Origin of the sequence: Streptomyces sp. NPDC093065 (assembly GCF_044754585.1) — a bacterium.
In the GTDB taxonomy this organism is placed as follows: Bacteria; Actinomycetota; Actinomycetes; order Streptomycetales; family Streptomycetaceae; genus Streptomyces.
The window spans coordinates 155,875-212,039 of sequence record NZ_JBIVPJ010000014.1 but is presented as its reverse complement, the minus strand read 5'-3'; the positions used below and the strand labels follow the sequence as shown (position 1 = coordinate 212,039).

Here is a 56,165-nt window from a genome sequence, read left to right as displayed (position 1 = left end):
ATGTCCGGCGGGGACGACAACGTTGCCGAGCGCCTCGCCGCCGCTCCCCGGCTGCACTTCGCCGGCGCCGTGGCGGGGGCCGCCGTCCGTGTCGCGGTGGAGCACTGGGCGGCGTCGTCCACCCAGGGGGCGCGCAGCCCCGTGGAGCAGGCGCTGTCGAACCTGGAAACGCTGCGGGGGTTCGACTGGGGGGACGGCCCCGCGTCACCGTGAGGGGCGCCGCCGGCCGGCTGGCCCGGTTCACCGGGAGGGGATGCCGCGGTCGCCGTGAGGGTGTGCCGTCGGCCGGTCGGTCCGCGGCACGGTGAGGGGCGCCGCCGGCAGGTCGGCCCGCGCCGCCCGAGATGGGCCGCCGGGGTTGCCGTAACGGCGCCGCCGGTCACTCGGCCCCCGCTGCCCGGCCCAGGCGTGCGCCCAGCTCCCGTACGCACTCCACCAGTGCCGTCGGCTCCCGGACCCGGAACTCCAGCCCGGTCGTCGCCAGCCGGGCCGCGATCCACTCCACGGAACCGGACACGGTCGCCCGCACCACGCACGACGCGCAGCCGTCCACCGGCTCGGGCGCTCCCATCCAGTACGGCAGCAGGGGCGCGACGGCCTCGGCCGGTGCGTGGAAGACGACGGCGATCTCATAGGAGTCGTTCCGCCGCTGCATCGAGCGCCGCAGGTATTCGGCCGCGTCCCCGGTCGGCAGTTCCCGGGGAGCGAACCGCGCCCCCGTCGCGAACGGCTCGCTCACCCGGTCGACCCGGAAGGTCCGCCAGTCGCCCCGGTCGAGGTCGTAGGCGACCAGGTACCAGCGCCGCCCCGTCGACACCAGCCGGTACGGCTCCGTCACGCGCCGCGTCTCGGTGCCGTCCGCCGCGCGGTACGCGAACCGCAGCCGTTCGTGCCCGGCCACCGTCGAGGCCATCACGGTCAGCGTCTCCGGCGCGATGCTCGGCCCGTCCCCGCTGGTCAGCGGCGTGGTCGCGGACTGGAGCGTGGTGACCCGGTGCCGCAGCCGGGAGGGCAGCACCTGTTCCAGCTTGGCCAGCGCCCGCACCGACGCCTCGTCCAGGCCCTCGACCGCGTGCCCGGCGCCGGCCCGCAGCCCGACCGCGATGGCCACCGCCTCCTCGTCGTCGAGCACGAGCGGCGGCATGGCCTTGCCCGCCACCAGCCGGTAGCCGCCGTCGGAGCCCATCGTGGCCTGTACCGGGTAGCCCAGCTCGCGCAGGCGGTCGATGTCCCGCCGGATCGTGCGCCGGGAGACCCCGAGCCGTTCGGCCAGCTCGCCGCCGGGCCATTCGCGGGGCGTCTGGAGGAGCGAGAGGAGCGTCAGCAGCCGGGCCGGGGTGTCCGTCGTCATGCGTCGAGGATGCCGCAGATCTAGGACATGATCCGGCCTACTGGCCTTCTACGTTCCTCCCATGACCTCCACGCACACCCCGGACCCGGCAGCACCCGTCCCAGCCGTCGCCCCCGCCGTGACCGGCGCGACCGGCGCGGGCGACCGGCGTCGCTGGTTCGCGCTCGCGATCGTGATGACCGCGGCGTTCATGGACCTGGTAGACGTCACCATCGTCAACATCGCCATCCCCTCGATCCAGAAGGACGAGGGCGCCTCCTTCAGCCAGATCCAGTGGATCACCGCCGGGTACGCCCTCGCCTTCGCGGCCGGTCTGATCACCGGCGGGCGGCTCGGCGACATCCACGGCCGCAAGCGGATCTTCCTCGTCGGCATCGGCGGCTTCACCCTCGCCTCGGCGCTGTGCGGCCTGGCCGCGAACCCGGAGATGCTGGTTGCCTCCCGCATCCTCCAGGGCGGCATGGCGGCGCTGATGGTGCCGCAGGTGCTGTCGATCGTGCACGCCACCTTCCCGGCGCACGAACGCGGCAAGGTCTTCGGGCTGTTCGGCGCGATCGTCGGACTCGGCGCCGTCTCCGGACCGCTGCTGGGCGCCCTGCTCACCGAGTGGAACCTCTTCGGGCTCGAATGGCGGCCGATCTTCCTCATCAACCTGCCGGTCGGCATCGCGGGCCTCGTCCTCGGCAGCCGCTTCATCACCGAGTCGAAGGCGCCGCGCGCCCTCAGGCTGGACCTGGTCGGGGTCGCGCTGGTCACCCTCGGACTGCTGATGCTGATCTACCCGCTCACCCGGGGCGAGGAGCTGGGCTGGCCGCTGTGGGGGCACCTGTCGATGGCCGGCTCGGTCGTGGTCCTCGCGGTGCTGGTGGCCTACGAGCGGCGCAAGAGCGCGCGGGACGGGTCGCCGCTGGTGGAGCTGTCGCTGTTCAAGGTGAAGAGCTTCGCGGCCGGCATCGCCGTGCAGACCGTCTTCGGGGTCGGACTCGGCGTCTTCTTCCTGGTGTGGACGCTGTACATGCAGGTGGGCCTCGGCTGGACACCGCTGCGGGCCGGGCTGACCGGCGTACCGTTCTCGATCGCCGTGTCCACGGCCGCCGGGGTGTCGGTGCAGAAGCTGGTCCCGCGCTTCGGGCGCAAGGTGCTGCAGGCGGGCGCGCTGGTGATGGCGGCCGGAGTGCTCCTCTACGTCTGGGAGTCCGGGCGCTACGGGCTCGCCATCACGTCCTGGCAGATGGCACTGCCGCTGGCCGTGATGGGCCTGGGCATGGGCCTGATCGTGGCGCCGCTGACCGACGCGGTGCTCTCCCAGGTGCCGCGCGAGCACGCCGGGGCGGCGTCGGGGCTCATCAACACCGTGCAGCAGATGGGCAACGCGCTCGGTCTCGGGCTGGTGTCGGTGGTCTTCTTCGGCGCGATGAGCGACCACCTCACGCCCGCCCGCATCGGCCCCGCCTACGTGGACGCCTTCCAGAACGCGCTGGGCTGGGTGGCCGGCGTGCTGGGCGTCATCTTCCTGCTGATGTTCGCGCTGCCCGCGCGACCGGCCCAGCACGTGGAAGGGGCCGGGGCGCAGGAGACGGCGGAGGAGAAGGAGTCCGCGCTGGTCTGAGGACCAGGACCAGTACCAGTGCCCAGAAGCAGTACCCAGAAGCAATATGAGGACGGGACGAGACAGGGCGGGGCGGGGCGGGCCGGGCGCGGGGGCGCCGGGTCCGCCCCTCGTCGTGCCGTAACCATGCCCGTTCATGCCTGCTTGTGTCTGGGTGTTTCTGTTTCTTGTTTACATTCCGGACAACCGGGCGTAGCCTCCGAGAGAAATCACAGGTTCGGGCACGGTCGGAGGTGAACGGTCATGTACGCACCGGAGCGGCAGCAGGAAATCCTCCGGCTCGCCCGGGACAGCGGCCGGGTGGACGTGGTGTCGCTGGCCGAGGAGTTCCAGGTGACGGCCGAGACCATCCGCCGCGACCTCAAGACGCTCGACCGGGCCGGTCTGCTCCGCCGGGTGCACGGTGGCGCGATCCCGGCCGGGCGGCTCGACTTCGAACCGGACCTCGCCGAGCGCGAGTCCACGGCCGCCGACGAGAAGGACCGCATCGCCAAGGCGGCCCTCGCGGAACTCCCGGTGGAGGGCACGCTGATCCTCGACGCCGGGTCCACGGTGGCCCGCATGGCCGCGGCGATCCCGCCGGAGGCCTCGCTGACCGTGGTCACCCACAGCCTGCCCATCGCGGCCCGCCTCGCCGACCACCCCGGCATCCAGCTCCACATCGTCGGAGGGCGCGTGCGGCACCGTACGCGCGCCGCCGTGGACGCCTGGGCGCTGCGCGCCTACGGCGAGATCCGCGCCGACGTGGCGGTGGTGGCGGCCAACGGCTTCTCCGTCGAGCACGGCCTGACCACGCCCGACCTCGCCGAGGCCGCCGTCAAGCGCGCCGCCCTGACCGCCGCACGGCGCGTGGTGCTGCTCGCCGACTCCTCCAAGTACGCGCAGGAGCACTTCGCCCGCTTCGGTGCCCTGGGCGACGTGGACCTGCTCATCACCGACAACGGACTGACCCCCGAGGACGCGGGCGACATCGAGCGCGCCGGCACGGAAGTAGTACGCGCATGATCCTGACCGTCACCCCCAACCCGTCGCTGGACCGCACCTACGAGGTGCCGTCCCTCGACCGCGGCGAGGTCGTCCGCGCCACCGGCGAGCGGGTCGACCCCGGCGGCAAGGGCGTGAACGTCTCGCGCGCGGTGACCGCCGCCGGGCAGCGCACCGTCGCGGTGCTGCCGCTGGGCGGGGCACCGGGCGCTCTCGTCGCCGACCTGCTCGACGCGCAGGGCATCGAGGTCGCGCCGGTGCCGATCACCGGGCCCACCCGCTCCAACATCGCGCTCGCCGAGTCCGACGGCGTCCTGACGAAGATCAACGCGCCGGGCCCCGAACTCTCCCCGGCGGAGAGCAAACTCCTCCTGGAGACCGTACGGCGCCAGTCGTCCGGCGCGGACTGGATCGCCTGCTGCGGCAGCCTGCCCCGCGGCCTCGCCCCGTCCTGGTACGCCGACCTGGTCGCCCGCGCGCACGCCGCCGGTGTCCGCATCGCCCTGGACACCTCCGGGCCCGCCCTGCTCCGGGCGCTGCGCGAGCGCCCCGACGTGGTCAAGCCGAACGCCGAGGAACTGGCCGAGGCCGTCGGGCGTCCGCTGGTCACGGTCGGCGACGCCGTGAAGGCCGCCGAGGAACTGCGGGAGCTGGGCGCCGGGGCCGTGCTCGCCAGCCTGGGCGCCGACGGTCAGCTGCTCGTGGACGACGCGGGCACCTGGTACGGCACCGCCCGCGTGGCCGCCGTACGCAGCAACGTCGGCGCCGGGGACTCCTCCCTCGCCGGGTTCCTCGTCGCCGGCGGTGCCGGTCCCGGCGCCCTCGCCTCCGCCGTCGCGCACGGCGCCGCCGCCGTCCAGCTGCCCGGCAGCGTGATGCCGACGCCGCACGACCTGGACCCGGCCGCCGTGACCGTCACGGCCGAGGTGCCCGTGGACCGCGTCCTGGGGGAGCCGGCGTCATGACTCCCCGCCCCGCGCACGGCTCCCTCCCCGGGGCCGTCCCCAGCCCCCACCGCAGTGCCCCCGTCCCCCTCCCCGCCCCTCACCCCACGTTCCGGGCGATACGCGAGCTAAGGAGCCCGCGATGAGCGACATGATCACCGCGGACCTGGTCGACCTCGACCTGTCCGCCGACACCAAGGAAGCGGCGGCGCGTGCCCTCGCGCAGCGGATGGTCGCCCTCGGCCGGGTGACCGACCTGGAAGGCTTCCTCGCCGACGTGGCCGCCCGGGAGGCGCAGATGCCCACCGGCCTCGACGGCGGCATCGGCATCCCGCACTGCCGCAGCGAGCACGTCACCGAGCCCACGCTCGCCTTCGGGCGCAGCGCGGCCGGCGTCGACTTCGGGGCGACGGACGGGCCGGCCGACCTGATCTTCCTGATCGCCGCCCCGGCGGGCGCCGACGACGCCCATCTGACGATCCTCTCCTCGCTGGCCCGGCAGCTGATGAACGCCGAGTTCACCGCCGCGCTGCGCTCGGTGGACGACGCGGCGGGCGCCGCCGCGCTGATCCGCGGGGAGGAGGCGACACCGGGCGAGGACACCACGGACACCACCGGCACTACGGACACCACCGGCACTACGGACACCACCGGCGCCACGGGCACCACCGGGGAGACCGGTGAGGCCGGGGCCACCGCGGACACCGGCGCGGTCTCGGCGGCGGCCTCCGCCGAGGCCGCCCCGGGCAGCTCCGGCGAGGGCGGCGGCGGGTCCGAGCGCCCCTTCCGTATCGTCGCCGTCACCTCCTGCCCCACCGGCATCGCGCACACCTACATGGCCGCCGAGTCGCTGGAGAACGCGGGCCGCGAGGCGGGCGTCGACCTCGTCGTCGAGACCCAGGGCTCGGCCGGGTTCACCCGGCTCGACCCGGCGGTGATCGAGGCGGCGGACGGCGTGATCTTCGCCCACGACGTGCCCGTGCGCGACAAGGAACGCTTCGCCGGGAAGGCCACCGTCGACACCGGCGTCAAGGCCGCCATCAACCGGCCGGGCGAGCTGATCGGCGAGGTCCGCGACAGGGCCGCCCGCGGCGAGGTCACCTCCGCCGCTCCGGGCGCGACGCCCGTCGAGCGCGGCGGCGAGTCCGGCGAGGGCTACGGCACCAAGCTGCGCAAGTGGCTCATGTCCGGCGTCAGTTACATGGTCCCGTTCGTCGCCGCGGGCGGTCTGCTGATCGCCCTGGGCTTCGCGATCGGCGGCTACGAGATCAACAAGGCGCCCTCCGTGATGGACCACTTCGTGTGGACCCAGGCGGACAGCTGGGCGGCGCTGCTGTTCCAGATCGGCGGCGTGGCCTTCGCCTTCCTCGTCCCGGTGCTGGCCGGCTACATCGCCTACGGCATGGCGGACCGGCCGGGCCTGGTCCCCGGCTTCGTCGGCGGTTCGATCGCGCTCACCATCAACGCGGGCTTCCTCGGCGGTCTGGCGGCCGGTCTGATCTCCGGTGCGGTGGTGCTGGCGATCCAGCGGGTACCCATACCGAAGTCGCTGCGCGGCATCATGCCGGTGGTGGTGATCCCGCTGATCTCGGCGGCGGTCGTCGGGTTCCTGATGTTCGTGGTGATCGGCAAGCCCATCGCCTCCGCTCAGTCCGGGATGACCGACTGGCTGAACGGTCTGTCCGGCGCCAACGCCGTCCTGCTCGGCGCGCTGCTCGGCCTGATGATGTGCTTCGACCTCGGCGGCCCGGTCAACAAGGTCGCCTACACCTTCGCCACCGCGGGCATCGCGGTCGCCAGCCCCAGCGACTCGGCCATGAAGATCATGGCGGCGGTCATGGCGGCCGGCATGGTCCCGCCGCTGGCGATGGCCCTGGCCACGACCGTGCGCGGCCGGCTCTTCAACGCCGCCGAGCGCGAGAACGGCAAGGCCGCCTGGGTCCTCGGCGCCTCCTTCATCTCCGAGGGCGCGATCCCGTTCGCCGCGGCCGACCCGCTGCGCGTCATCCCGTCCTCGATGGTGGGCGGCGCGGTCACCGGCGCCCTGTCGATGGCCTTCGGCGCGACGCTGCGCGCCCCGCACGGCGGCATCTTCGTGGTCCCGCTGATCGGCAACCCGCTGCTCTACCTGGTCGCCGTCGCGGCCGGTGTCTGTGTCACCACGGCCCTGGTGATCGTCCTCAAGGGGCTGCGCAAGCCGGTGTCGGGAGCGGCGGCCCAAGGACCGGGCGGCGCGGGCCCGTCGGCCCCGACGGAGGGCGCGAAGCAGCCGGTGGCCGCGTAAGGAGCGCCCCGGCGGGCCGAAGGGGAGCGGGGCGCGCTACGGCGACACCTGTTGTGCCGCGCGCCGCTCCATCGCCCGGCGGGCGGTGTCCTCGCTCTCGTAGACCTCGCACATGTGCCGGCCGTCCGGCGTGGCCGTGTGCTCGACCTCCCAGAGGGAGACCTCCACGCCGTCGCGCAGCAGGAACGCGTGCTCGTAGAGCGAGAAGCCGATCCGGGCGCGTCCCGCCCGGCCGGGGCCGCCGAAGGCCTGGGCGATCTGGTGCCCGCACGCCGTCGCCAGCAGGGCGGCGAGGTCGGCGCCCGGGCGGTCCGCGTTCTCCGCGCGGCGCAGCAGCCGGCGGGCATGGTCCGCCGAGGCGTCCGGGACGTACGCGTGACGCGGCGTGGGGACGGGCGACAGCTGCACCTGCACCGGCAGTTCGAAGTCCGGCGTGTCGGGCGGCAGAGCCAGCCGGGAGCCCGCGGTGCGCAGCTCCTCCTCGTCCACGTAGACCTCGTGCTGCGGTTCGCTGCCCGGGGCGGTGTTGTGGACCAGCTCCCAGAGGGTGAGCGCCGAACCGTCGGCGAGCAGCCAGGTGTGGCGGTACGTCTCCCGGTGCAGTCCCGCGCTGTGGTGCGCGGAGTGCAGTGAACCGTCGTGCGCCAGCGCGCAGTCCAGCCGCCGCAGGGTCTCGTCGGGCAGCTCGAATGAGTTCAGCGCGCGTCCGAGCAGCCGCATGAGGTGCTCCTCCGGAGACTCGGGCGACTCGGGTGGTTCGTACGCTGCCGTCTCGTACGGAACGCTCAAGGTTTCTCCCGGCGTTGCTGCATGTCACCTTGTGGGTGCATACCGTAGCCCCTCGGTCGGACATCATGTCCGGGAACCGAGAAAACGTACGCACGAAAAACGCGGGGGCCGCGCGAAAAGTTTCCGCGCGGCCCGACGAACCGTCAAAACTTCCTGCTCACAGGCTGATCAGCCGGTGCTTTGGGTGGTCCACTCGCTCCACGGCATGTTCCAGCCGTTGAGGCCGTTGTCCGGCGCGACCGTGTCGTCCGGGGAGTTCTCGACGATGACGACGTCCCCGACGAGCGAGTTGTCGAAGAACCACTTGCGGCCGCCGGTGGGGTTCCTGCGGGCCGCCCGGAACGCCGACGCGTGACAAAACCCGGACAATCGCAACGCGGACGGGTCAACTGGCCCTGGACGGCCGCCCGTACAGCTCCCCGTACGACGGCCAGGCCCCGCCGGGGCCGTCCACCGGCCCGGCGGCCCGGACCGCGCGGACGATCGCGCGCGTCACCACGTCCGCGCCCGCCGCCAGCACCTCGTTCAGCGCGAGCGGCTGCCCGGCGTCGAGCGGACGCACCCCGGTCGCCAGGGCGAACACCGTGTCACCGTCGCTGAGCAGGTGCACCGGCCGCACGGCACGCGCGATGCCGTCGTGCGCGGTGCCGGCCAGCTTCTGCGCCTGCGCCTTGGACAGGCCGGCGTCGGTGGCGACCACGGCGAGCGTGGTGTTCAGCGGCGGCGGCGCGTTCCTCGCCGCGACCTCGGCCAGGCGCCGCCCCGCGGCCTCGTGGACGTCCGGCGCCGGGTACTCCACCCGACCGCCCCGGAACAACTCCCCGTAGAGCACCCCCGTTTCCGGATCCGTCACCGATCCCGCCGCGTTGGCCACCACCAGCGCCGCCACCGTGATCCCCGAGTCCAGCACGGTGCTCGCGGTGCCCACCCCGCCCTTCAACGTGCCGACGACAGCCCCGGTACCGGCCCCGACACACCCCTCGGCCACCTCGGCGCCCGGCGTACTCGCGTGGGCCGCCTCCGCCGCCGCGTACCCGGTCGCCGCGTCCGGCCTGGCCCGGAAGTCGCCCCCACGGCCCAGGTCGAAGACGCAGGCCGCGGGCACCACCGGCACCACGTGCGCCGGGTCGGGACCGACCCGCACCCCGCGTCTCCGCTCCTCCAGCCAGGCCATCACCCCCGAGGCCGCGTCGAGCCCGTAGGCGCTGCCGCCGGTCAGCACCACCGCCTGCACCTTCTGCACCAGGTTGCGCGGATCGAGGGCGTCGGTCTCCTTGGTGCCGGGGCCGCCGCCGCGCACATCCACACCGGCGACCGCCCCGCCCTCCGGCGCGAGCACCACCGTCGTCCCCGTGAGCCACCCGTCCCCGGCCCGCGTCGCATGCCCCACCAGCAGACCGGCGACGTCCGTCAATGCGTCAACTGTCATACGGCCAGTCTCGTCCAGCCACCCGCGCCGGCCCGGGAGCCGGCGTGCACCTGAGCGTGCCTCAGGCGGCCGGCGCCGTCGTCCGCCGCCGCTCCCGTTCGGTCCGCCGCGCGGTCAGCGTCACCCCCGCGGCCACGGCCAGCGCCAGCACGATCCCCGCCACGAGCACCGCCTCGCCGCCCAGGAAGGTGCAGGCGAGCACCAGCAGCGCGGCCGTCGGCAGCACGAGCTGCTCAGCGACGCCCACCTTGAAGTGCCGGGCGTGCAGCGCCCACACCGTGAGCAGGAAGACCGCCGTCGGCAGGGTCACCGCGAAGGAGGCCGCGAGCGCCGAGATGTGCGCCTTGCCCACGGCATGCTCCACCGCCACCTCCAGCCCCGCCCCGATCGCCGCCGCCGAGGAGAACACCAGGTAGTGGCCGTAGCCCCAGAGGAAGGACTGCCTGTTGGACCGCAGGTGGCTGTGGACGGGGACCACGAAGTAGATCCACCAGGCCGCGAAGACGATCAGCAGCCCGCCCGCGGCGATCGGCAGCACCTCGCCCAGCGCGTCGTTCTCCTCGATGCCCGACTTCACCGCCACCGTGGCCGCGGCGACGGTCTCGCCGAGGACGATGATCGTGAGCAGCCCGTACCGCTCGGAGATGTGGTGCGGGTGCCAGTTCGACGGATGCCTGCGCTCGGCGAACGCCGGCACGCACAGCTCCAGCACCACCATCACCAGGAACAGCCAGCCCCGGCCGCCCTCCGGCAGGAACAGCAGCCCCAGCCAGCCGACCTGGCAGAGCAGCACGCCGGCCGCGTATCTCCGCGCCATGGTGCTCTCCGGCGGTGCCGCGGACCGGCCCGCCCTGAGCCACTGCGCCGCCATGGCCACCCGCATGATCAGGTAGCCGATGACGACGGCCGCCCAGTCGTGGTCCTCGAAGGCCCGGGAGACCCCCGCCGCCAGGACCAGCACACCGGCGATCTGGACGAGCGTGACGACCCGGTACAGGACGTCGTCGTTGTCGTACGCCGAGGCGAACCACGTGAAGTTCATCCACGCCCACCAGATGGCGAAGAAGACCATCGCGTAGTTGAGGACGCCCTGCCCGGCATGCCCCCCGGCGACGGAGTGCACCAGTTGCACGCCGGCCTGGGCGATGGCGACGACGAAGCACAGGTCGAAGAGGAGCTCGAGCGGCGTGGCGGCGCGGTGCGCCTCGTGCCGGTGGCGTGCCATCAGGCGGCGCACCGGAGGGTGGTCGTCCGGTGGTGGTCCGGAGGGCGCGGTCGCGGAGGAGGGACTGGACATCATGGCTCCCAGCACAGCAGAGACGGCACGGAAGTGCTTGCGGACCAGCCCGTCCGCCGGGGTGAGCGGGGCGCGGGGGACGCCGTCCACGGGGCGAGCCGTACCCTGGAAGCATGAGTACCACCCCCGACCCCGAGCCTCGGGCGCCCAGGCCCGCGCTGGTCTTCGACGACCCGCTGGACCAGCAGACCTCGGACGACACCGACCGCGGCTGGGGCGAGCGCCCCGAGGGCGACAGCGCGGCCGACCTGAAGCGCTTCCTCGACGAGAAGCCGCCCCACCACCTCTGAGCGGCGGGCGCGAGCCCTAGGAGCGGTCGTGCCCCGAGCCGCGCTGGGCGATCAGCGCGTCGCGGATCTCCTTGAGCACCTCCAGCTCGGAGACCTCGATGACCTCCTCGGCGCTCTCCTTGGCCTTGCGGCGTGCCTCCTGCCGGGCCAGGTACTTCGACATGGGCAGCACCATCAGGAAGTAGACGACGGCCGCCGTGATCAGGAACGTGAGGGTGGCCCCCAGCACCGAGCCCCAGAGAATCCGCACACCCGTCGCGCTGTCGCCGGTCCCTTCGCACGGGCCCTTCAGACACGAGCTGTAACTGTCCAGGCTCTGCGTGCCGAACGCCCCGACCAGCGGGTTGATGACCCCCTCCACCACCGAGTTGACGATCTTGGTGAAGGCGGCGCCGATGACGACGGCCACCGCCAGGTCGATGACGTTGCCGCGCATCAGGAAGGCCTTGAAGCCCTGCCAGACGCTCGGCTCGCTCTTCTCGCTCACGGTGGGAGCACTCCTCGCTTGAACAGGTGTAGGAACCAAACGCTCCGAAACCTACGGCAGCGTTGGGCCGTCCTGTCCAATCCGGTCCCTCGAACGAGGGACTTGACCGGCTCAGCACAAGGTCACCGCCAACCGTGCCGTGGTAGCCGCGCCGACCAGCCGATGGGCGGTGGCACGCGGCACCGAGACCACGACCAGCGCTCCACCCGCCGCCGAGCCCTCCACGGGCTCGGGCACCTTCGCCACCCGCACACCGCGCGCGAGCACGGAGGCGTCACCCGCACCGCCGTCCCCGGCCGCGACGACGTCGACGCGGTCGCCCGGCCTGAGCAGCCGCACCGTGGCCGCGTCGGCGATCCGCACCGGCGCCGCCACGAGCCGGGTGCCGTGCCGCTCGGCCACCGGATGCCCACGCGCCCGCCGCGTCTCCTGCTCGCCGGTGACCGGACGCGGGCCCGCGGCCACCAGCGCCGCGGCGGTGACGGCGAGCCCGACGGCGAGGGCTCGTCGCCGGTGACGCACGAGCCGGTGCAGCCGCCGGCGCCCGCCGCGCACCCGCACCGGGGCGAAGTGCGGCACCTCGCAGGTGGGCGGCGCTTCAGTCCCGGCCGGGAGCGGGGGAGGGAACGAGCCGGCGGAGGAGAGGCCGGCGTTGGGGAGGAGGGGGGTGGAAGGAGGGAGAGAGGGAGAGGGCAGGGCGGGACGGAACACGGTGACCACCACCTGTGACGAGGAACCGGCTTGCGCTCCCACGATGGGGCTTTTCACCGGATCCCGCCGAAGCCCGTGGACCACCGACGGGTTGTGGACAACTCCCTCACCGGAACGGGTTGTTCCAGTACCTCGGCCTGTTCCGGTAGCTCGGCCTGTTCCAGTACGTCGGCTGGTGCCAGTACGTCGGCCTGTTCCGGTGCCCCGGCGCCTCGCCCCGCACCCCCCTACGGCAGCGCGATCCCCGGATCCATCCCGCCCAGCGCCGCCCCGCACGGGCAGTCCCGCTCCCCGGTCGCCGGCAGCGCGGCCACCGCGTCGAACAGGACGCCCCGCAGCCGGTCCACGTTCGCCGCGAACACCCGCAGCACCTCCTCGTGCGAGACGCCTTCGCCGCTCTCCGCACCGGCGTCGAGGTCGGTCACGAGGGTCAGCGAGGTGTAGCAGAGCTCCAGTTCACGGGCGAGTGCCGCCTCCGGGTGGCCGGTCATGCCCACCACCGACCAGCCCTGCGCCCGGTGCCACAGGGACTCCGCCCGGGTCCCGAAGCGTGGCCCCTCGACCACGACCAGGGTGCCGCCGTCCACCGGCTCCCACTCCCGTCCCCTGGCCGCCTTCAGCGCGGCGGCCCGCCCGGTGGGGCAGTACGGGTCGGCCAGCGACACGTGCACCACGTTGGGCACCGTGCCGTCGGGTGTGGGCAGCCCGTCGAAGTAGGTGGACGGGCGGGACTTCGTGCGGTCGACGAACTGGTCCGGCACCAGCAGTGTGCCCGGCCCGTACTCGGGGCGCAGACCGCCGACCGCACACGGGCCGAAGACCTGGCGGGCGCCCACCGAGCGCAGCGCCCACAGGTTGGCGCGGTAGTTGATCCGGTGCGGCGGCAGATGGTGGCCGCGGCCGTGCCGGGGGAGGAAGGCGACCCGCCGGCCGGCGACCTCGCCGACGAAGAGGGAGTCGCTGGGCGGCCCGTACGGGGTGTCCACGCGGACCTCGGTCACGTCGTCGAGGAACGAGTAGAACCCGGAGCCCCCGATCACGCCGATCTCGGCCCGCACATCCGCGGCCTGCCCGTTCCCGGCCTTCACCTTGTTCGCCATGCCCGCACCCTAACCGCCTCGGCCAACGCCGCGGACCCCGTCGTCGGACGACGACAGGGTCCCGTAAGAACTGGTGCCGGGCGGCGGGTGGGGCAGGGGGCTACGCGGCGGTGGTGCCCGCGGAGGAGCTGCCCGAGCCCGACGAGCCGGAGCCTGAGGAGGACGACGACGAGGACGAGCCCGAGCCCGAGTCCGAGGACGACGAAGCCGAGGACGACGCCTTCGAGGACGACGGCGCGGGCGAGCTGCTCGACGAGCTGCCGCGGCTGTCGTTGCGGTAGAAGCCGGAGCCCTTGAAGACGATGCCGACGGCCGAGAACACCTTCTTCAGGCGGCCCTGGCAGTTCGGGCACTCGGTAAGGGCGTCGTCGGTGAACTTCTGCACCGCCTCGAGGCCCTCGCCGCACTCGGTGCACTGGTACTGGTACGTCGGCACTGTCTTCCTCCTGGCACTCTCACTCGATGAGTGCTAACGACGGTCCATAGTGACCTATTCCGCGGGATCAGTCCACTGTGGCGGGCGCGCGGTGACCGACACCACGTGCGACCGTACGGCCCTGGGACCGGGTCGCCAGCCGCGAGCGCAGCGTCACCAGGACCGCCAGCGCGAGGACCGTGCCGCCCATCGGCACCAGGAATCCGGCGCCGTCCCGGAACCGGTCCTCCAGCTGTCCCGCGACGGTCACGGCGGCCGCCTGGCCCAGTGCGACGGCGCCGGTCAGCCAGGTGAAGGCCTCGGTGCGGGCCCCGGCCGGGACCAGGCCCTCGACCAGGGTGTAGCCGGTGACGATGGCGGGCGCGATGCACATGCCGACGAGCAGGCCGAGGCCGGCCAGCACGAGCACCGAGTGCGCGGCCCACAGGCCGGACGCGGTCAGCGCGAGGGCGGTGTAGCCGACCAGGAGGCGCTGCTGCGGGGCCACCTTCCAGGCGATGGCGCCGCAGGCCAGGCCGGAGATCATGTTGCCCGCCGCGAAGACGCCGTACAGGACGCCGTTCAGGCCGGGCTCGCCGATCGACTCCGTGAAGGCGGCCAGCGACACCTGCATGCCGCCGAAGACGGAACCGATGCCCAGGAAGACGACGATCAGCACCCGCACGCCGGGGACCCGCAGCGCGGAAACGTGCTCCGCGCGCGCGTGCTCGCCGTCGGTGCCGCCGACGGTCGGCTGGGTGCTCTTCTGCGCGGCGAACAGCAGACCGCCCACCAGGGTGAGCGCGGCCTCCGTGACCAGGCCGGCCGCGGGGTCGACGGCCGTGCACAGGGCGGTCGCCACCAGGGGACCGAGGACGAAGGTCAGCTCGTCGGTGACGGACTCGAAGGCGGCCGCCGTGCTCAGCAGGGGGGAGTCCTTGAGCTTCACGGCCCAGCGGGCCCGCACCATCGGCCCGACCTGCGGCACCGAGGCGCCGGTGGGCACGGCCGCCAGGAACAGCGCCCACAGGGGCGCGTCGGCGAGCGCGAGGACGGTCAGGGTGAGGCCGGAGGCCGCGTGCACGAGCACCCCGGGCAGCAGGACGGCGCGCTGCCCGTAGCGGTCGGCGAGCCGGCCGCTGTAGGGGGCGAACAGGGCCATGGAGACGCCGGTGACGGCCGCGGCGGCGCCCGCGACGCCGTAGGAGCCAGTGGTGTGCTGCACCAGCAGCACGATGGAGAGGGTCAGCATCGCGAACGGCTGGCGTGCCGCGAAGCCGGGGAGCAGGAACGTCCAGACGCCGCGGGTGCGCAGCAGCTGCCCGTATCCCGGACGGGTGACCGTGGATGCCACGGCCCGTGCCTTTCTGCCGCCTGGTAGCGCGGTCCCGCCGCCTCGTGGTGGTCGTCGTGCGGGAGCGCCGAGAGCTGTCCACTTGCGCGGACTGCGGTAGATGCCGGAGCCCGCGTTGACGAGGGGGCGATCCGACCGCCATACGGTCGCGCCAGCTCTGCATCAGACAGAGGTGGTTCGATCAGGTGCGGCCTTCATCGTACAGGGGGTGGGAGGGGTGCGGCCTGTGAAAGGCGGCACCCCTCCCGTGCTCACCTGCGATTGCGGCGGGCGCTCCCCGTCCCCCCGGTGCCCAGCCAGCCGGCCAGCTTGCCGCCGTGGCCGACCGCGCGCAGCCGCGCCTCGGCCGCGTCCCGGACCGGGTCGGTGGCGACCACCAGGAGTTCGTCCCCGCGGCGCAGCCCCGTGGTGGGCAGCGGCACGAAGGACGTCCCGTCGCGGACGACCAGCGTGACGGCGGACCCGGTGGGCAGCCGCAGTTCGTTGACCTCGACGCCGTGCATCTTCGAGCCCTCGGGGATCGTCACCGACAGCAGGTGCCCGCGCAGCCGCTCCAGTGGCGCCGACTCGATGCCGAGGTCGGCGGCCTCGTCGCCCTTGCCCAGGCGCAGCAAGCGGGCCAGCCACGGCAGCGTCGGCCCCTGGACCAGGGTGTAGACGACGACCAGCACGAAGACGATGTTGAAGATCCGTTGACTGCCGGTGACGCCCTCGACCATGGGGATCGTCGCCAGGATGATGGGCACCGCGCCGCGCAGCCCCGCCCACGACATCAGGGCCTGCTCCTGCCACGGCACCCGGAAGGGCGTCAGGCACAGCACGACGCTCAGCGGACGCGCGACCATGGTGAGTACCAGGCCGATGACGAGGGCGGGCAGGATGTCGTCGCCCAGTTCGTGCGGGGTGACCAGCAGGCCCAGCAGGACGAACATGCCGATCTGGGCGAGCCAGCCGAGCCCGTCGGCGAACCCGCGGGTGGCGGGCCAGTGCGGCAGCCGCGCGTTGCCCATGACCATGGAGGCGAGGTAGACGGCCAGGAAGCCGCTGCCGTGGGCCATGGCACCGGCCGCGTAGGCCGCGACGGCGATCGACAGGACGGCGATGGGGTAGAGGCCGGAGGCGGGCAGCGCGACGTGCTTCAGTCCCCAGGAACCCAGCCAGCCCACCGCGAGCCCGATGGCCGCGCCGATGGCCAGCTCCAGGGCGATCTCGCCGAGCAGCACGTACCAGTGCTCGATCGGGCCGGCCGTGGAGAAGGCCACCACGAGGATGACCACGGGGGCGTCGTTGAAGCCGGACTCGGCCTCCAACGTGCCCGTTATCCGCTTCGGCAGCGGGATCCGGCGCAGGACCGAGAAGACGGCCGCGGCGTCCGTGGAGGAGACCACGGCACCGACGATGAGTGCCTGCCGCCACTCCAGCCCCGTCAGGTAGTGCGCGCCCGCCGCGGTCACGCCGACGCTCACCGCGACTCCGGCCAGGGCCAGCGCGGAGGCGGCCGGTAGCGCCGGTTTCGCCTCCTTCCACTTCGTGCCGAGGCCGCCCTCGGCCAGGATCACGACGAGGGCCCCGTAACCGATCACCTGGACCAGTTCGGCGTTGTCGAACTTGATGTGGCCGATGCCGTCCTGGCCCATGGCGATGCCGATGGCCAGGTAGACGAGCAGGCTGGGGAGCCCGCTGCGCGAGGAGATCCGGACCGCCGCCACGGCGATGAGCAGGACGAGCGAGCAGACGAGCAGGAGCTGGTTGAGGTGGTGGACAGTCAGCGGCCGTTCCCTTCCCTGGCGCACAGCACGGATCACAGCGTGGGCGAACGCGCCCGCGTCGTGCGCGAGCCGCACCTCCATGGCACACGAATCCGCCGTGCTGCGTGGGCAACTACTTCGTTACCTTACCTAACTCTTGACGCTTTCTTGACGCTCGGGTTGGCAAGATCGAACGCCCGTGCGTCCCGGTACCCGACTCCGCGTCAAGGCGTCGCCGGGTCTGCGCCTACAGTTGCTCCAGCGCTCGGCGCTCAGCGCTCGGCCTCCGTACGAAGCACAGCCCGCCCCTGCCGCTCGTGTTAGGACAGCAAGGACAGCGATGCCCCCCACCACAACCGCCTCCCCGGGTCAGCGGTCCGGCACGTCCGGCAGGAAGAAGGGGCGCAAGGGCCGGCTGCTCGTGCTCGTTCTGGTCCTGGCCCTCATCGGCGGCCTCGCCTACGGGGCGTACTGGTCGATCAGCACCGTCCGCGCGTCCTTCCCGCAGACCAAGGGCTCGATCACGCTGGACGGCCTGTCGGGTCCGGTCGACGTCAAGCGCGACGGGTACGGCATCCCGCAGGTCTACGCCTCCTCCGAGGAGGACCTGTTCATGGCCCAGGGCTACGTCCAGGCGCAGGACCGGTTCTACGAGATGGACGTCCGCCGGCACATGACCGCCGGGCGCCTGTCGGAGATGTTCGGCAAGGGCCAGATCGACAACGACGAGTTCCTGCGCACCCTGGGCTGGCACCGGGTGGCGAAGAAGGAGTACGACGAGAAGCTGTCGGACTCCACGAAGAAGTACCTCCAGGCGTACTCGAAGGGCGTCAACGCCTACTTGAAGGGCAAGGACGGCGCGGACATCTCCCTGGAGTACGCCGCCCTCGGGTTCACCAACGACTACCGGCCCGAGGAGTGGACCCCGGTCGACTCGGTGGCCTGGCTGAAGGCGATGGCCTGGGACCTGCGCGGCAACATGCAGGACGAGGTCGACCGCGCCCTGATGACCAGCCGCCTCGGCCCCAAGCAGATCGCCGACCTCTACCCGGCGTACCCGTACGACCGCAACAAGGCGATCGTCCAGGAGGGCCAGTACGACGAGCTCAACCAGACGTTCGACGGCGGCGACGGCGGTTCGTCGGGCAGCGGCGAGGGCGACGGCACGGGGACCGGGACCGGCACGGGTACGGGCACCGGCACGGGCACAGGTACGGGAACCGGCACCGGCACCGGCTCCGGAAACGCCCTCCAGGGGCAACTGGCGGGCCTCCAGGAGGTCCTGGACGACGTCCCCACCGCAGTCGGCGTGAACGGCAACGGCATCGGCTCCAACTCATGGGTCGTCTCCGGCAAGCACACCATCACCGGCAAGCCGCTGCTGGCCAACGACCCGCACCTGTCGCCGTCCCTGCCGTCCGTCTGGTACCAGATGGGCCTGCACTGCCGCACCGTCTCCGCCAAGTGCCAGTACGACGTGGCCGGATACACCTTCGCGGGCATGCCCGGCGTGGTCATCGGCCACAACCAGGAGATCGCCTGGGGCCTGACCAACTCCGGCGCCGACGTCACCGACCTCTACCTGGAGAAGATCACCGGCGAGGGCTACCAGTACGACGGCAAGGTGGTCCCCTTCGAGACGCGCGAGGAGACCATCAAGGTCGCCGGCGGCGACTCCAAGAAGATCGTCGTCCGCGAGACCAACAACGGCCCCCTGCTCTCCGACCGCGACGACGAGCTGGTGAAGACCGGCAAGAAGGCCACCGTCGGCAGCGCCGCCCCCGACCGCGGCGACGGCTACGGCGTCGCCCTGCGCTGGACCGCGCTGGAGGCGGGCACCACCATGGACTCCGTCTTCGCGATCGACCGGGCGCAGAACTGGGACGACTTCCGCGAGGCCGCCACCCTGTTCGACGTGCCCTCGCAGAACCTGGTCTACGCCGACAGCGAGCACATCGGCTACACGCTGCCCGGCCGGATCCCGGTGCGCGCCGAGGGTCACGACGGCTCGGTCCCGGCGCCGGGCTGGAGCTCCAAGTACCGCTGGACCGGCGAGTACATCGACCAGGACGAGCTGCCCTACGAGTACGACCCGGAGCGCGGCTACATCGTGACCGCCAACCAGGCCGCCGTCGACGAGGACGACTACCCGTACACGCTCACCACGGACTGGGGCTACGGCGCCCGCAGCCAGCGCATCACCTCCCTGATCGAGCAGAAGATCAAGGACGGCGGAAAGATCTCCACCGACGACATGCGCCAGATGCAGCTGGACAACAGCAGCGAGATGGCCAAGCTGCTCGTGCCCCAGCTGCTGAAGATCGACATCGACGACAAGGACGTCCGCGAGGCGCAGAAGCTGCTGGAGGGCTGGGACTACACCCAGGACGCCGACTCGGCGGCCGCCGCCTACTTCAACGCCGTCTGGCGCAACGTCCTCAAGCTCGCCTTCGGCAACAAGCTGCCCAAGGAGCTGCGGGTCGAGGGCCAGTGCCTGTGGGTCGACCCGGTCAACACCACGGGCCCCGCGGACGAGACCAACAAGGTCCGCGAGTGCGGCCAGCGCGACGCCGGCCAGGCGCAGCCGGACGGCGGCGACCGCTGGTTCGAGGTGGTCCGCACGCTGATGGAGAAGCCGAAGAGCGACTGGTGGACGACGCCGGCCTCCGGCACCCGCAAGGGCGCCGACCACAACCGCGACGACCTGTTCAAGCGCGCCATGATCGACGCCCGCTGGGAGCTGACGGCCAAGCTCGGCAAGGACATCGACACCTGGAACTGGGGCCGGCTGCACCGCCTGTTCCTGAAGAACCAGACCCTGGGCACCGAGGGCCCCGGCTTCCTGAAGTACGCCCTCAACCGCGGCCCCTGGAAGCTCAGCGGCGGCGAGGCGGCGGTCAACGCCTCCGGCTGGAACGCGGCCGGCGGCTACGGGGTGATCTGGGTGCCGTCCATGCGGATGGTGGTCAACCTCGGCGACCTCGACAAGTCCCGCTGGATCAACCTCACCGGCGCCTCCGGACACGCCTACAGCGCCCACTACACCGACCAGACCGACAAGTGGGCCAACGGCGAACTGCTGCCGTGGTCCTTCTCGAAGAAGGCGGTCGACGAGAGCACGAGCGACACGCTGGTGCTCAAGCCGTAGCCCCGCGCCCGTCGCACGAGAACGGCCTCCACGCGTGCGTGGAGGCCGTTTCCCGTGCGCCCCTGCGTCAGCGGAACCTGCGCACCCCCGACGGCGTCACCACCGCGTCCACCGGCCGGTCGTGGGCCTCCGCGGGGACGCGCGCGACGACCTCCCGGTCGTACAGCAGCACCAGCAGCGCGGGCCGCGCCCCCGCGGCCTCCAGACGTGCGAGCACCCGGTCGTACGACCCGCCGCCGCGCCCGAGCCGCAGGCCGCGGCCGTCCACCGCCACCCCCGGCAGCAGCACGACGTCGGCCCGCGTCACCGCGTCCGGCCCCAGACGCTCACCGGCGGGCTCGGACAGCTCCATCCGCCCGCCGTGCCGCACGCGCGCGAGGGAGCCCTCCCCGGCGTACTCGCCCCAGTCCAGGTCGTTGTCCGGCAGCAGTGCGGGCAGCAGGACGCGCACACCCCGCGCGCGCAGCGCGTCCAGGAGCGCGAGGGTGCCCGGCTCGGCGCCCATGGAGACGTACGCCGCCACCGTGCGCGCCCCCGCAACCTCCGGCAGCCCGAGCGCCCGCACGGCCAGCTCCTCGGCGGCTTCCCGCACGTCATCCGGCGTCAACCTGCTTCTCGCCGTGAGGAAATCCCGCCGCAACGTCCGCTTGTCAGGTTCGTCCGCAGGGCCGGTCTGAGACATGGGTGACTCCTGTCCCGCATTCATGCGCTCATATGAGCGCGAAGGGCTTCGAGTCACAGATTCTCCCTATAGGCACCGGATAGGGTGGCGCGCATGACTCAGTCCCACCCCAGGATCAGCAAGGCTGTCATCCCAGCAGCCGGTCTCGGTACCCGGTTCCTGCCGGCCACCAAGGCCACTCCCAAGGAGATGCTGCCGGTCGTCGACAAGCCGGCGATCCAGTACGTGGTCGAAGAGGCCGTGGCCGCGGGCCTCGGCGACGTCCTCATGGTCACGGGCCGCAACAAGCGCCCCCTGGAGGACCACTTCGACCGCAATTACGAACTGGAGTCCGCCCTCCAGAAGAAGGGCGACGCGGGTCGCCTGGCCAAGGTCCAGGAATCCAGCGACCTCGCGATGATGCACTACGTCCGCCAGGGCGACCCCAAGGGCCTCGGCCACGCCGTGCTGTGCGCCGCCCCGCACGTCGGCCACGAGCCCTTCGCGGTCCTGCTCGGCGACGACCTGATCGACCCGCGCGACCCGCTGCTCCAGCGCATGATCGACGTCCAGGAGCAGTACGGCGGCAGCGTGATCGCCCTCATGGAGGTCGCGCCGGAGCAGATCCACCTCTACGGCTGCGCCTCCGTCGCCCCGACCGGCGACGGCGACGTCGTCAAGGTGACCGGGCTGGTCGAGAAGCCCGACGCGGCCGACGCCCCCTCCAACTACGCCATCATCGGCCGCTACGTCCTCGACCCGCGCATCTTCGACATACTGCGCAAGACCGAGCCCGGCCGCGGCGGCGAGATCCAGATCACCGACGCCCTCCAGCAGCTGGCGGCGGACGAGAAGGCCGGCGGCCCGGTGCACGGCGTCGTCTTCAAGGGCCGCCGCTATGACACCGGCGACCGCGGCGACTACCTGCGTGCCATTGTCAGACTCGCATGCGAACGTGAAGACCTGGGCCCGGACTTCCGGACCTGGCTCCGCAGTTACGTAGCCGAGGAGATGCAGGGACGTTGAGCAGCAGCGCGCACCGTGACACCGGTCACGACCACGCCACCGCGGACCCCGGTCCGGACCGGCCGTGGTCGGTCCAGGAGCACCTGGACGACGTCCTCGCCACCGTCCGCCCCCTGGACCCCATCGAGCTGAACCTGCTCGACGCCCAGGGCTGCGTCCTGGTCGACGACATCACGGTGCCGCTGTCCCTGCCGCCGTTCGACAACAGCTCCATGGACGGGTACGCGGTGCGGGTCACCGACGTCGCGGGCGCCAGCGAGGAGTTCCCCGCCGTCCTGGAGGTCGTCGGCGACGTCGCCGCCGGCCAGGCCGAGGCGCCGTCCGTGGGCCCCGGCCAGGCCGCCCGCATCATGACCGGCGCCCCGCTTCCGCCCGGCGCCGAGGCCGTCGTCCCCGTCGAGTGGACCGACGGCGGGCTCGGCGAGGGCCCCGCGACCGGGATGCGGGCCCGCAGCCTGGCTCCCGAGGGCGCCGAGGGCCACGTCCACGTCTACCGGCCGGCCGAGGAGCGCGCGCACGTGCGCGCCAGGGGCAGCGACGTCCGCTCGGGAGACCGCGCCCTGACGGCCGGCACCGTGCTCGGGCCGCCCCAGATCGGCCTGCTCGCCGCGATCGGCCGGGGCACCGTACGGGTGCGCCCGCGCCCGCGCGTGGTGGTGCTCTCCACCGGCAGCGAACTGGTCCAGCCCGACGAACAGCTGGCGTCCGGTCAGATCTACGACTCCAACAGCTTCGCCCTCACCGCGGCCGCCCGCGACGCCGGCGCCATCGCCTACCGCGTGGGCGCCGTCGCCGACGACGCGGAGACCCTGCGGTCCACCATCGAGGACCAACTGGTGCGCGCCGACCTGATGGTCACCACCGGCGGCGTGAGCGTCGGCGCGTACGACGTGGTCAAGGAGGCGCTGGCGCACGTCGGCGACGAGGACGAGCCGGGCGGCGGCGTGGACTTCCGCAAGCTCGCCATGCAGCCCGGCAAGCCCCAGGGCTTCGGTTCCGTCGGCCCCGACCACACCCCGCTGCTCGCGCTGCCCGGCAACCCGGTGTCGTCGTACGTCTCCTTCGAGCTGTTCGTGCGCCCCGCGATCCGCACCCTCATGGGCCTGCCCGACGTGCACCGTCCGACGGTCACCGCGTCCCTGGCCGCGGACAAGGCGCTGACCTCGCCGAAGGGCCGCCGGCAGTTCCTGCGGGGCAGCCACGCCGACGGATCGGTCGCGCCGGTCGGCGGCTCCGGCTCCCACCTCGTGGCCGCCCTGGCACAGGCGAACGCGCTGATCGTCGTCCCCGAGGACACCGAGTCCGTCGAGCCCGGCGCCGAGGTCGAGGTGGTCCTGCTCGGCTGACCGGTCCCCGATGGCGGTACCGTGTCGCGCACAACAGGCCCACGCGCCGCACCGCGCCGGGCCAGGACCGGGAGCGCCGCACGAGCATGAGTACGCAGGACCGACCGCCGAGCAGCGGACAGGACCCGCAGGACCGGCTGACGCACATCGACGAGGCGGGCGCCGCCCGGATGGTCGACGTGTCCGGCAAGGACGTGACCGCCCGCACCGCCCGCGCCAGTGGACGCGTCCTCGTCGCGCCCCGCGTGGTCGAGCTGCTGCGCGGCGAGGGCGTACCCAAGGGCGACGCCCTGGCCACCGCCCGGATCGCGGGCATCATGGGCGCCAAACGCACCCCCGATCTGATCCCCTTGTGCCACCCGTTGGCGGTCTCCGGTGTGAAACTGGACCTGTCGGTCGCGGACGACGCCGTGGAGATCACCGCCACGGTGAGGACGACGGATCGCACGGGCGTCGAGATGGAGGCGCTCACCGCGGTCTCCGTCGCCGCGCTCACCGTGGTCGACATGGTCAAGGCGGTCGACAAGGGAGCGGTCATCACTGACGTGCGGGTGGAGCAGAAGACGGGCGGCAAGTCCGGCGACTGGAACCGGTCATGACGCGGGACACGGCTGCCGGAGGCGCTCTTCCCGGCCCGTACGCCGCCCTGGTGGTCACGGCGTCCAACCGGGCCGCCGCCGGTGTCTACGAGGACAGGGGCGGCCCGCTGGTCGCCGAGGGGCTGCGTCGTTTCGGCTTCGCCGTCGACGGCCCGCGGGTCGTCCCCGACGGCGACCCGGTCGAAGCCGCCCTGCGCGCGGGGGCCGACGCGGGCTACGACGTGATCGTCACCACCGGCGGCACCGGCCTCTCGCCCACCGACCGCACTCCCGAGGCGACCCGGGCCGTGATCGACCACGAGGTCCCGGGCATCGCGGAGGCCATCCGGGCGTACGGCCGGGACAAGGTGCCGACCGCCGCGCTCTCCAGGGGGCTGGCCGCAGTGGCGGGCAGGACGCTGATCGTCAACCTGCCGGGCTCCCCCGGCGGGGTGAAGGACGGCCTCGCGGTGCTGGAGCCGCTGCTGAAGCACGCCGTGGACCAGCTCCGCGGCGGCGACCACCCGAGACCCGCCAGTGGTGGGGGTGCGAGCTGAACGGCCCGTCCTGGCCCGCCGAGCTGACGGACGGCGACATCGTCCTGAGGCCGATAAGGCTGCGCGACCAACGGACCTGGCGCGAGGTCAACCGGCGCAACCGGGACTGGCTGCGCCCGTGGGAGGCCACCATCCCGCCGCCCGGGCCCGGCGGCCCGATCGCGCACCGGCCGACCTACCGCCAGATGGTGCGGCACCTGCGCTCCGAGGCCCACGCGGGCCGGATGCTGCCCTTCGTCATCGAGTACCGGGGGCGGCTGGTCGGCCAGTTGACGGTCGCCGGCATCACCTGGGGCTCGATGTGCTCCGGACACGTCGGGTACTGGGTGGACGAGGCGGTGGCCGGCCGCGGGGTGATGCCGACGGCCGTGGCGATGGCCGTGGACCACTGTTTCCGCACCGTCGGACTGCACCGCGTCGAGGTCTGCATTCGCCCCGAGAACGCCCCCAGCCGCCGGGTCGTGGAGAAACTCGGATTCCGTGAGGAGGGGCTGAGGCCGCGTTATCTGCACATTGACGGAGCCTGGCGGGACCATCTCGTCTTCGCGCTCACCGCGGACGAGGTTCCCGAGGGTCTGCTGCGGCGCTGGCACCGGTCACGGCAGCGCGGTACACCGAACGCGGGAAACACCGGAAACACCGGTAACGCCGGTAATTGAATAAACGTTCGAATTTGATCGGACCGCGACCGTCCCGAATCGGATAATTTCCCGGTCCTGACAGTCGGCTGATCGGATCGGTCACAAGAAAAGTTCGAAATATCAGCCAGATCGTGCGACACACCGGCTCAATTGGCGGATGGCCTCACGCAAACCCCTCTACCGTGTGAGGCGTGAGCAGCAGCGGCCTCATCTACGCAGTCATCGTCGGGGCCTGGGCCGCCTACTTGGTGCCGATGTGGCTCCGTAGGCAGGACGAGCTGAACGAGGCCCGTCCGACGGAACGCTTCAGCACCGCCATCCGGCTGCTGTCCGGACGGGCGGGCATGGAGCGCCGGTACGCCAAGGACCTGCGGTCGCGCCCCGCCGACGAGGCGGAGCCCGACGCCGACGCCCCGGACGCCGTCACCGACTCGGTGGACGTCCGGGCCTTCGCCGTGTCCAGGACCCGACGGCACACCCGGCCGGCTCCGCCGCGGCAGACGGCGGAGCGGCCCGAAACGGCACGCCCGCAGTCGGGCGGCACGGAACACGGCCCGAGATCCGGGCAGTCCCCGGAACCCGGCCGCCCGGCCGGGCCCGGTGCGGCACCGGTGCGGGGGCGGGTGCCGCAGGCCCGGCGCGCGCCGCTCTCACCGGCGGCGGCCGCGGCGCGGGCCCGGCGCACCAAGGTCCTCGCCCGCCGTCGGCGTACGACCGTGATGCTCTTTCTCGCCTTCACGCTCGGCTCGGTCGTCGCGGCGGTCGGCGGACTCGCGTTCCTGTGGGCGCCCGGTGTGCCCGCGGTGCTGCTCAGCGCGTACATCGCCCATCTGCGCGCGCAGGAGCGCCGCCGCTTCGCCTTCCAGATGGACCGCCGTCAGGCCGAGGTCGCCGCACAGCGACTGCGCGACCGCGACCCCCGCCCGCGCCGGCGCGGCCCCGCCGACCCCGGCGCTCCGGTCGGCGACCTCGACGCCGAGGAGCCGGACGACGGACCGGACGTGGAGCCCGGTGCCGGGATGTCCGCGCTCGCCGCGGACCGGCGGGCGCTGGTCGAGCAGACCGACCACGCCGAGTGGGTCGACCAGCAGCGGGAACGCCGGGGGCGCCCGCAGGGCGACAGCTGGGACCCGGTCCCGGTGCCCCTGCCCACCTACGTGACCGCGCCGGTCGCCCCCCGCGCCACGCCCGACGTGGACCTCGCGGCCCCGGACGCGTGGAGCTCGGCGCGCTCCAGCCCCGTCGCACCCGACGCGGCGGACGCCGCCCCCGCCCCGGACCGCTCGGCGGACCGCGCCGCCGAGGAGCGTCCGGCCGCCCACGCCGAGGAGCGTCCGGAGACCCCGGGCCGCAGTGACGCCCGCCGCGCCGCGTCCGCCCGCCGGGCCAGGGAGCGGGGCCGCACACCGCTCTTCGACCAGTACGAGGACGGCGACCGTCCCCGCGCGGCCAACGAGTAGCCGAGAGGGATTTTTGAGCAGGCCGGACGGGGTGCTAGAGTTTCACTCGTTGCAAGGGCCTGTGGCGCAGTCTGGTAGCGCACCTCGTTCGCATCGAGGGGGTCTGGGGTTCAAATCCCCACAGGTCCACGCACATTGAGGAAGGTCCCGTCCGATCATCGCGATCGGACGGGGCCTTCGTCGTTTCCCGGCCCGGCCTCGGCCTCGGCGCCGGGGTCGTCCCCGCGGCCCGAGGCCCGTCCCCCGCCTACGGGACCTGGAGGGCCTTCGCGTAGCAGAGGCTGTCCTCGTAGAAGCGGTAGTAGCCGAACTTGTCGCAGGGCACGTAGCCGCTGGAGGCGTACAGGGCCACGGCCTCCGGCTGCTTGGTGCCGGTCTCCAGCACCATCCGGGTCCGGCCCGCCGCACGGGCGTCCTCCTCCAGGGCGGCCAGGATGCGCCGGGCCAGCCCGCGCCCGCGCGCCTGCTCGATCACGAACATCCGCTTGAGCTCGGCGTCCCCGTCGAGATTCCCCTCCTCGTTGGCGTCCTGGCAGCGCCAGCCGCCGGAGGCGACCGGAACGTCGTTCTCGTCGTACGCGACCAGGTACAGGCCGTTCGGCGGCGCGAAGTCCGACGGGTCCAGTTGCGTGGCGTCGCCGCCGTCGCCGTAACGGACGTCGTACTCGGCCTGGACCTCGTCGTTGAGTTTCACGGCGTCGGGGTGGTCGAAGGGGACCCGGCGTATGTTCATGCTTCCTACCGTAAATCGATGCGTTATCCGGAGCGGGACATCGTCCAGTGTGCCGGTATCGTGCCCTGGTGCTCACCGTGACCTCCGTAAACGTGAACGGTCTGCGCGCCGCCGCGAAGAAGGGCTTCGTGCCGTGGCTCGCCGACACCTCCGCCGACGTGCTGTGCCTCCAGGAGGTGCGGGCCGAACCCCAGCAGCTGCCCGAAGACGTCCGCACACCCGACGGCTGGCACGTGACGCACGCCCCCGCCGCCGCCAAGGGCCGGGCCGGCGTCTCCCTCTACACCCGCCGCGAGCCCGACGCGGTCCGCGTCGGCTTCGGCTCGGCGGAGTTCGACGGGAGCGGCCGCTACGTCGAGGCCGACCTGCCGGGTGTGACGGTCGCCTCCCTCTACCTCCCCTCCGGCGAGGTCGGCACCGTGCGCCAGGACGAGAAGGTCCGCTTCATGGGCGAGTTCCTCGCGTACCTCAAGGAGTTGCGCGAGCGCGCCGCCGCCGAGGGACGCGAGGTCGTGGTCTGCGGTGACTGGAACATCGCCCACCGCGAGGCCGACCTGAAGAACTGGCGCGCCAACAAGAAGAACTCCGGGTTCCTGCCGGAGGAGCGGGAGTGGCTGAGCCGCGTGCTCGACCCGGCCGAGGGCGGCTACGTGGACGTCGTGCGCTCCCTGCACCCGGACGTCGAGGGTCCGTACTCGTGGTGGTCCTACCGGGGGCGGGCCTTCGACAACGACAGTGGATGGCGCATCGACTACCACCTCTCGACACCCGGGCTGGCCGCCAAGGCGCTCAAGGGCTACGTCGAGCGGGCTGCCACGCATGCCGAGCGGTGGTCCGACCACGCGCCGGTCACGGTGGTCTACGACCGCTGAGGGCGAGCCCGCCCCCCGGCCCGGTCCGTCTGCTTCCGTATCCGCCGGTCCAGCGCCAGTGACAGTTCCGCCTCCACCACGCTGCGGGCCAGCGGGCGCAGGCGGTGGAGTTCCGGTTCGGGGGCGTGGCGCAGGATCAGGTCGGCGAAGAGCTCGGCGAGGGCGTCGGCGTGTTCGCGGACGCGGGCGCCGGCCTGGAGGACCTCGCCGAGCGGGATGCCCTCGCGGACCAGGGCGGAGGAGACCTCCAGCAGGCGGTGGCTGATGTGGACCAGCTCGTCGCCGTCGGTGCCGAGGTAGCCCAGCTCCATCGCGGCGGCCAGGTTCTCCGGGGTGACCTCGCCCTCGAAGCGGGCGGCGAGTTCCTCGGGGGTGAGGCGGACCGGGGTCTCCTCGGTGGGTTCGCCGAGGCCGAGCAGGTCGCCGACGTCGCGGCCGTGGTCGAAGGCGTCGGCGAGTTCCGCGATGCCGTTCAGGGTGTGGCCGCGTTCCAGCAGGGCCGCGATCGTGCGCAGGCGGGCCAGGTGGTGGTCGTCGTACCAGGCGATGCGGCCCTCGCGGCGGGGCGGCGGGATCAGTTTGCGTTCGCGGTAGAAGCGCAGGGTGCGCACTGTGATGCCGGCCAGCCGGGCCAGTTCCTCCATGCGGTATTCACGCTTCACGGTCACGTCCACGACCCTATGGCGTACCGGCGGTACCCGCGGCGGCAGCCGCTGATGTAAATGCCCTCCGTCCGACCCCTACCCATGAGTACGGACCTGCTCTACGCTCCCATTGCGCCAGTGTTCACTGGCAAGGTTCCAGACGGTTCCAGGTTCCAGACGGTCCAGGCAAGCGTGGAGGCTCCGGGATGGCCGAGCACGAGCAGGTTCACGAGCACGTAAGGGTGGCGGTGATCGGGTCCGGCTTCGGCGGCCTCGGCGCCGCCGTGCGGCTGCGGCGCGAAGGGATCACCGACTTCGTCGTACTGGAGCGGTCCGGCAGCGTCGGCGGCACCTGGCGGGACAACAGCTACCCCGGCTGCGCCTGCGACGTGCCGTCCCACCTGTACTCCTTCTCCTTCGCGCCCAACCCCGAGTGGCCGCGCACCTTCTCCGGTCAGGAGCACATCCGCGCCTACCTGGAGCACGTCACCGACACCTTCGGGCTGCGCCCCCACCTCCGCTTCGACTCGGAGGTGAAGCGGATGGCGTGGGACACCGAGCAGCTGCGGTGGGAGATCGAGACCGTACGCGGCACCCTCACCGCCGACGTCGTCGTCTCCGCGACCGGGCCGCTGTCCGACCCCAAGGTCCCGGACGTCCCCGGGCTCGACTCCTTCCCCGGCAAGGTCTTCCACTCGGCCCGCTGGGACCACGACTACGACCTCGCCGGCAAGCGCGTCGCCATGATCGGCACCGGCGCCTCCGCCATCCAGATCGTGCCGTCCATCCAGCCGGAGGTGGACCGCCTGACCCTCTTCCAGCGCACCCCGGCCTGGGTGATGCCCCGCATGGACCGGGCCATCAGCGGCGCCGAACGCGCCCTGCACCGGGCGCTGCCCGCCACCACCAAGCTGCGCCGCGGGCTGCTGTGGGGCATCCGGGAACTGCAGGTGCAGGCGTTCACCAAGCACCCCGACGAGCTGGGCTTCGTCGAGCGGATCGCCAAGCGCAACATGGGCGCCGCGATCAAGGACCCGGCCCTGCGCGCCAAGCTCACCCCCGACTACCGCATCGGCTGCAAGCGGATCCTCCTGTCGAGCACCTACTACCCGGCGCTCGCCAAGCCCAACGTGGACGTGGTCGCGAGCGGACTCAGCGAGGTGCGCGGGTCGACGCTCGTCGCCGCCGACGGCACCGAGGCGGAGGCGGACGCGATCATCTTCGGCACCGGCTTCCACGTCACCGACATGCCCATCGCCGAGCGGGTCGTGGGTGCGGACGGGCGGACGCTGGCCGAGACCTGGAAGGGCGGCATGGAGGCGCTGCGCGGCGGCACGGCGGCCGGCTTCCCCAACTTCATGACGGTCATCGGGCCCAACACCGGCCTCGGGAACTCGTCCATGATCCTGATGATCGAGTCCCAGCTGAACTACATGGCGGACTACCTGCGTCAGTTGAACGTCCTCGGCGGCCGTACCGCCCTCGACCCGCGCCCCGCCGCCGTGCGCAACTGGAACCACCGGGTGCAGGAGCGCATGAAGCGCACGGTGTGGAACACCGGCGGCTGCACCAGCTGGTACCTGGACGCGAGCGGCCGCAACACCACCGTCTGGCCGGGCACCACCGCCGAGTTCCGGCGCGAGACACGGCGCGTGGACCTCGCGGAGTACCAGGTGCTGCGCCCGGCCCCCGCGCGGAGCGAAGCGAAGACCGCCGGCGCGCAGACCGGCGCGGACACCGGCGCGAAGAGCGACGTGGACGCCGAGGTGAGCGCGTGAGCCGCCTGCTGCACGTCGCCGACGGGCCGTACGCCCCGCCCGTGCCCGCCCACGAGCTGACCGTCACCGCCGCCGACGGCGCCCGCATCCACGTCGAGGTGCACGGACCGGAGAACGCCCCCGCCGTCGTCCTCTCGCACGGCTGGTGCTGTTCCATCGCCTTCTGGGCGGCGCAGATCCGCGAACTCGCCGTCGACCACCGGGTGATCGCCTACGACCAGCGCGGCCACGGGCGCAGCCCGGCCAACCCGGCGTACGGCACCGAACCGCTCGCCGACGACCTCGAAGCCGTACTGGAGGCCACCCTCGCGCCGGGCGAGCAGGCCGTGATCGCCGGGCACTCCATGGGCGGGATGACGCTGATGGCGGCGGCGACGCGGCCCGCGGTGCGCGAGCACGCGGCGGCGGCCCTGCTGTGCAGCACGGGCAGCGCGCGGCTGGTGGCGTCCGCCACCGTGGTGCCGATGCGGGCGGGCCGGGCGCGCACCTGGCTGACCCGGCGGATCCTCGGCTCCCGGGCGCCGCTCGGGCCGGTCACACCGCCGGCCCGCCGGATCCTCAAGTACGGGACGATGGGCCAGGGTTCCGGCCCGCACATGGTCGACGCCTGCGCCCGGATCGTGCACGCCTGTCCGAGCCGGGTGCGGCACGGCTGGTCCCGGGTGCTCGACCTGCTCGACCTCGACCACGGTGTACGGGAGTTGCGGATGCCGGTGGAGATCGTGGTCGGTACGGCGGACCGGCTGACGCCGCCCGTGCACGCCCGCGCGCTGGCCGCCGCGCTGCCGGACTGCGTGGGCCTGACGGAACTGCCGGGGCTCGGCCACATGACGCCGGTGGAGGCGCCCGACCTGGTCACCGGGAAGATACGGGCCCTCGCCGCCACCTACATACCGAGCGCACGCGGTGAGCGTGCCGGAGACACCGAACACGTCGTGCACGCCGTACACGCCGAGGAGAGCGCATGAGCAGGGTGAGCCTGGAAGGGCGGGTGGCCGTCGTCACCGGAGCGGCGCGGGGCGTGGGGGAGTTGATGGCCCGCAAGCTGTCCGCGCGCGGAGTGAAGGTGGCGCTGGTCGGGCTGGAGCCCGACGAACTCAAGCAGGTTTCCGCCCGGTTGCACAGCGACAGCGAGCACTGGCACGCCGACGTCACCGACCACGAGGCGATGGCCCGGGTGGCGGCGGAGGTCAAGGAGCGGTTCGGGAAGGTCGACATCGTCGTCGCCAACGCGGGTGTGGCCACCGGCGGTCCTTTCGTCGACTCCGACCCGGAGTCCTGGCGCCGGGTCATCGAGGTCAACCTGATCGGCTCGGCCGTCACCGCCCGCGCCTTCCTGCCCGCGCTGCTGGAGACCCGCGGCTACCTGCTCCAGATCGCCTCGCTGGCCGCCCTCACCCCCGCCCCGATGATGAGCGCCTACTGCGCCTCCAAGTCCGGCGTCGAGGCGTACGCGCACAGTCTGCGCGGCGAGGTCGGGCACCGGGGGGTGAAGGTCGGCGTCGGCTATCTGTCGTGGACCGACACCGACATGGTGCGCGGCGCCGACCAGGACGACGTGATGCGGGAGTTGCGGCAGCGGCTGCCCTGGCCGTCGAACAAGACCTACCCGCTCGGCCCGGCGGTCGACCGGCTCGTGGAGGGCGTCGAGCGCCGCTCCGCGCACGTCTACGGGCAGTGGTGGCTGCGCGGCATGCAGGGCGTGCGCGGATACCTGCCGGCCGTCATCGGCACCGTCGGGCAGCGCGAGATGCGGCGCTTCGGGGACCGGCTGAACGGCCTGCGGGTGGGGCTCGTCGGCGCCGGTGGAGCCGCCGACGAACAGGGCCGGACCAGCACGACTACGGTCCGTAAGTGATCGACATGCGCACGGTCACGGCCCGTGTGAATCTGATCGGGCACCCGGCCGAACCGGTCGGGCCCGATCACAGGAGTGAACCCACATGGGTATGAAGGACCAGTTCCAGGACAAGGCCGAGCGCATGCAGCAGCAGGGCAAGCAGCGGGCCGAGCAGGCGCGTGACCAGTTCCAGAACCGCGACCGCCGTCGCGACGAGGACGAGCAGGACCCGTCCTCGCGCCGCCGGGAGTCGGAGCACCAGGACCCGTCCTCGCGCCGTCGTGACGAGGACGAGCGGCTCCAGGACAGCTTCGACGCCTGACGCGCCGCCGCCGAAGTGAGAGGGCGCCCCCCCGGTCGATCCGGGCGGGCGCCCTTTCCGTGCCCCGGCTCCTCCTACTCCCGCGGTGGCAGCGGCGGACGCGAGCGGTCCGGTACGGCCTCGTAACCGGGCGGCGTGGCGGGCGGGTTGGTCTCCAGCAGCTCCAGCGCGAGGCGGACCGCCTCGTCCAGGACCGGGTAGCGGCCCTCGGCCCAGTCCAGCGGGGTGCGCAGCGCCTCGACGTCGGGGGCGACGCCGTAGTTCTCCACGGACCAGCCGTAGGCGTCGAACCAGGCCGCGTTCATCGGCACCGTGATCACCGAGCCGTCGCCGAGGCGGTGCCGGCCGGTCATGCCGACCACACCGCCCCAGGTGCGCTGCCCGACCACGGGACCGAGCCGCAGCAGCTTGAACGCGGCCGTGATCATGTCGCCGTCGGACGACGTCGCCTCGTCGGCGACCGCGACGACCGGTCCGCGCGGGGCGTTGGAGGTGTACGACTCGGGCTGGGCGTCCCGCGTGAGGTCCCAGCCCAGGATGGTCCGGGTCAGCTTCTCGATGACCAGCTCGCTGATGTGCCCGCCCGCGTTGCCGCGCACGTCCACGATGAGCGCGGACCGGGACACCTCCATGCGCAGGTCCCGGTTGAACTGCGCCCAGCCGGAGCCGCCCATGTCGGGGATGTGCAGGTAGCCGCACCGGCCGCCGCTCAACTCCCGCACCACCTCGCGGCGTTTGGCCACCCAGTCCTGGTAGCGCAGCGGGCGTTCGTCGACGAGCGGTACGACGGCGACCCGGCGGGAGGGGCCCCGGTCTCCCCCGGCGGGCGAGAAGGTCAGCTCCACCGTCGTACCGCCCGCGCCCGCAAGCAGCGGGGACGGGCCGAGGACCGGGTCGACCGGCCGGCCGTCGACGTGCGTGAGCACGGCACCGTCGCGGATGCCCGTGCCGGCCAGCGGGGAGCGGGCCTTGGAGTCGGAGGAGTCGCCGGGCAGGATGCGCCTGGCCACCCACCGCCCCTCCCGGCAGACGAAGTTGGCGCCGAGCAGGCCCTGGGGGCGCTGGTAGTGCGCCGGGCCCTCGTTGCGCCGGGCGGCGGCGACATAGGCGTGCGAGGTGCCCAGCTCGCCGAGCACCTCGCGCAGCAGGTCGGCGAACTCGTCCGGGGATGCGATCCGTTCGAGCAGCGGGCGGTACTGGTCGAGGACGCCGTCCCAGTCGATGCCGCACATGCCCGGGTCCCAGAAGTAGGCACGGATCAGGCGGCCCGCCTCGTCGTACGCCTGGCGCCACTCGGCGGCCGGGTCGACCTCGTGCAGGATGCGGCGCAGGTCGATCCAGGTGGTCGAGTCGCCGTCGCCCGCCTCGGTCGCCGGTACGGCGCGCAGGTCGCCCTCGTCGAGCACGACCAGGCGGCTGCCGTCGCCGCTGACCCGGAACCAGTCGAGGTGGTCGACAAGCTCGGACTTCTTCGCCTTGGCGAGGTTGAAGTGCTCCAGCGTGGGCCGCTCGCTGGGGTCGGCCGGGTTGGCGAAGGTCTCGCCGAGCGCGCCCGAGATCGGCCAGCGCAGCCAGACCAGGCCGCCGCCCGCGACCGGCTCGAGGGCCGAGTACTTGGAGGCGGTGACCGGGAACGGTGTCACCCGGCTCTCCAGACCCTCGACCTCGACGGTCACCGCGCCGCCCTCGCCGGGCTCGTCCTCCAGGGGGTCCAGGCCACCGGCCGCCGGGCGGCCCTCGGGGTTGAGGGCGAAGGGGGAGGGCGTCGCGGAGGACAGCGGCACCAGATAGGGGCGGCAGCCCAGCGGGAAGGACAGGTCGCCGGTGTGCACGTCGTACACCGGGTCGAAGCCGCGCCAGGACAGGAAGGCGAGGTAGCGGCCGTCGCGGGTGAACACCGGGTTCTCGTCCTCGAAGCGGCCGTTGGTGACGTCGACGACGAGGGTGCCCTCCGGTCCGTCGATCCGGGCCATCTTGATCTGCCGCAGGGTGCGTCCGATGCCGGGGTGCGACCAGGTGAGCCAGGTCCCGTCGGGGGAGAAGGCGAGGTCGCGCACGGGGCCGTTGACGGAGCGGATCAGCTCGGTGACCCGGCCTCCGGCGGTCGCGGGGGTACCTGGGTCGCCCGGCGTGACGGCGCCCCCGGCGGCTCCGGCCGCGGCGCCGTCGGCCGTGGAGCCGTCGTCCGCCGCCGTGTCGCCTCCGCCTTCCGCCGTGCCGGTGTCCGTGCCGTCCGCGGTTCCCGACGACGCGTCCTCCCCTGCCGCGCCCGCCGCGTACCCGGCGTCCACCGCATCCAGCGCCAGCGCGACCTCAGTGTCCGCCTCCGCGACGTCGAGGATCAGCAGCCGCCCGTCGTGCGAGGCGACGGCGAGCCGCTCGCCCGCCGGGTCGGAGAGCAGCTCCAGGACCCGGCCGAGGCGCCCGGAGGCCAGCCGCCGGGCCGCGCGGCCGCCGGTCGCCCGGGGCAGGTAGGAGATCTCGACGGCGTCCTCGCCCCCGGCGTCCGTCACGTACGCGATCCGCCCGCTCTCCCCGAGCATCTCCGGCAGCCGCACCCGCACCCCCGGCGTGTCGGCGATGGTGCGGGCCGGGCCGTCGCGGTGGGTGAGCCAGTACAGGCTGCCGCGTACGACGACGGCGCTCGCCCGGCCCGTCTCGTCGACGGAGACGCCGCCCACGTGCTGGGCGGCGGGCACCTGGTACGTACGCCGTCCCGCGCGCGGACCGCTCAGCCGCACGTCGAGCCGGCGCGGCACCGAGCCGGGCGCGAGGTCGTCCACGAGCCACAGGTCCCCCGCGCACTGGTACACCACCCGCGTGCCGTCGCTCGAGGCGTTGCGGGCGTAGAACGCGTCGTGGTCGGTGTGGCGGCGCAGGCCGGTGCCGTCGGGGGCGCACGAGTAGAGGTTTCCGACGCCCTCGTGGTCGGAGAGGAAGGCGATCCGGCCGCCGACGATCATGGGAGCGGCCAGATGCCCGCCGAGGTCGGGCAGGAGCCGCTCGCCGTGCAGCCAGAGCCGGCCCGTGGCGCCGCCCCGGTAGCGCTTCCAGGCGGCGGGCTCGTGCGGCGGGGTGCCGGTCAGGAGCAGCGTCCTGCGCTCGCCGTCGAGGTCGGCGGCCTGGACGTCGGTGACCGGCCCCCACGGCAGCTTGCGGCCGGGGTCGCCGTCGGGGGTGACCTTGTAGGCCCAGGTCAGGTGGGAGAAGGGCTCCCCGTGCGAGGCGACGGCGAGAACGGCGGTGGTGCCGTCGGGATCGGGCGGCGACCAGCCGCACACCCGGGTGTCGAAGCCGCCCCAGTGGGTGAGCTGCCGTCCGGGACCGCCGTCCACCGGCACGAGGTGGACCTCCGGCACGAGACTGCGCCAGCTGGTGTACGCGATGTGCCGGCCGTCGGGGGAGAAGCGCGGGTGGCCGGCCTTGGTGCGGTCCACGGTGAGCCGCCGGGCCCGGCCCGGACCGTCGAGGGACGCGAGCCAGAGGTCGTCCTCGGCCACGAAGCACAGCCGGTCGCCACTGAGGTGCGGAAGGCGCAGATAACTCACCCGCCCCATGCTTTTCCGGGTGTCGGGTACCGGCAACTTATGCGTTGCCGACAACCGTGACCCAGAACACGAACGAAACCGTTTCGTTTCGCTAGGGGCTGGGGTACATTCGTCATGTACGAAACGGTGTCGTTCTGACGGACGCCGAGCGGAACCGGACCGGAGAGGAGTGGGCGAGATGACGGAGACCGCCACCGCGCGCCGCAGCCGGATCACTCCCGAGCGCGAGGCCGAGCTGTACGAGGCAGTGCTCGACCTGCTCCGCGAAGTCGGCTACGACGCCCTCACCATGGACGCCGTGGCCGCCCGCACCCGGTCCAGCAAGGCGACGCTCTACCGCCAGTGGGGCGGCAAGCCGGAGCTGGTCGTCAAGGCCATGCGGCACAACAAGCCCGGCGAGATCTCCGACGTCGACACCGGCTCGCTCCGCGGCGACCTGCACGCCCTGATGGCGCGTGAGGACGACTGCACCATGGAAGCGAACTCCGCGCTGATGCGGGGTGTCGCCATGGCGCTGCACCAGAACCCCGACCTGCGCCAGGCGTTCCGGGAACAGCTCATCGAACCGGAGATGGCGGAGTTCCAGCGCGTGCTGCAACGCGCCGTCGACCGCGGGGAGATCAGACCGGACTGTCCGGCGCTGGACTTCCTCGTGCACATGATGGTCGGCGGGTTCGCCACCCGCACGCTGCTGGACGACCAGCCGCCGACCCGGGCGTTCCTCGCCTCCTACATCGACGCCGTGATCCTCCCCGCCCTCGGCGTCTCCACCCACTGACATCCCCACGCCCCACCTGAGCCCCACCTGACGTAACCGCTCACGTCGTCGGGCCGATCACCCCTGCCCCGAAGTTCCCACGACCTGACCGGGAGTACGCCCCCGTGGCCACGTTCCTCTACAAACTCGGCCGGCTCGCCTTTCGCCGACGGCACTTCGTCGCCCTGATCTGGGTGGCCCTGCTGACGCTCGCCGGCGTCGGCGCGGCCAGCGCCCCGCCCGCCGGCAACTCCTCCTTCTCCATCCCCGGAACGGAGGCCCAGAAGGCCTTCGACCTGCTGGAACAGCGCTTCCCCGGGGCGAGTGCCGACGGAGCGACCGCCCGGGTCGTCTTCAAGGCACCGTCCGGCGAGAAGATGACGGACGCCGGCAACAAGGCGACCGTCGAGAAGACCGTCGGCGAGCTGGCCGACGGCTCCGAAGTCGCCTCGGTCGCCGACCCCTACACCGGCAACGCCGTCAGCAAGGACGGCACCATCGCCTACGCCTCGGTGAAGTACGACGTCTCCGGCATGGAGCTGGAGGAGTCCACCAAGGACGCCCTGGAGGACGCGGCCCAGCAGGCGCGCGACACCGGGCTGACCGTCGAGGTCGGCGGTGACGCGCTCCAGGCCGTCCCGGAGACCGGCGCCACCGAGGTCATCGGCATCGCGGTCGCCGCCGTCGTCCTGGTCATCACCTTCGGCTCGCTGGTCGCGGCCGGGCTGCCCCTGCTCACCGCCCTGATCGGCGTGGGCATCGGCGTCTCCTCGATCACCGCCCTGGCCAGTGCGCTCGAACTGGGCTCGACCACCTCGATCCTGGCCATGATGATCGGCCTCGCGGTCGGCATCGACTACGCCCTGTTCATCGTCTCCCGCTACCGCGCCGAACTCGCCGAGGGACGTGAACGCGAGGATGCCGCCGGACGGGCGGTCGGCACCGCGGGCTCGGCCGTCGTCTTCGCCGGACTCACTGTCGTCATCGCCCTGGTGGGCCTCGCGGTCGTCAACATCCCGATGCTCACCAAGATGGGCGTCGCAGCGGCCGGCACCGTCGCCATCGCGGTCCTGATCGCCCTGACGATGATCCCCGCACTGCTCGGCTACGCCGGCCGCAGGGTCAAGCCGGCGGGCGCGAAGGGCAAGTTCCTGGGCCGCTTCCGCAAGGGCGCGGACAGGACACCGGGCGCGGACAAGACACCGGGCGCGGAGAGGACACAGGGCCAGGGGCAGCCCAAGGCCAACATGGGCACCCGCTGGGCGAGCTTCGTCGTCCGCCGGCCCCTCGCCGTCCTCCTCCTGGGCGTCATCGGCCTCGGCGCCGCCGCGGTCCCCGCGACCTCCCTGGAGCTGGGCCTGCCCGACGACGGCTCCCAGCCGACGTCCACGACCCAGCGCCGCGCCTACGACCTGCTCTCCGAGGGCTTCGGCCCCGGCTTCAACGGCCCCCTGATGGTCGTCGTCGACGCCAAGGGCAGCGACGCCCCCAAGGACGCCTTCACCGACGTCGAGACGCGGATCAAGGGACTCGACGGCGTCGTGGCGGTGACCCCGCCCGCGCCCAACAAGGGCGGCGACACCGCGACGATCACCGTGGTCCCGGACTCCAAGCCGTCCTCCGTGCAGACCGAGGACCTGGTGCACGCCATCCGTGACGCGGGCGGCGACATCGAGGCAAAGACCGGCGCGGAGACCCTGGTCACCGGCTCGACGGCGATGAACATCGACGTCAGCCAGAAGCTCAACGACGCGCTGGTGCCGTACCTGGTCCTGGTCGTCGGCCTGGCCTTCCTCCTGCTCATCGTGGTCTTCCGCTCGATCCTGGTCCCGCTGAAGGCGGCCCTCGGCTTCCTGCTCTCCGTCATGGCGGCCCTCGGCGCGGTCGTCGCGGTCTTCCAGTGGGGCTGGCTGTCCGGCCTGATGGGTGTCGAGGAGACCGGGCCGGTCATGTCGATGATGCCGATCTTCATGGTCGGCGTGGTCTTCGGCCTGGCCATGGACTACGAGGTCTTCCTGGTCACCCGCATGCGGGAGGCGTTCGTCCACGGCGAGAAGCCCAACCAGGCGGTCGTCACCGGCTTCAAGCACGGCGCCCGGGTCGTCACCGCCGCGGCGGTGATCATGATGGCGGTCTTCGCGGGCTTCATCGGCTCCAGCGAGTCCATGGTCAAGATGATCGGCTTCGGCCTGGCGATCGCCGTCTTCTTCGACGCGTTCGTGGTCCGCATGGCCATCGTCCCGGCGGTCCTCGCCCTGCTCGGCAAGCGGGCCTGGTGGCTGCCGAAGTGGCTGGACCGCGCGCTGCCCAACGTGGACGTCGAGGGCGAGGGCCTGCGCACCGCCGACGAGCGGGGCACCGGCCCCGATGAGGACCGGGAACTGGTGCGCGCCTGACCAACCGCCGCCTCCCGCCGGAGGACGGCACAGACCAGCCGGTGAGGGCTTCCGTGGGGACGGGGCTGCCCTCACCGGCTTCCCCCTGTCCGGAGGGCTTCCGCGAGGGGCTCCGCAACCGGGTCGCCCCCGCGCCGCGCGCACGGCTACGGTGCCCACCATGACGACGACCGACGACGCCTCCGAGCCCACCGCCGCCCACCCCCGCTTCGCCGCCGCCCTGCGCGAACTCGGCCTCGGCGACCTGGCCGCGCGGGCCCGGCGCTTCCCGGAGGCCACCCGCACCGCCACCGAGGCCGCCGCCGCGATCGGGTGCGGGCTGAGCCAGATCTGCAAGTCGCTGATCTTCGCCGCGGACGGCGAGCCCGTACTCGTCCTCATGGACGGCGCCTCACGCGTCGACCTGGACCGGGTCCGCGAGGAACTCGGCGCCGGGAAGGTCACGCGGGCCAAGGCCGACGTCGTACGGGAGACCACCGGATACGCGATCGGCGGGGTGCCGCCGTTCGGGCACCGGAGCAGGACCCGGGTCCTCGCCGACCGGTCGCTGCTCGCCCACGACGTCGTCTGGGCCGCCGCCGGCACCCCGTACGCGGTCTTCCCGATGGAGCCCAAGGAGCTCGTGGCCACCGCCGGGGCCACCCTCGTGGACGTGCGCGAGCGCTCCGCGTGACCCCACTGGTCACCGCCGCCGTCCTGCTCGCCGCGGTCACCCACGCCGGCTGGAACGCCATCGCCCACCGGATCACCGACAAGCTGACCGGGTTCGCGCTGATCTCGGGCGGCGGAATGCTCATCGGGCTCGCGCTGCTGCCGTTCGCCGCGTTCCCGGCGGCCGGGGCGTGGCCGTACCTCCTGGTCTCCGCCGCCATCCACATCGCGTACTACGCCCTGCTGATGCGCTCCTTCCGGCTGGGCGACTTCGGCCAGGCCTACCCGATCGCCCGCGGCAGCGCGCCGCTGCTGGTCACCGTCCTCGCCGCCGTCTTCGCCCACGAGGTGCCGGACGGCTGGGCGGCCGGCGGCATCCTGGTCTCCTGCGCGGGGCTGACCGGCGTCGCCCTGTGGGGGCTGCGCGGACGCCGGCCCGACTGGGCGGCCATCGGCGCCGCCCTGGCGACCGGGGTGACCATCGCGGCGTACACGGTCGTCGACGGCCTCGGCGTACGTGCCTCCGGGTCCTCCCTCGGGTACATCGCCTGGCTGATGGCGATGCAGGGGGCGGCCCTGCCCGCGTACTTCCTGTACCGCCACCGCGCCGGTGCCCCGGCGCTGCTGCGGCCGTACGCCGGGCTCGGACTGCTCGGCGCGGTGATGTCCGTCGCCGCCTACGGCCTGGTCCTGTGGGCGCAGACCCGCGCCGAACTCGCGCCCATCGCCGCCCTGCGTGAGTCGTCCATCCTGGTCGGCGCCGCGATAGCGGCCGTCTTCTTCAAGGAGCGGTTCGGCGCGCCCCGGATCGCGGCGGCGGGTCTCCTGGTCGTCGGGATAGGGCTGATGCTGCACACCGGATAGCGGGAGTAGTGCGTACCGCCCTGGGGAGGCGCACCCTGGAAGGAGATGTTCCGGAGGTGATCGTCATGATGCACACCACAGTGGGATGGCACGTCGACATGGAGTTCATGGAGGACGACCAGCACACGCGGGCGGTCGCGATGGTGCGGCTCCCCGACGGCACCGAGGTCCGCGCGCACGGTCACGCCAGCCGGCACCGGGTCGACTCCCAGCAGCCACGGGTCGGTGAGGAGGTCGCGGGGGCACGCGCGTTGAACGAGCTGGCGATGCAGCTGCTCACCAAGGCGCACGAGGAGATCGACGCCGCGTCCGGGCGGACCTCACACCCGATCCACGTCTGAGCCGGTACCGGTCCGGTCCGACAGCGACGCGCGTACCGCCCGTACCAGCGCCTGCGCCCGCGGGTCCGCCGTCACGGTCTTGCGGAAGCCGTTGGTGACGTAGCCCAGGGCGATGCCGGCCTCCGGGTCGGCGAAGCCCAGGGAGCCGCCGCGGCCCGGGTGGCCGAAGGAGCCGGGGGACAGGAACGGGGACGCGCTGCCGTGCAGCATGTAGCCGAGGCCGAACCGGGTGCCCACGACCAGGATCCGGTCGGGACCGGCGGACTCCTCGGCGCGGGCCAGTTCCATGGTCGCCGCGTCGAAGAGCCGCACGCCGCGCGTCACGCCGTCGACCTCGCCGATCAGCGCCGCGTAGAACCGGGCCAGACCCTCGGCCGTCGCGATGCCGTTGGCGGCCGGGAGGGCGGCGGCACGGTACACGGGGTCGTTCTGGTCGGGGAACGGCGTGATCGCGGCGAAGGCGCGGCGGGTGAGGGAGCCGGGGTCGCCGTAGGCCGCGGTGACGGCGCGCTTGGGGCGCAGCCGCGGTCCGGCCCCCGACGGCTCGGGCTCGTCGAGGCGCCCGACGCGGCCGGCCCGGCCCGCCTGCTCCTCCGCCGCGGGCAGCCCCACCCACAGGTCCAGGCCCAGCGGGCGGGCGATCTCGTCCGCGATCCACTGTCCGGCGCCACGCCCGCCCGTCACCCGGCGGACCAGCTCGTCCAGCAGCCAGCCGTAGGTCAGCGCGTGGTAGCCGTGGTCGGTGCCCGGCTCCCAGACCGGCGCCTGGGCGGCGACGGCGGCGGGGCCCCGCAGCGGGTCGAGGGCGTCCTCGGGGCTGAGCGGCCGGTCCAGGACCGGCAGGCCGGCCCGGTGGTTCAGCACGTGCCGGACCAGTACCCGCTCCTTGCCGTGCGCCTTGAACTCCGGCCAGTACTCGCCCACCGGGGCGTCCAGGTCCAGCTCCCCGCGCCGGTGCAGCAGCAGCGGCACGGCGGCGGCGACGCCCTTGGTCGCCGAGCGGACCACCTGGGCGGTGCCCCGGCGCCAGGGTTCGGTGCCGGTCGTGTCGTCGACGTTCCTGGTGCCGCCCCACAGGTCGATGACCTTGCGCCCGTCCCGGTAGACGGCGACGGCCGCGCCCCGCTCGCCGAGCGCGGTGAAGTTCCGTACGAACGCTTCCCTCACCGGCTCGAAACCCTCGGCCACCGTGCCGTGCACGTCCACGTCCGCGTCCACTTCTCCACGTTCCTTCCGCTCGCCCGTGACAGTGGGTGCAACCGCCACCGGCCCGCCGCGATTCCTCGGCCCCGTGTCAGCCGCTCGCCGGCACCGACCGCGGGTCGAAGCCGAAGGGCAGTTCCAGGCGGTGGGCGCGCATCAGCTCGCCGTCCGACAGCAGCCGGGCCGTCGGACCGTCGGCCGCGATCACGCCGTCGCTGAGGACCAGGGCGCGGGGGCACAGCTCCAGGGCGTAGGGCAGGTCGTGGGTGACCAGCAGCACCGTGACGTCCAGGGAGCGCAGGATGTCGGCGAGTTCGCGGCGGGAGGCCGGGTCGAGGTTGGAGGAGGGCTCGTCCAGGACCAGGATCTCCGGCTCCATGGCGAGCACGGTCGCCACCGCCACCCGGCGCCGCTGGCCGAAGGAGAGGTGGTGCGGCGGCCGGTCCCTGCACTCGGCCATGCCGACCAGCGTGAGCGCCCGGTCCACGCAGGCCTCCAGCTCCGCCCCCTTCACCCCGGCCGCCGCCGGTCCGAAGGCCACGTCCTCGCGCACGGTCGGCATGAACAGCTGGTCGTCGGGGTCCTGGAACACGATGCCGACCCGGCGCCTGATCTCGGCCATGTTCCGCTTGTCGACCGGCAGTCCGGCGACCGTGACCGTGCCGGTGCCGCCGGTCAGGATGCCGTTGAGGTGGAGGACGAGGGTGGTCTTGCCCGCGCCGTTCGGCCCGAGCAGCGCGACCCGCTCGCCGCGCGCGACGGAGAAGTCCACGCCGAACAGGGCCTGGTGGCCGTCGGGGTAGGCGAAGGCGAGGCCGGAGACGTCGAGGGAGGCGGGCGCGTCGGGCCCGGGGCCTGGCACGGGGCCTGTCAGTGGGTCGGTCACAGTGACCATCCCAGCAGACACACGACGAGTGCCGCACACGGGAGGGCCAGCGCGTACGACCACTGCGCCCCGGACGCGGTCACCTCGTCGATCACCGGCATCGATCCCGCGTACCCGCGGCTGACCATGGCCAGGTGGACGCGTTCGCCGCGCTCGTAGGAGCGGATGAACAGCGCCCCCGCCGACTTGGCGAGCACGCCCCAGTGCCGTACGCCCTTCGCCTCGAAGCCCCGCGACTCCCGGGCGATCCGCATACGGCGCATCTCGTCCGCGATCACGTCGCCGTAGCGGATCATGAACGACGCGATCTGCACCAGCAGCGGGGGCAGCCGCAGCCGCTGGAGGCCGAGGAGGAGTTCGCGCAGCTCGGTCGTGGAGGCGAGGAGCACGGAGGCGGCGACGCCCAGGGTGCCCTTGGCCAGGACGTTCCAGGCGCCCCACAGGCCGTTGACGCTCAGGGACAGGCCGAGCACGTCCACCCGCTCGCCCTCCGCCACGAACGGCATGAGCACCGCGAACGCGACGAACGGCACCTCGATCAGCAGCCGTTTGAGCAGGAAGGGCGCCGGGACGCGGGCCGTGTACGCCACCGCCGCGAGCAGCAGCGCGTACAGGCCGAACGCCCACATCGCCTCACGCGGTGTCGACACCACGACGACCACGAAGGCGAAGGCCGCGGCGAGCTTGGTGTGCGGCGGCAGACCGTGCACGGGGGAGTGGCCGTGCCGGTAGAGCCGGTGCGCGTGGCCGGCGCCCACGTCAGACGTTCGTTTCCGTGTTGGTCGGGGAGGCGTCGTCGCCGCGGCGCCTGCGCACCGCCCAGAACACGGCGCTGCCCGCGACGACGGTGACGCCGACGCCGATCACCCCGGCGAGGCCGCCGGAGACCCGGGCGTCGGTGATGTCCCTGACGCCGTAGTCGGCGAGCGGCGAGTCGGCGTTGGCGTGCTCCTTCGCCTTCTCGTCGATGCCCTTGTCGGAGGCGACCTTCTCCAGGCCGTCGGGGTTGGCGGAGGCGTAGAAGCTGACGAAGCCGGCGAGGACCAGGGAGGCGACGAGGCCGGTGATCCAGACCTTGCGGTGCGAGCGGGCGGCGACGGGCGCGGGGGCGGGGACCGGCTCGGCGTCGGGGGCGTCGACCAGCTCGCCGTTCACCCGCAGCTTGAGCCGCTGCTGCAGCCCGCGCGCCCCGTACACCAGGTCCGGGCGTACGGCGATGACGGCACCGACGGTCAGCGCGGTGATCACCGCCTCGCCGATGCCGATGAGCACGTGCACGCCGATCATCGCGGTGGCGACCTTGCCGATGGCGACGTCGGTGGTGCCGCCGATCCAGTACAGGAGCGTGAAGACGAGGGCGGCGGCCGGAACGGAGACGAGCGCGGCGACGAACGAGGCCACGGTGACCGAGCGCCGGGTGCGCGGCAGCACCTTCACCAGGCCCCGGAAGAGGGCGTAGGCGACGACCGTGGTGACGATCGCCATGTCGGTGATGTTCACGCCGAGCGCGGTCAGACCGCCGTCGGCGAAGAGGATGCCCTGCATGAGCAGGACGACGGACACGCACAGCACGCCGGTACAGGGACCGACGAGGATGGCGGCGAGCGCGCCGCCCAGCAGATGGCCGCTGGTCCCGGCCGCGACCGGGAAGTTCAGCATCTGCACCGCGAAGATGAACGCCGCGACCAGCCCGGCCAGCGGCGCCGTCCGTTCGTCCAGTTCGCGGCGCGCGCCGCGCAGGCTGACCGCGATGGCGCCCGCGGCGACGACTCCGGTCACGGCGGAGGTCGGGGCGTTGATGAATCCGTCAGGTACATGCACGGAACGATGATAGAGACCAATTGCAACTCGTTCGCAAGAGCGAGGTAAAGGCTGATCTCACATGTGATATTCGGCCCACAGGGCGTGCGCCGGGAAATATGGGACATTGGAGTGGGGGTGGACGCACAGCTTCAACACAGGTGGCAGAGCGTAAGGGGCGACCCCATGTCCGTAGTCGAACAGTACGCACGAGCCCACATCCTGACGGACGCGGATCTCCCCGACCAGGACGACGGCGGAGCGATACCCGTCGTGCTGCGCTACGACCCCGGGCTCGACCCCTCGAAGGTGTGCGTCGCCCTGCCCGGCAGGGGCGGCCGTGCGTCCCGCGCCCGCGAGTGGACCTTCTCCCGCGCGCTGCTGGAACAGGGCCTGCGCGCGCCCGCCGGCAGCGGCGAGGTGCGGGTGTGGCCGTGCGGGCGGGTGCAGGCCGTGGTCGAGTTCCACTCCCCGCAGGGCTGTTCGGTGGTCCAGTTCGAGAACAAGGCGCTCATCCGCTTCCTGCGCCGCACCTACGCGGCGACCGCCCAGCCGGTGGCCCACTGAGGCGTGCGGGCCGGCGGACGGTGGGTGTCAGCCGCCCGCCTTGAGCAGCGCGGCGACGATCGGCCCCGCGGTGTCGCCGCCGTGTCCGCCCTGCTGGACGACGCCGGCCGCGGCGAGATCGCCCCGGTACGCCGTGAACCACCCGTTGGGCTGCTCCTGCCCGTCGACCTCCGCCGAGCCGGTCTTCGCGCCCACGTCACCGCTCACCCCGGCCATGGCCTCCGCCGCGGTGCCGTACGCCGCCGTGTAGGACATCAGCTCGCGCAGCGCGCCGAGCGTCTCCCCCGACATCGTGCGGGAGGCCGTGGCGAGCGCCCGCCCGTCGACCGACGGGGCGACCAGGTACGGCTGGTGGAAGCTGCCCGACCGCACGGTCGCCGACACCGACGCCATGTTCAGCGGGTTCATCCGCACGCCGCCCTGGCCGATGAGGGAGGCGGCCATCTGGGCCTTGCTCTCCACCGGCACCCTGCCGTCGAAGGTGGACACGCCGACCGACCAGTTGTTCATCGACAGGCCGAAGACCTCCTTGGCCTGCCGGGTCAGGTCGTCGTCCTTCAGCTCCGGGGCCTGGCTGATGAAGGCGGTGTTGCAGGAGCGGGCGAAGCTCGCCTTGAAGGTGCCGTCCTTGATCTCGAACTTGTCGTCGTTCTGGAACTTCCAGCCGCCGTACTCGAAGTACTTCGGGCACGGGTGCTTCTCGTTCACGGACGCCAGGTCCTTCTCGAGCAGCATCGAGGCGGTGACGACCTTCATGGTGGAGCCGGGGGCGAGTGAGCCCAGGAAGGCGGTGTTGAAGCCGTGCCCGCCGTTGGCGACCGCGAGGACCTCGCCGGTGGAGGCGCGCAGCAGCACCACCGACGCCCCCTTCTTGCCGTCCACCTGCTTCTCGGCGACGGCCTGGAGGGCGGGGTCGAGCGTCGTCTTCAGCGTGCCGGGCGTGCCCTTGCTCAGCTCCAGCAGGGTCTTGTCGGCGACGTCACCGGCCCCTGACTCCTTCGAGCCCTTCCCGTCCCCGTCCGTCTTCCCGCGCACCACGCGCAACTCGATGCCCGGGGTGCCGCCGGCCTTCTTGCCGTACTTGTCGCGCAGGCCGTCCAGGACGGTGCCGAGGGACGGGTACTCGGCGGCCGTGATCTCCGCGCCGTCCCGGTCCAGCGCCTTCACCGGCGGGTCGCCGGCCTTCCCGGTGACCAGCTTGTCGCCGTCCCGCAGCTCCGGGTGGACGACGGCGGCGTGCCAGTCGACGCGGGGTTCGCCGTCGCCGTCCCGGCGTACGACGGTCAGCGCGCTGTCGTACGCCAGCGGTTCGGCCGCCTTCTCGTAGGCGACGGTGGCCTTCACGGCGAACGGGACCTTCTCTCCGGCCGGGGTGCCCGCGGTGAAGGTGGCGTTCTTGATGCGGGCGTCCTTGGTGTAGCCGGTGAGCAGCGCCTCGGCCGCCTCCGCGTCGTCGGTCGCGCCGGCCGCGCCGGCCACGTCGCCCTTCTGCCAGGCGGTCAGGAACCGCTGGGCCGTCGAGGTGACCTCGGCCGCCGTCAGCGGACCCGACTTCACCTTCTCCGCGGCCGCCGCGGACTTGGTCCGTGCGGTGTCCTCGCCGCCCGCGTCGCCGCCGTACATCGCGTAGGCACCGAATCCGGCGCCGGCCACGACCACCGCGGCCACGCTGCCGATCACGGCGGGTTTCGTCCTGCGCCGCTCGGCGGCGGCCTTTCTGCTGCCCACGGTGTCCCGTTCCTCGGTGCCTTCGATGCCTACGGTGTCTTCAGTGACGCGCGCGCCCCGGGTGCCGGTTCCCTTCGGCAACGGCGACCACAGTAAGGGCAGTCCGGCCACCGGGCCGTATCAGCCGCCGACTCGTAGCACGTCTGCGACGATCGGCCCGGCCGCGTCGCCGCCGTGGCCGCCCGCCTCGGCCATGGCCGCCGCCGCGACGTCGTCGCGGAAGCCGGTGAACCAGGAGTTCGAGACCGCGTGCCCGTCGACCTCGGCCGACCCGGTCTTGGCGCCGATGTCGCCGTGTAGCCCGGACATGGCGGTCACGGCGGTGCCCTGGGTGGCGGTGAGCCGCAGCATCTGCTTGAGCTGGGAGGCGGTGTTCTGCGGCAGCCCCTTGGCGGTGGCCGGCTTCCGGTCGTCCAGGTCGAACGGGACCAGGTAGGGCTGGTGGAAGTCGCCGGTGATGGCGGTCGCGGTGACCGAGGCCATGTTCAGCGGGTTCATCTGCACCTGGCCCTGGCCGATGGCGTTGGCCGCGCGGTCCGGGCCGCCGGAGGCGGGGACGCGGCCGTCGAAGGAGACGATGCCGGTCTGCCAGTTGTTCTGCCCGAGCCCGAAGCGCTCCTCGGCCTCCTGCGTCAGCGAGGAGTCGGTGAGCGGCTCCTCGTCGATGAGCTTGATGAAGCCGGTGTTGCAGGAGCGCATGAAGGTGTTGGCGAGGGTGGCGCTCTCATTGGGCTTCATGTTGGTGATGTTGTGGAAGGTCTGACTCTGCCAGGTCGCGGTCTCGGGGCAGGGTGCCGGGCCGTTCATCGAGGTCACGCCGTTGTCGATGAGCATGGCGGCCGTGATGATCTTCATGGTGGAACCGGGTGCGACGGTGCCCTGGAAGGCCGCGTTGAACCCGTCCGCGCGGTTGTTCGCCACGGCCAGCACCTCACCGGTGCTCGGCTTCACGGCGACCACGGAGGACTTGTCGTACCGCTTCACCGATTTCTCGGCCGCCGCCTGGACGCTCGCGCTGAGCGTGGTCCTGAGCTTGCCGGGCTTGCCCTCGGTCAGCGTCAGCAGCGGGGTGTCCGGCGCGGACGTGGACGTGTGCCGGATCGCCAGTTCGACGCCGGGGGTGCCGCCGGCCTTGTCGCCGTACTTCTCCCGGAGCTTGGCGAGGACCGGCCCGAGCGAGGGGTACTTGCCCTTGCTCAGCACGGCACCGTCCCGTCCGACTGCCTCGATCTGCGGCGTCGCCGACTCCGCGGTGACCAGGGTGTCCCCGTCCTTCAGATCCGGGTGGACGACGGACGGCTCCCAGTCCACCAGGGCGCGTCCGCTGGTCTCCCCGCGCACCACGGTCAACCGGCTCTTGTAGCTGAGCGGCTTGGTCGTCCCCTCGTAGGACACCTTCGCCTTCACCGTGAACGGCACGGAGGTCCCGGCCGCCGTGCCCGGCGTGATCTCGACGCCGGTGATGTGCGCGTCCTCGCCGTAGGCGGTCAGCAGCGTCCCGGCGACCGGGGCGTTGTTCGTGTACGCCCCGGCGGTCGTCGCGTCCCCCTTCTCCCAGGCCGCGAAGAACTTCTCGCTGGTCTCCGCGACCTCGTCCTTGTCCGGCGGCCCGCTCTTGGCCTCCGAGGACCCGGACCCCCCGTCCCCGTCCAGCGCAGACACCACGTTGTAGGCGCCGTACCCGGCACCTCCCACCATCACGGCCAACACCCCGCCTATGACGGCGACCTTTACCCCCCTGCCCATGGCAGTCCCCTCCCCGTGAGACCTTCCGCCCGCCTTCTTGAACGCGTTCAGAAGTAGTTGTGGTGGCACTCTATGCGCAGAGGGTGACCAGCGGTACGGCTGTTTCCGATTGGTGGCCCAAAGGAGACCGGGGGTGATGTCCTCCCTCGGCGGTTGGCGCCTCACCCGCGAGGCGGACACGGTTCGTCGCGGCGGACGAAGCGCGGCCGGCGTGTCCCGGGTCGGCATGGACGTCATGAAGACAGCGACCAGGTGCTGCGCGACGTCTACGACATCCCGGGGTGGGGCATCGCGTACGTCGTCGGCGTCTCCGTCCTGGCCGAACTGGCCGCCCTGTTCCCGCTGCTGCTCGTCAGCGACCGGTGGCGACCGCTGCGCCCCCGGGTCCTGACCCCGCCGGCCTGGACCGCCTCCGCGGTTCTGGTCCTGGCGGCGCCGTGGCAACTCGCGGTCGCCTTCCCGGCCGAGAGCCAGACGTACCTGTCGAGCGGTACGGCACAGACCGTCCGGGGCGCCGCCTTCGCCCCGCTGTTCGCCATCCCCGCGCTGATGGCCGCGGTGACCCGGTCGTACGCGAAGCGGCACCGGTCGCGTGGGCACGGGGGCGGCGCGAGACGGTCCACGCCCTCATGACGTGTCCGCCGGCCGGACCGGCGTAGGCGGCCGTCAGCGGCCACTGGCCGCGGCTATGGCCTCCGTCGCCACCCGCCGCAGCGCACGGTTCGTGATCCAGCTGTTCTTACCGCCGGTCAGGTGCGCCACGGCGCGGTCCACCCATTCCGGGTCGCCGAGGAGACGGAGCTTCCCTTCGTCGACGAGCTGCCGCATCAGACTCTCCAGCCGGAGTGCGTCCACCGCCCGGTAGGGGCGCTCGTGCTGGTCGAAGCGCAACTGCTGGTCCTCGTACGGGTGGCGCAGCGTCAGGTGCATCCAGCCGCCGTCGCGCCCGGCGACCATCCCCTTCAGCGTGTACATGCCCCTGGTGTTCGTGTTCCAGGAGTGCTTGCCCCAGGTGAGCCGGATGCCGGTCATGACCCTTGACCACGGGATCGACCGTCCCCCGGAGTCCGGCTCGTGCTGGTGGAGCCCGTCCGGGCGGAACTCCACCCAGTGGGTGCCCGGTCGTGAGGCGTCACCGACTGCCCAATGCCCGCCGGCCAGTTCCAACGGTCCCAGAGATGTACCGTCCTCCACCATGCGCGTCATTGAATCACCCCGTGGGGGTGGCCGTGCCCCCACGACGAGTCCGCCCGGCTAGACCCACGTGTCCAGCCACATCCGCGCCCGCCACTCCTCCATCGGGATCGCCGTGCCCGTGTACAGGGGCCAGAAGTAGATGAAGTTCCACGCGATGAGGAGGACCAGGACGCCCGCTCCCGTCGCGCCCGCCACGCGGCGGGTGTCCGTGCAGCCCGGGCGGCCGATGATCGCCCCCAGGAGCATCGCGACCGCCAGGCACAGGAACGGGACGAAGACGACGGCGTAGAAGAGGAAGATCGTGCGCTCCTGGTACAGGAACCAGGGGAGGTAGCCGGCGGCCACGCCGCAGGCGATCGCGCCCGCGCGCCAGTCGCGGCGGAAGAACCAGCGCCACAGGACGTACAGCAGGGCGAAGCAGCCCACCCACCACAGGAGAGGGGTGCCGAGCGCCAGGACCTCGCGGGCGCACTTCTCGCCCGCGTCGACCGGGCAGCCGTCGGAGCCCGCCGACGGGGACTCGTAGAAGTAGGAGACCGGGCGGCCCAGGACGATCCAGCTCCATGGGTTCGACTGGTACGTGTGCGGCGAGGTCAGGTGGGTGTGGAACTCCAGGACCTGGGTCTCGTAGTGCCACAGGCTGCGCCACCAGTCGGGGAAGAGCCACGACCAGGAGCTGTTCGCGCCGTCCTTCGTCGCCCAGTCGCGGTAGTAGCCGCCGGTGCCGTCGGAGGGGGAGAGGATCCAGCCGAGCCACGAGAGGAGGTACGTGGCCAGGGCGACCGGGACGGTGGAGAGGAAGGCCCAGCCCAGGTCGTGGCGGAGTACGGCGCGGTAGGGGCGGTGGGCGCCGGCTACGCGGCGGGAGCCCACGTCCCACAGCACGGCCATCACGCAGAACGCCGCCATGATGTACAGGCCGTTCCACTTGGTGGCCGCCGCCAGGCCCAGCATCAGGCCCGCCGCCAGGCGCCAGGGGCGCCACCCGAGGCGGAGGGTCTCCGCGACGTGCGCGTCGGGGCGGACCCGGCCGTCCTCGTCCACCGGGAGGGCGGCGGCGAGCCGGGCGCGCGCTCTGTCGCGGTCGACGACCAGGCAGCCGAAGGCGGCCAGCACGAAGAACATCAGCACGCTGTCCAGCAGCGCGGTGCGGCTCATCACGAAGTGCAGGCCGTCCAGCGCCATCAGGGCGCCCGCCAGACAGCCGAGGAAGGTCGAGCGGAACAGGCGGCGGCCGATCCGGCACAGCAGCAGCACCGAGAGGGTGCCGAGCAGCGCCGTCATGAAGCGCCAGCCGAACGGGTCGAAGCCGAACAGCAGCTCGCCGAGGCCGATGACGTACTTGCCGACCGGCGGGTGCACGACGTACGCCGCGTCGGCCGGGATCGGGACGTCGCCGCCGGAGTTGAGGATCAGGTCGTTGGCGTTCTTGTCCCAGTTGACCTCGAAACCGCGGTGGATCAGCGCCCACGCGTCCTTGGCGTAGTACGTCTCGTCGAATATCACCGCCTTCGGGCTGCCGAGGTTCCAGAACCGCAGCACGCCCGCGAGCAGCGCCACCAGCAGCGGCCCACCCCACGCCGACCAGCGGACGATCCGGTCGGTGAGCGGTTTCGACAGGCCCAGGAAGGCCCACAGGCGCGGACTCGGGCTCGTGTACGGCGGCACCAGCCGGTCGCGGACGTCGTCGGCCGCGGGCCCCGCCGTGTAGCCGAAACGGCGCAGCCGCTGCTGCCAGGTGGGCCGCTCGTCGTGCGGGGCCTGGCCCTGCCGGGTGTCCGTGGAGGACGCGGTACTGGTCACCGCGCCATCGTAGGGAACCGCGCTGTGCACGTCCCGCGCATGGGCCTCCCGGGTGCGGATACGTCCCCCTTCCGGGAGGGCTGGGAGGATGGGGGAGTGACTGGAACCCTTGTACTCGCGGGCACCCCCATCGGCGACGTCCAGGACGCCCCGCCCCGGCTCGCCGCGGAACTGGCCGGCGCGGACGTCGTCGCCGCCGAGGACACCCGGCGGCTGCGCCGGCTCACCCAGGCGCTCGGCGTCGCACCCGCGGGGCGTGTCGTGTCGTACTTCGAGGGCAACGAGTCCGCCCGTACGCCCGAGCTGGTGGAGGAGCTGGCCGGCGGGGCACGGGTGCTGCTGGTCACCGACGCCGGGATGCCGTCGGTGTCCGACCCCGGGTACCGGCTGGTCGCCGCCGCCGTCGAGCGCGGCGTGCGCGTCACCGCCGTCCCCGGGCCGTCCGCCGTGCTCACCGCGCTCGCCCTGTCGGGGCTGCCCGTCGACCGGTTCTGCTTCGAGGGCTTCCTGCCGCGCAAGGCCGGCGAGCGGCTGACCCGGCTGCGCGAGGTCGCCGAGGAGCGCCGGACCCTCGTCTACTTCGAGGCCCCGCACCGTCTCGACGACACCCTCGCCGCCATGGCCGAGGTCTTCGGCACCGACCGGCGGGCCGCCGTCTGCCGGGAGCTGACCAAGACGTACGAGGAGGTCAGGCGGGGCGGACTGGGCGAGCTGGCCGCGTGGGCCGGTGAAGGGGTGCGGGGCGAGATCACCGTCGTCGTCGAGGGGGCGCCGGACAAGGGCGCCGAGGAGATCGACGCCGGGGAGCTGGTGCGCCGGGTGCGGGTGCGCGAGGAGGCGGGGGAGCGGCGCAAGGAGGCGATCGCGGCGGTCGCCGCCCAGGTGGGCGTGCCCAAGCGGGAGGTGTTCGACGCGGTCGTGGCCGCGAAGAACGCGGAGAAGAACACGGCGAGGAACGCGGGGATCTGAAGGGCTCGGCTTGACCCGGGGCGCCCTGCTCTTGACCCGGCGCTGACCTTGCGGGCGCTCCCGCCAAGGGCACCCCAAATCGGCTCAAATACTCGGCACTGCCTGGTGCTTTCCGGCTGGTGGAGGAGTCCACTGGAAGAAGGAGCGGAACGAACCGAAGGAGCCGGGATGAGCATGAGTGAGAGCACCGTGCGGACCGGAGCGCGTACCGGTGCCACCGCCGTCGTCCACGAGTCGTACTCCTTCGCCTGCATGCGCTGCGGGCACGGCTGGGAGCAGTCGTTCGAGATCGAGCACCACACGGACGCCGACGGCCACGAGTTCGTGCTCTATGTGGTGGACGGCCACGTCGTGCCCTCTCCGCTGACCCGGCCGGCCTGTGCCACCTGCGACAACCACGTCGTACGGATCATGCGCCCGGGCCGGGTCGCCTCGGTGCGCGGCACCACCCACGGGGCGCGCCGCGTGCCGCCGGCCGGACCGCTGGAGGTGCCCCTGGTGCCGCGGTCGCCGCAGGTGCCCGAGGCGCCCGGACCGGGGGCGCCGGGGCTCGGCGCCGGGCACCGGCCGTGGCACCTGACCGACCTGCTGCACGCCCTCCACCTGCACCGCAGGGCGAGCTGACCGGCCTCGCGGCAGCGGACGGGGGCTTTCGTAGGATCGAGGCATGCCTTCGAACGCCCCGGGCCGCTCCGACAAGGACGCCGCGCCCCCGCTCCCCGAGCCCCTGCGGGTGCCGGTCGCCGACTCGCACACCCACCTGGACATGCAGTCCGGCACGGTGGACGAGGCGCTCGCCAAGGCCGCCTCGGTCGGCGTCACGACCGTCGTCCAGGTCGGCTGCGACCTCGCCGGGTCCCGCTGGGCGGCCGAGACCGCGGCGGCGCACGACGCCGTCCACGCCACTGTCGCCCTGCACCCCAACGAGGCGCCGCGCATCGTGCACGGCGACCCCGACGGCTGGTCGAGGCAGGGCGCACGGCGGGCCGGCGGTGACGCGGCGCTCGACGACGCCCTCGCGGAGATCGACCGGCTCGCGGCGCTCCCGCAGGTCAAGGGCGTCGGCGAGACGGGTCTTGACCACTTCCGCACCGGCCCGGAGGGCAAGGAAGCGCAGGAGCGTTCCTTCCGCGCCCACATCGAGATCGCCAAGCGGCACGGCAAGACCCTCGTCATCCACGACCGCGACGCCCACGCCGACGTCCTGCGCGTCCTCAAGGAGGAGGGCGCCCCCGAGCGCACCGTCTTCCACTGCTACTCCGGCGACGCCGAGATGGCCGGGGTCTGCGCCCGCGCCGGCTACTACATGTCCTTCGCCGGCAACGTCACCTTCAAGAACGCCCAGAACCTGCGCGACGCCCTCGCCGTGGCCCCGGCGGAGCTGGTCCTGGTGGAGACCGACGCGCCGTTCCTGACACCGGTGCCCTACCGGGGGCGGCCGAACGCGCCCTACCTGGTGCCGGTCACGGTGCGTGCCATGGCGGACGTACGGGGCGTCGGCGAGGACGCCCTGGCGACCGCCCTCGCCGCCAACACGGCCCGCGCCTTCGGTTACTGACACGCAGCGTAGCCGCGTCGCTTTGGAGAGTGACCGGCCCTCCGCTAGGTTCTGGGGGCCCGATCCGGACCCCTGGAGCGTGTCGGTGTGAGCAGAACGCAGTCCGAGCCAGCAGAGGCGTACGAGTACCTCGCACCGTACGACGTGCACAGCGCGCCGACCCTGCCGTACGGCGACACGTACCGGCCCGCGCCGCCCGTCCACGAGCCGACCGCGCCCGCACTGCCCCGGCAGGGCACCGCACCGCAGGCCCGGCAGGCGCAGGCGGTCCGCGCGCCGGTTGACGGGCGGGCCGAGCGCCGGCGCCGGGCGCGGTGTGCGGGGCGCGCGGACACCTCCCTGCGCCGGCTGCTGCCGCGGGCGCTGGTCGTGGCCTTCCTCGCCGGCGGCACCACCGCCTTCGTCGCCAAGGACAAGGCCGTCGAGCTGACCGTCGACGGCACCCCGCGCACCCTGCACACCTTCGCCGACGACGTGACCGAACTGCTCGCCGAGCAAGGCGTCCAGGTGGGCGCCCACGACGTCGTCGCACCGGCCCCCGGCACCCCGCTGACCAGCGGCGAGGACGTCACCGTCCAGTACGGGCGGCCCGTGCTGCTCACCCTCGACGGCCACCGGCGCCAGGTGTGGACGACCGCGGAGACGGTGGAGGGGGCGCTGCGCGGGCTCGGCGTACGGACCCAGGGCGCGTACCTGTCCACCGAGCCCTCCCGGCGCATCGGCCGCGAGGGCCTCGCCCTGGTGGTGCGCACCGAGCGGGTGGTGACCGTCATGGCGGACGGCCGGACCCGCACCGTCCGCACCAACGCCGCGACCGTCGGGGAGGTCGTCGAGGAGGCCGGCGTCACCCTGCGCGGCGAGGACACCACGTCCGTCCCCGCGGCCGGCTTCCCGCGCGACGGGCAGACCGTCACGGTGCTGCGGATCACCGGGTCCCGGGAGGTCCGCGAGGACCCGATCCCCTTCGGCGAGCGCCGGGACGAGGACGCCACCCTCTACCGGGGAACCGAGGTCGTCGAGCAGGCGGGCCGGCCCGGACTGCGCCGCACCACCTACGCCCTGCGCACCGTCAACGGCGTCCGGCAGAAGCCGCGCCGCCTCGGCACCGAGGTGGTGCGCGAGCCCAGTCCGCGCATCGTGCGGGTCGGCACCCGGCCCCGGCCGGCCTCCGTCCACGGCGCCGACCGCCTGAACTGGCAGGCCCTGGCCGCCTGCGAGTCCGGGGGCCGCCCGGACGCCGTCGACCCGTCGGGGACGTACGGCGGGCTCTACCAGTTCGACACCGGTACCTGGCACGCCCTCGGCGGCGCAGGCCGCCCCCAGGACGCGTCGGCCGCGGAGCAGACGTACCGGGCACAGAAGCTGTACGTCAGCAGCGGCACCAGCGCCTGGCCACACTGCGGCGCCCGGCTGCGCGGCTGAGGCCGCCCGCGGTGCCGGCCCGGGGTGTGAGGCCGTCCGGCCGGGTTGCGGGTATGCGGCTGTCCGCGGTGCCTGGCTGCGGGGGCGCAGGTTTCCCGTGGTGCCCGGCCGCGTGGACGACGCCGTCCGTGGCGCTCGGCCGGTGCTTGCGAGGTTGCCCGCAGCGCCTCGTCCGGGGCGGGGCCGTCGTTCCGCTGCGGGCGCGAGGCCATCCGTGGCGCCCGGCGGCGGGGCAGAGGGTTTCGGTGGCGCCCGGCTGCGCGGCTGAGGCCGCCCGCGGTGCCGGCCCGGGGGTGTGAGGCCGTCCGGCCGGGTTGCGGGTATGCGGCTG

At 72.8% G+C, this 56,165-nt stretch carries 52 protein-coding genes and 1 tRNA gene (1 of these 53 running past the window's edge); 30 read left to right on the top strand and 23 right to left on the bottom strand.

The genetic code is table 11. From position 1 onward, the window contains the following. Positions 1–213, top strand: the 3' portion of a protein-coding gene (locus ACIQFU_RS24390; RefSeq protein WP_402554280.1) for a TetR/AcrR family transcriptional regulator. It extends 483 nt beyond the left edge of the window; 213 of the gene's 696 nt are visible here — the last part of the coding sequence; the start codon falls outside the window, past its left edge; its stop codon occupies positions 211–213. 166 nt (positions 214–379) lie between these two features. Here the strand turns inward: ACIQFU_RS24390 and ACIQFU_RS24385 are convergent, their stop codons facing one another. Further along, on the bottom strand, positions 380–1,351 hold the full coding sequence (locus ACIQFU_RS24385) for a helix-turn-helix transcriptional regulator (RefSeq protein WP_402554279.1): 972 nt from the start codon (positions 1,349–1,351) through the stop codon (positions 380–382). A 61-nt stretch (positions 1,352–1,412) separates the two neighbouring features. On the opposite strand from ACIQFU_RS24385, the gene ACIQFU_RS24380 reads away from it, so the two are divergent. From ACIQFU_RS24380 to ACIQFU_RS24365, 4 genes are all read left to right on the top strand, one after another. Next, the gene (locus tag ACIQFU_RS24380) at positions 1,413–2,960 is read left to right on the top strand and encodes an MFS transporter (RefSeq protein ID WP_402554278.1); all 1,548 of its coding nucleotides are present in this window, start codon (positions 1,413–1,415) and stop codon (positions 2,958–2,960) included. A 243-nt stretch (positions 2,961–3,203) separates the two neighbouring features. After that, a complete protein-coding gene (locus tag ACIQFU_RS24375) occupies positions 3,204–3,965 on the top strand; it encodes a DeoR/GlpR family DNA-binding transcription regulator (RefSeq protein ID WP_402554277.1) in 762 nt (253 codons plus the stop codon). Further along, positions 3,962–4,909 carry a 1-phosphofructokinase gene (gene pfkB / locus ACIQFU_RS24370; protein ID WP_402554276.1) on the top strand — a complete coding sequence of 316 codons (948 nt, stop codon included), beginning with the start codon at positions 3,962–3,964 and terminating at the stop codon, positions 4,907–4,909. The genes ACIQFU_RS24375 and pfkB overlap by 4 nt, the downstream gene beginning before the upstream one ends. 121 nt (positions 4,910–5,030) lie before the next feature. Then, on the top strand, positions 5,031–7,172 hold the full coding sequence (locus ACIQFU_RS24365) for a fructose-specific PTS transporter subunit EIIC (RefSeq protein WP_402554275.1): 2,142 nt from the start codon (positions 5,031–5,033) through the stop codon (positions 7,170–7,172). Positions 7,173–7,208: 36 nt separating this feature from the next. Here the strand turns inward: ACIQFU_RS24365 and ACIQFU_RS24360 are convergent, their stop codons facing one another. The 4 genes from ACIQFU_RS24360 to ACIQFU_RS24345 form a co-directional block, all read right to left on the bottom strand. After that, positions 7,209–7,961, bottom strand: a complete 753-nt coding sequence (locus tag ACIQFU_RS24360; protein WP_402554274.1) for a DUF6227 family protein — start codon at positions 7,959–7,961, stop codon at positions 7,209–7,211. A 168-nt stretch (positions 7,962–8,129) separates the two neighbouring features. After that, entirely contained in the window at positions 8,130–8,336 is a 207-nt protein-coding gene (locus ACIQFU_RS24355; protein WP_402554296.1) for a hypothetical protein, read from the bottom strand. Between the two features lie 10 nt (positions 8,337–8,346). Then, positions 8,347–9,390: a P1 family peptidase gene (locus ACIQFU_RS24350; RefSeq protein WP_402554273.1), complete on the bottom strand. Its 1,044-nt coding sequence runs from the start codon at positions 9,388–9,390 to the stop codon at positions 8,347–8,349. 61 nt (positions 9,391–9,451) lie between these two features. Further along, positions 9,452–10,687: a low temperature requirement protein A gene (locus tag ACIQFU_RS24345; protein WP_402554293.1), complete on the bottom strand. Its 1,236-nt coding sequence runs from the start codon at positions 10,685–10,687 to the stop codon at positions 9,452–9,454. A 113-nt stretch (positions 10,688–10,800) separates the two neighbouring features. Here ACIQFU_RS24345 and ACIQFU_RS24340 point away from each other — a divergent pair, with 113 nt between their 5' ends. Continuing rightward, a complete protein-coding gene (locus tag ACIQFU_RS24340; RefSeq protein WP_402554272.1) occupies positions 10,801–10,977 on the top strand; it encodes a hypothetical protein in 177 nt (58 codons plus the stop codon). 16 nt (positions 10,978–10,993) lie between these two features. Here the strand turns inward: ACIQFU_RS24340 and mscL are convergent, their stop codons facing one another. The 6 genes from mscL to ACIQFU_RS24310 form a co-directional block, all read right to left on the bottom strand. Then, positions 10,994–11,464, bottom strand: a complete 471-nt coding sequence (mscL, locus tag ACIQFU_RS24335; protein ID WP_402554271.1) for a large conductance mechanosensitive channel protein MscL — start codon at positions 11,462–11,464, stop codon at positions 10,994–10,996. Between the two features lie 111 nt (positions 11,465–11,575). Continuing rightward, the gene (locus ACIQFU_RS24330; RefSeq protein WP_402554270.1) at positions 11,576–12,043 is read right to left on the bottom strand and encodes a hypothetical protein; all 468 of its coding nucleotides are present in this window, start codon (positions 12,041–12,043) and stop codon (positions 11,576–11,578) included. Between the two features lie 359 nt (positions 12,044–12,402). After that, positions 12,403–13,275, bottom strand: coding sequence for an S-methyl-5'-thioadenosine phosphorylase (locus ACIQFU_RS24325; protein ID WP_402554269.1), 873 nt, complete (start codon positions 13,273–13,275; stop codon positions 12,403–12,405). A gap of 100 nt (positions 13,276–13,375) precedes the next feature. Continuing rightward, entirely contained in the window at positions 13,376–13,711 is a 336-nt protein-coding gene (locus ACIQFU_RS24320; protein ID WP_402554268.1) for an FmdB family zinc ribbon protein, read from the bottom strand. 67 nt (positions 13,712–13,778) lie between these two features. After that, a complete protein-coding gene (locus ACIQFU_RS24315; protein ID WP_402554267.1) occupies positions 13,779–15,044 on the bottom strand; it encodes an MFS transporter in 1,266 nt (421 codons plus the stop codon). A 251-nt stretch (positions 15,045–15,295) separates the two neighbouring features. Beyond that, on the bottom strand, positions 15,296–16,894 hold the full coding sequence (locus tag ACIQFU_RS24310; protein ID WP_402554266.1) for a potassium/proton antiporter: 1,599 nt from the start codon (positions 16,892–16,894) through the stop codon (positions 15,296–15,298). A 238-nt stretch (positions 16,895–17,132) separates the two neighbouring features. Between ACIQFU_RS24310 and ACIQFU_RS24305 the strand changes: the two genes are divergently transcribed. Next, positions 17,133–19,940, top strand: a complete 2,808-nt coding sequence (locus tag ACIQFU_RS24305) for a penicillin acylase family protein (RefSeq protein WP_402554265.1) — start codon at positions 17,133–17,135, stop codon at positions 19,938–19,940. A gap of 67 nt (positions 19,941–20,007) precedes the next feature. Here the strand turns inward: ACIQFU_RS24305 and ACIQFU_RS24300 are convergent, their stop codons facing one another. Further along, the gene (locus ACIQFU_RS24300; protein ID WP_402554264.1) at positions 20,008–20,622 is read right to left on the bottom strand and encodes a 5-formyltetrahydrofolate cyclo-ligase; all 615 of its coding nucleotides are present in this window, start codon (positions 20,620–20,622) and stop codon (positions 20,008–20,010) included. A gap of 93 nt (positions 20,623–20,715) precedes the next feature. On the opposite strand from ACIQFU_RS24300, the gene galU reads away from it, so the two are divergent. The 7 genes from galU (at position 20,716) to ACIQFU_RS24265 (ending at position 26,338) form a co-directional block, all read left to right on the top strand. After that, positions 20,716–21,627: a UTP--glucose-1-phosphate uridylyltransferase GalU gene (gene galU / locus ACIQFU_RS24295; RefSeq protein WP_402554263.1), complete on the top strand. Its 912-nt coding sequence runs from the start codon at positions 20,716–20,718 to the stop codon at positions 21,625–21,627. Then, on the top strand, positions 21,624–22,973 hold the full coding sequence (glp, locus tag ACIQFU_RS24290; RefSeq protein ID WP_402554262.1) for a gephyrin-like molybdotransferase Glp: 1,350 nt from the start codon (positions 21,624–21,626) through the stop codon (positions 22,971–22,973). Before galU ends, glp begins: the two co-directional genes overlap by 4 nt. 86 nt (positions 22,974–23,059) lie before the next feature. Beyond that, the gene (moaC, locus tag ACIQFU_RS24285; RefSeq protein ID WP_381386271.1) at positions 23,060–23,572 is read left to right on the top strand and encodes a cyclic pyranopterin monophosphate synthase MoaC; all 513 of its coding nucleotides are present in this window, start codon (positions 23,060–23,062) and stop codon (positions 23,570–23,572) included. After that, entirely contained in the window at positions 23,569–24,108 is a 540-nt protein-coding gene (locus tag ACIQFU_RS24280; protein WP_402554261.1) for a molybdenum cofactor biosynthesis protein B, read from the top strand. Before moaC ends, ACIQFU_RS24280 begins: the two co-directional genes overlap by 4 nt. Then, on the top strand, positions 24,105–24,767 hold the full coding sequence (locus ACIQFU_RS24275) for a GNAT family N-acetyltransferase (protein WP_402554292.1): 663 nt from the start codon (positions 24,105–24,107) through the stop codon (positions 24,765–24,767). The genes ACIQFU_RS24280 and ACIQFU_RS24275 overlap by 4 nt, the downstream gene beginning before the upstream one ends. A gap of 173 nt (positions 24,768–24,940) precedes the next feature. Next, the gene (gene glpR, locus ACIQFU_RS24270; RefSeq protein WP_402554260.1) at positions 24,941–26,209 is read left to right on the top strand and encodes a gephyrin-like molybdotransferase receptor GlpR; all 1,269 of its coding nucleotides are present in this window, start codon (positions 24,941–24,943) and stop codon (positions 26,207–26,209) included. A gap of 55 nt (positions 26,210–26,264) precedes the next feature. Next, positions 26,265–26,338: transfer RNA gene (locus tag ACIQFU_RS24265), tRNA-Ala, on the top strand. A 118-nt stretch (positions 26,339–26,456) separates the two neighbouring features. Here the strand turns inward: ACIQFU_RS24265 and ACIQFU_RS24260 are convergent. Then, positions 26,457–26,942, bottom strand: coding sequence for a GNAT family N-acetyltransferase (locus tag ACIQFU_RS24260; protein ID WP_402554259.1), 486 nt, complete (start codon positions 26,940–26,942; stop codon positions 26,457–26,459). A gap of 68 nt (positions 26,943–27,010) precedes the next feature. Here ACIQFU_RS24260 and ACIQFU_RS24255 point away from each other — a divergent pair, with 68 nt between their 5' ends. Next, positions 27,011–27,814 carry an exodeoxyribonuclease III gene (locus ACIQFU_RS24255; protein WP_402554258.1) on the top strand — a complete coding sequence of 268 codons (804 nt, stop codon included), beginning with the start codon at positions 27,011–27,013 and terminating at the stop codon, positions 27,812–27,814. On the opposite strand, the gene ACIQFU_RS24250 is transcribed toward ACIQFU_RS24255, so the two are convergent. Beyond that, positions 27,802–28,482 (bottom strand): MerR family transcriptional regulator, encoded by a 681-nt coding sequence (locus tag ACIQFU_RS24250; RefSeq protein WP_402554257.1) that lies wholly within the window; start codon positions 28,480–28,482, stop codon positions 27,802–27,804. The two genes, ACIQFU_RS24255 and ACIQFU_RS24250, sit on opposite strands and share 13 nt — an antisense overlap. Before the next feature lie 182 nt (positions 28,483–28,664). Here ACIQFU_RS24250 and ACIQFU_RS24245 point away from each other — a divergent pair, with 182 nt between their 5' ends. The 4 genes from ACIQFU_RS24245 to ACIQFU_RS24230 all read left to right on the top strand — a co-directional run bounded on the left by ACIQFU_RS24245 (position 28,665) and on the right by ACIQFU_RS24230 (position 32,398). Beyond that, a complete protein-coding gene (locus ACIQFU_RS24245; protein ID WP_402554256.1) occupies positions 28,665–30,236 on the top strand; it encodes a flavin-containing monooxygenase in 1,572 nt (523 codons plus the stop codon). Continuing rightward, entirely contained in the window at positions 30,233–31,204 is a 972-nt protein-coding gene (locus ACIQFU_RS24240; RefSeq protein WP_402554255.1) for an alpha/beta fold hydrolase, read from the top strand. The genes ACIQFU_RS24245 and ACIQFU_RS24240 overlap by 4 nt, the downstream gene beginning before the upstream one ends. After that, positions 31,201–32,094, top strand: a complete 894-nt coding sequence (locus ACIQFU_RS24235) for an SDR family oxidoreductase (protein WP_402554254.1) — start codon at positions 31,201–31,203, stop codon at positions 32,092–32,094. Before ACIQFU_RS24240 ends, ACIQFU_RS24235 begins: the two co-directional genes overlap by 4 nt. Before the next feature lie 85 nt (positions 32,095–32,179). Next, complete coding sequence (locus ACIQFU_RS24230; RefSeq protein ID WP_402554253.1) at positions 32,180–32,398, top strand: hypothetical protein; 219 nt, start codon at positions 32,180–32,182, stop codon at positions 32,396–32,398. Between the two features lie 74 nt (positions 32,399–32,472). Here ACIQFU_RS24230 and ACIQFU_RS24225 read toward each other — a convergent pair whose 3' ends face one another. After that, entirely contained in the window at positions 32,473–35,955 is a 3,483-nt protein-coding gene (locus ACIQFU_RS24225; RefSeq protein WP_402554252.1) for a S41 family peptidase, read from the bottom strand. A 169-nt stretch (positions 35,956–36,124) separates the two neighbouring features. Here ACIQFU_RS24225 and ACIQFU_RS24220 point away from each other — a divergent pair, with 169 nt between their 5' ends. The 5 genes from ACIQFU_RS24220 to ACIQFU_RS24200 all read left to right on the top strand — a co-directional run bounded on the left by ACIQFU_RS24220 (position 36,125) and on the right by ACIQFU_RS24200 (position 40,955). Then, on the top strand, positions 36,125–36,724 hold the full coding sequence (locus tag ACIQFU_RS24220; protein WP_402554251.1) for a TetR/AcrR family transcriptional regulator: 600 nt from the start codon (positions 36,125–36,127) through the stop codon (positions 36,722–36,724). 104 nt (positions 36,725–36,828) lie between these two features. After that, entirely contained in the window at positions 36,829–39,099 is a 2,271-nt protein-coding gene (locus ACIQFU_RS24215) for an MMPL family transporter (RefSeq protein ID WP_402554250.1), read from the top strand. Between the two features lie 160 nt (positions 39,100–39,259). Beyond that, on the top strand, positions 39,260–39,772 hold the full coding sequence (locus ACIQFU_RS24210) for a YbaK/EbsC family protein (RefSeq protein ID WP_402554249.1): 513 nt from the start codon (positions 39,260–39,262) through the stop codon (positions 39,770–39,772). After that, positions 39,769–40,614, top strand: a complete 846-nt coding sequence (locus ACIQFU_RS24205) for an EamA family transporter (RefSeq protein WP_402554248.1) — start codon at positions 39,769–39,771, stop codon at positions 40,612–40,614. Before ACIQFU_RS24210 ends, ACIQFU_RS24205 begins: the two co-directional genes overlap by 4 nt. A gap of 65 nt (positions 40,615–40,679) precedes the next feature. Beyond that, positions 40,680–40,955 (top strand): DUF1876 domain-containing protein, encoded by a 276-nt coding sequence (locus tag ACIQFU_RS24200; protein WP_402554247.1) that lies wholly within the window; start codon positions 40,680–40,682, stop codon positions 40,953–40,955. On the opposite strand, the gene ACIQFU_RS24195 is transcribed toward ACIQFU_RS24200, so the two are convergent. From ACIQFU_RS24195 to ACIQFU_RS24180, 4 genes are all read right to left on the bottom strand, one after another. Further along, positions 40,935–42,161 carry a serine hydrolase domain-containing protein gene (locus ACIQFU_RS24195; RefSeq protein ID WP_402554291.1) on the bottom strand — a complete coding sequence of 409 codons (1,227 nt, stop codon included), beginning with the start codon at positions 42,159–42,161 and terminating at the stop codon, positions 40,935–40,937. The two genes, ACIQFU_RS24200 and ACIQFU_RS24195, sit on opposite strands and share 21 nt — an antisense overlap. Before the next feature lie 88 nt (positions 42,162–42,249). After that, entirely contained in the window at positions 42,250–43,053 is an 804-nt protein-coding gene (locus tag ACIQFU_RS24190) for an energy-coupling factor ABC transporter ATP-binding protein (protein ID WP_402554246.1), read from the bottom strand. Beyond that, a complete protein-coding gene (cbiQ, locus tag ACIQFU_RS24185) occupies positions 43,041–43,802 on the bottom strand; it encodes a cobalt ECF transporter T component CbiQ (RefSeq protein ID WP_402554245.1) in 762 nt (253 codons plus the stop codon). Before cbiQ ends, ACIQFU_RS24190 begins: the two co-directional genes overlap by 13 nt. Before the next feature lies 1 nt (position 43,803). Continuing rightward, positions 43,804–44,865, bottom strand: coding sequence for an energy-coupling factor ABC transporter permease (locus tag ACIQFU_RS24180; protein WP_402554244.1), 1,062 nt, complete (start codon positions 44,863–44,865; stop codon positions 43,804–43,806). Positions 44,866–45,030: 165 nt separating this feature from the next. Here ACIQFU_RS24180 and ACIQFU_RS24175 point away from each other — a divergent pair, with 165 nt between their 5' ends. Further along, positions 45,031–45,411, top strand: coding sequence for an SsgA family sporulation/cell division regulator (locus ACIQFU_RS24175; RefSeq protein ID WP_402554243.1), 381 nt, complete (start codon positions 45,031–45,033; stop codon positions 45,409–45,411). Between the two features lie 27 nt (positions 45,412–45,438). Here ACIQFU_RS24175 and ACIQFU_RS24170 read toward each other — a convergent pair whose 3' ends face one another. Together ACIQFU_RS24170 and ACIQFU_RS24165 are read right to left on the bottom strand one after the other, a co-directional pair. Beyond that, complete coding sequence (locus ACIQFU_RS24170; protein WP_402554242.1) at positions 45,439–47,139, bottom strand: penicillin-binding transpeptidase domain-containing protein; 1,701 nt, start codon at positions 47,137–47,139, stop codon at positions 45,439–45,441. A 120-nt stretch (positions 47,140–47,259) separates the two neighbouring features. Beyond that, positions 47,260–48,885 carry a penicillin-binding transpeptidase domain-containing protein gene (locus ACIQFU_RS24165; protein ID WP_402554241.1) on the bottom strand — a complete coding sequence of 542 codons (1,626 nt, stop codon included), beginning with the start codon at positions 48,883–48,885 and terminating at the stop codon, positions 47,260–47,262. A 252-nt stretch (positions 48,886–49,137) separates the two neighbouring features. On the opposite strand from ACIQFU_RS24165, the gene ACIQFU_RS24160 reads away from it, so the two are divergent. Continuing rightward, complete coding sequence (locus ACIQFU_RS24160) at positions 49,138–49,518, top strand: hypothetical protein (protein ID WP_402554240.1); 381 nt, start codon at positions 49,138–49,140, stop codon at positions 49,516–49,518. Between the two features lie 33 nt (positions 49,519–49,551). Here the strand turns inward: ACIQFU_RS24160 and ACIQFU_RS24155 are convergent, their stop codons facing one another. Together ACIQFU_RS24155 and ACIQFU_RS24150 are read right to left on the bottom strand one after the other, a co-directional pair. After that, a complete protein-coding gene (locus ACIQFU_RS24155; RefSeq protein WP_402554239.1) occupies positions 49,552–50,082 on the bottom strand; it encodes a hypothetical protein in 531 nt (176 codons plus the stop codon). 57 nt (positions 50,083–50,139) lie between these two features. Then, positions 50,140–51,885: a dolichyl-phosphate-mannose--protein mannosyltransferase gene (locus ACIQFU_RS24150; RefSeq protein WP_402554238.1), complete on the bottom strand. Its 1,746-nt coding sequence runs from the start codon at positions 51,883–51,885 to the stop codon at positions 50,140–50,142. A gap of 96 nt (positions 51,886–51,981) precedes the next feature. On the opposite strand from ACIQFU_RS24150, the gene rsmI reads away from it, so the two are divergent. The 4 genes from rsmI (at position 51,982) to ACIQFU_RS24130 (ending at position 55,834) form a co-directional block, all read left to right on the top strand. Next, positions 51,982–52,854: a 16S rRNA (cytidine(1402)-2'-O)-methyltransferase gene (gene rsmI / locus ACIQFU_RS24145; protein WP_402554237.1), complete on the top strand. Its 873-nt coding sequence runs from the start codon at positions 51,982–51,984 to the stop codon at positions 52,852–52,854. A gap of 174 nt (positions 52,855–53,028) precedes the next feature. Further along, positions 53,029–53,478: a hypothetical protein gene (locus tag ACIQFU_RS24140; protein WP_402554236.1), complete on the top strand. Its 450-nt coding sequence runs from the start codon at positions 53,029–53,031 to the stop codon at positions 53,476–53,478. Between the two features lie 43 nt (positions 53,479–53,521). Then, positions 53,522–54,412, top strand: a complete 891-nt coding sequence (locus ACIQFU_RS24135; protein ID WP_402554235.1) for a TatD family hydrolase — start codon at positions 53,522–53,524, stop codon at positions 54,410–54,412. 51 nt (positions 54,413–54,463) lie between these two features. After that, positions 54,464–55,834: a ubiquitin-like domain-containing protein gene (locus ACIQFU_RS24130; protein ID WP_402554290.1), complete on the top strand. Its 1,371-nt coding sequence runs from the start codon at positions 54,464–54,466 to the stop codon at positions 55,832–55,834. The last annotated feature ends 331 nt before the right edge of the window (positions 55,835–56,165 follow it).

What these genes read in the sequence shown, in the direction of transcription:
- ACIQFU_RS24385 (WP_402554279.1), bottom strand. Translation starts at nt 1,351, where the DNA reads ATGACGACGGACACCCCGGCCCGGCTGCTGACGCTCCTCTCGCTCCTC.
- ACIQFU_RS24380 (WP_402554278.1), top strand. Translation starts at nt 1,413, where the DNA reads ATGACCTCCACGCACACCCCGGACCCGGCAGCACCCGTCCCAGCCGTC.
- ACIQFU_RS24375 (WP_402554277.1), top strand. Translation starts at nt 3,204, where the DNA reads ATGTACGCACCGGAGCGGCAGCAGGAAATCCTCCGGCTCGCCCGGGAC.
- pfkB (WP_402554276.1), top strand. Translation starts at nt 3,962, where the DNA reads ATGATCCTGACCGTCACCCCCAACCCGTCGCTGGACCGCACCTACGAG.
- ACIQFU_RS24365 (WP_402554275.1), top strand. Translation starts at nt 5,031, where the DNA reads ATGAGCGACATGATCACCGCGGACCTGGTCGACCTCGACCTGTCCGCC.
- ACIQFU_RS24350 (WP_402554273.1), bottom strand. Translation starts at nt 9,390, where the DNA reads ATGACAGTTGACGCATTGACGGACGTCGCCGGTCTGCTGGTGGGGCAT.
- ACIQFU_RS24345 (WP_402554293.1), bottom strand. Translation starts at nt 10,687, where the DNA reads ATGTCCAGTCCCTCCTCCGCGACCGCGCCCTCCGGACCACCACCGGAC.
- ACIQFU_RS24340 (WP_402554272.1), top strand. Translation starts at nt 10,801, where the DNA reads ATGAGTACCACCCCCGACCCCGAGCCTCGGGCGCCCAGGCCCGCGCTG.
- ACIQFU_RS24325 (WP_402554269.1), bottom strand. Translation starts at nt 13,275, where the DNA reads ATGGCGAACAAGGTGAAGGCCGGGAACGGGCAGGCCGCGGATGTGCGG.
- ACIQFU_RS24310 (WP_402554266.1), bottom strand. Translation starts at nt 16,894, where the DNA reads ATGGAGGTGCGGCTCGCGCACGACGCGGGCGCGTTCGCCCACGCTGTG.
- ACIQFU_RS24305 (WP_402554265.1), top strand. Translation starts at nt 17,133, where the DNA reads ATGCCCCCCACCACAACCGCCTCCCCGGGTCAGCGGTCCGGCACGTCC.
- ACIQFU_RS24300 (WP_402554264.1), bottom strand. Translation starts at nt 20,622, where the DNA reads ATGTCTCAGACCGGCCCTGCGGACGAACCTGACAAGCGGACGTTGCGG.
- galU (WP_402554263.1), top strand. Translation starts at nt 20,716, where the DNA reads ATGACTCAGTCCCACCCCAGGATCAGCAAGGCTGTCATCCCAGCAGCC.
- moaC (WP_381386271.1), top strand. Translation starts at nt 23,060, where the DNA reads ATGAGTACGCAGGACCGACCGCCGAGCAGCGGACAGGACCCGCAGGAC.
- ACIQFU_RS24280 (WP_402554261.1), top strand. Translation starts at nt 23,569, where the DNA reads ATGACGCGGGACACGGCTGCCGGAGGCGCTCTTCCCGGCCCGTACGCC.
- ACIQFU_RS24260 (WP_402554259.1), bottom strand. Translation starts at nt 26,942, where the DNA reads ATGAACATACGCCGGGTCCCCTTCGACCACCCCGACGCCGTGAAACTC.
- ACIQFU_RS24245 (WP_402554256.1), top strand. Translation starts at nt 28,665, where the DNA reads ATGGCCGAGCACGAGCAGGTTCACGAGCACGTAAGGGTGGCGGTGATC.
- ACIQFU_RS24235 (WP_402554254.1), top strand. Translation starts at nt 31,201, where the DNA reads ATGAGCAGGGTGAGCCTGGAAGGGCGGGTGGCCGTCGTCACCGGAGCG.
- ACIQFU_RS24230 (WP_402554253.1), top strand. Translation starts at nt 32,180, where the DNA reads ATGGGTATGAAGGACCAGTTCCAGGACAAGGCCGAGCGCATGCAGCAG.
- ACIQFU_RS24225 (WP_402554252.1), bottom strand. Translation starts at nt 35,955, where the DNA reads ATGGGGCGGGTGAGTTATCTGCGCCTTCCGCACCTCAGTGGCGACCGG.
- ACIQFU_RS24220 (WP_402554251.1), top strand. Translation starts at nt 36,125, where the DNA reads ATGACGGAGACCGCCACCGCGCGCCGCAGCCGGATCACTCCCGAGCGC.
- ACIQFU_RS24210 (WP_402554249.1), top strand. Translation starts at nt 39,260, where the DNA reads ATGACGACGACCGACGACGCCTCCGAGCCCACCGCCGCCCACCCCCGC.
- ACIQFU_RS24200 (WP_402554247.1), top strand. Translation starts at nt 40,680, where the DNA reads ATGATGCACACCACAGTGGGATGGCACGTCGACATGGAGTTCATGGAG.
- ACIQFU_RS24190 (WP_402554246.1), bottom strand. Translation starts at nt 43,053, where the DNA reads ATGGTCACTGTGACCGACCCACTGACAGGCCCCGTGCCAGGCCCCGGG.
- ACIQFU_RS24175 (WP_402554243.1), top strand. Translation starts at nt 45,031, where the DNA reads ATGTCCGTAGTCGAACAGTACGCACGAGCCCACATCCTGACGGACGCG.
- ACIQFU_RS24165 (WP_402554241.1), bottom strand. Translation starts at nt 48,885, where the DNA reads ATGGGCAGGGGGGTAAAGGTCGCCGTCATAGGCGGGGTGTTGGCCGTG.
- ACIQFU_RS24155 (WP_402554239.1), bottom strand. Translation starts at nt 50,082, where the DNA reads ATGGTGGAGGACGGTACATCTCTGGGACCGTTGGAACTGGCCGGCGGG.
- ACIQFU_RS24140 (WP_402554236.1), top strand. Translation starts at nt 53,029, where the DNA reads ATGAGTGAGAGCACCGTGCGGACCGGAGCGCGTACCGGTGCCACCGCC.
- ACIQFU_RS24135 (WP_402554235.1), top strand. Translation starts at nt 53,522, where the DNA reads ATGCCTTCGAACGCCCCGGGCCGCTCCGACAAGGACGCCGCGCCCCCG.